This window comes from Pseudonocardia acidicola (assembly GCF_012911935.1).
GTDB classification, from domain to species: domain Bacteria; phylum Actinomycetota; class Actinomycetes; order Mycobacteriales; family Pseudonocardiaceae; genus Pseudonocardia; species Pseudonocardia acidicola.
The window spans coordinates 1-42,464 of the sequence record NZ_JAAXLA010000063.1; the positions used below are offsets into that span (position 1 = coordinate 1).

Annotated in this window: 47 protein-coding genes and 1 pseudogene; 37 read left to right on the forward strand and 11 right to left on the reverse strand. The window is 72.9% G+C overall.

The window, feature by feature from the left end; genetic code table 11:
• The first annotated feature begins 118 nt into the window (after positions 1-118).
• The 5 genes from HF526_RS25830 (at position 119) to HF526_RS25850 (ending at position 4,612) form a co-directional block, all read left to right on the forward strand.
• Complete coding sequence (locus HF526_RS25830; RefSeq protein ID WP_169384171.1) at positions 119-898, forward strand: enoyl-CoA hydratase-related protein; 780 nt, start codon at positions 119-121, stop codon at positions 896-898.
• 93 nt (positions 899-991) lie between these two features.
• Complete coding sequence (locus tag HF526_RS25835) at positions 992-1,951, forward strand: class I SAM-dependent methyltransferase (RefSeq protein WP_169384172.1); 960 nt, start codon at positions 992-994, stop codon at positions 1,949-1,951.
• A 65-nt stretch (positions 1,952-2,016) separates the two neighbouring features.
• Complete coding sequence (macS, locus tag HF526_RS25840; RefSeq protein ID WP_169384173.1) at positions 2,017-3,159, forward strand: MacS family sensor histidine kinase; 1,143 nt, start codon at positions 2,017-2,019, stop codon at positions 3,157-3,159.
• A 5-nt stretch (positions 3,160-3,164) separates the two neighbouring features.
• Complete coding sequence (locus HF526_RS25845) at positions 3,165-3,827, forward strand: response regulator (protein WP_169384206.1); 663 nt, start codon at positions 3,165-3,167, stop codon at positions 3,825-3,827.
• Between the two features lie 146 nt (positions 3,828-3,973).
• Positions 3,974-4,612 (forward strand): response regulator transcription factor, encoded by a 639-nt coding sequence (locus HF526_RS25850; protein WP_169384174.1) that lies wholly within the window; start codon positions 3,974-3,976, stop codon positions 4,610-4,612.
• 12 nt (positions 4,613-4,624) lie between these two features.
• Here HF526_RS25850 and HF526_RS25855 read toward each other — a convergent pair whose 3' ends face one another.
• The gene (locus tag HF526_RS25855; RefSeq protein WP_169384207.1) at positions 4,625-5,560 is read right to left on the reverse strand and encodes a nucleoside hydrolase; all 936 of its coding nucleotides are present in this window, start codon (positions 5,558-5,560) and stop codon (positions 4,625-4,627) included.
• Positions 5,561-5,769: 209 nt separating this feature from the next.
• Positions 5,770-6,405 carry a CaiB/BaiF CoA transferase family protein gene (locus HF526_RS25860; protein WP_420821657.1) on the reverse strand — a complete coding sequence of 212 codons (636 nt, stop codon included), beginning with the start codon at positions 6,403-6,405 and terminating at the stop codon, positions 5,770-5,772.
• A 43-nt stretch (positions 6,406-6,448) separates the two neighbouring features.
• On the opposite strand from HF526_RS25860, the gene HF526_RS36545 reads away from it, so the two are divergent.
• The 6 genes and pseudogenes from HF526_RS36545 to HF526_RS25885 all read left to right on the forward strand — a co-directional run bounded on the left by HF526_RS36545 (position 6,449) and on the right by HF526_RS25885 (position 10,774).
• Entirely contained in the window at positions 6,449-6,625 is a 177-nt protein-coding gene (locus HF526_RS36545; protein ID WP_275404192.1) for a glutamine amidotransferase, read from the forward strand.
• A 38-nt stretch (positions 6,626-6,663) separates the two neighbouring features.
• Positions 6,664-6,738, forward strand: a pseudogene (locus HF526_RS36550) (hypothetical protein); the annotation flags it as partial.
• Positions 6,739-6,750: 12 nt separating this feature from the next.
• Entirely contained in the window at positions 6,751-7,782 is a 1,032-nt protein-coding gene (locus tag HF526_RS25870) for a LacI family DNA-binding transcriptional regulator (protein ID WP_211177808.1), read from the forward strand.
• Positions 7,779-8,303 (forward strand): PfkB family carbohydrate kinase, encoded by a 525-nt coding sequence (locus HF526_RS25875; RefSeq protein WP_169384175.1) that lies wholly within the window; start codon positions 7,779-7,781, stop codon positions 8,301-8,303. Before HF526_RS25870 ends, HF526_RS25875 begins: the two co-directional genes overlap by 4 nt.
• Positions 8,304-8,779: 476 nt before the next feature.
• Positions 8,780-10,234, forward strand: a complete 1,455-nt coding sequence (locus HF526_RS25880; protein ID WP_169384176.1) for a nicotinate phosphoribosyltransferase — start codon at positions 8,780-8,782, stop codon at positions 10,232-10,234.
• 159 nt (positions 10,235-10,393) lie between these two features.
• The gene (locus HF526_RS25885; protein WP_169384177.1) at positions 10,394-10,774 is read left to right on the forward strand and encodes an aldehyde dehydrogenase family protein; all 381 of its coding nucleotides are present in this window, start codon (positions 10,394-10,396) and stop codon (positions 10,772-10,774) included.
• Between the two features lie 63 nt (positions 10,775-10,837).
• Here HF526_RS25885 and HF526_RS25890 read toward each other — a convergent pair whose 3' ends face one another.
• Positions 10,838-11,122 (reverse strand): hypothetical protein, encoded by a 285-nt coding sequence (locus tag HF526_RS25890; protein ID WP_169384178.1) that lies wholly within the window; start codon positions 11,120-11,122, stop codon positions 10,838-10,840.
• 98 nt (positions 11,123-11,220) lie between these two features.
• On the opposite strand from HF526_RS25890, the gene HF526_RS25895 reads away from it, so the two are divergent.
• The gene (locus HF526_RS25895) at positions 11,221-11,970 is read left to right on the forward strand and encodes an acyltransferase (RefSeq protein WP_169384179.1); all 750 of its coding nucleotides are present in this window, start codon (positions 11,221-11,223) and stop codon (positions 11,968-11,970) included.
• A 118-nt stretch (positions 11,971-12,088) separates the two neighbouring features.
• Entirely contained in the window at positions 12,089-12,244 is a 156-nt protein-coding gene (locus HF526_RS25900; protein ID WP_169384180.1) for a hypothetical protein, read from the forward strand.
• A gap of 79 nt (positions 12,245-12,323) precedes the next feature.
• Here HF526_RS25900 and HF526_RS25905 read toward each other — a convergent pair whose 3' ends face one another.
• Positions 12,324-13,589 carry a glycosyltransferase family 4 protein gene (locus tag HF526_RS25905; protein WP_169384181.1) on the reverse strand — a complete coding sequence of 422 codons (1,266 nt, stop codon included), beginning with the start codon at positions 13,587-13,589 and terminating at the stop codon, positions 12,324-12,326.
• A 183-nt stretch (positions 13,590-13,772) separates the two neighbouring features.
• Between HF526_RS25905 and HF526_RS25910 the strand changes: the two genes are divergently transcribed.
• Both HF526_RS25910 and HF526_RS25915 read left to right on the forward strand, forming a co-directional pair.
• Positions 13,773-14,591, forward strand: coding sequence for a trypsin-like serine peptidase (locus HF526_RS25910; protein ID WP_169384182.1), 819 nt, complete (start codon positions 13,773-13,775; stop codon positions 14,589-14,591).
• 118 nt (positions 14,592-14,709) lie between these two features.
• Positions 14,710-15,021: a Dps family protein gene (locus HF526_RS25915; RefSeq protein WP_338051753.1), complete on the forward strand. Its 312-nt coding sequence runs from the start codon at positions 14,710-14,712 to the stop codon at positions 15,019-15,021.
• Between the two features lie 35 nt (positions 15,022-15,056).
• Here the strand turns inward: HF526_RS25915 and HF526_RS25920 are convergent, their stop codons facing one another.
• Positions 15,057-16,583, reverse strand: a complete 1,527-nt coding sequence (locus HF526_RS25920) for a 1,4-alpha-glucan branching protein domain-containing protein (protein ID WP_169384184.1) — start codon at positions 16,581-16,583, stop codon at positions 15,057-15,059.
• Positions 16,584-16,767: 184 nt separating this feature from the next.
• Here HF526_RS25920 and HF526_RS25925 point away from each other — a divergent pair, with 184 nt between their 5' ends.
• The gene (locus HF526_RS25925; RefSeq protein ID WP_239029158.1) at positions 16,768-17,763 is read left to right on the forward strand and encodes a DUF4389 domain-containing protein; all 996 of its coding nucleotides are present in this window, start codon (positions 16,768-16,770) and stop codon (positions 17,761-17,763) included.
• 12 nt (positions 17,764-17,775) lie between these two features.
• Here HF526_RS25925 and HF526_RS25930 read toward each other — a convergent pair whose 3' ends face one another.
• A complete protein-coding gene (locus HF526_RS25930) occupies positions 17,776-18,540 on the reverse strand; it encodes a methyltransferase domain-containing protein (RefSeq protein ID WP_169384170.1) in 765 nt (254 codons plus the stop codon).
• Positions 18,541-18,615: 75 nt separating this feature from the next.
• Here HF526_RS25930 and HF526_RS25935 point away from each other — a divergent pair, with 75 nt between their 5' ends.
• The 13 genes from HF526_RS25935 (at position 18,616) to HF526_RS25995 (ending at position 29,097) form a co-directional block, all read left to right on the forward strand.
• Positions 18,616-19,533, forward strand: coding sequence for a tyrosine-type recombinase/integrase (locus HF526_RS25935; RefSeq protein WP_169384185.1), 918 nt, complete (start codon positions 18,616-18,618; stop codon positions 19,531-19,533).
• Between the two features lie 150 nt (positions 19,534-19,683).
• Positions 19,684-19,959, forward strand: coding sequence for a hypothetical protein (locus HF526_RS25940; RefSeq protein ID WP_338051751.1), 276 nt, complete (start codon positions 19,684-19,686; stop codon positions 19,957-19,959).
• On the forward strand, positions 19,956-20,246 hold the full coding sequence (locus HF526_RS25945) for a hypothetical protein (protein ID WP_169384186.1): 291 nt from the start codon (positions 19,956-19,958) through the stop codon (positions 20,244-20,246). Before HF526_RS25940 ends, HF526_RS25945 begins: the two co-directional genes overlap by 4 nt.
• A complete protein-coding gene (locus tag HF526_RS25950; protein WP_169384187.1) occupies positions 20,243-20,476 on the forward strand; it encodes a hypothetical protein in 234 nt (77 codons plus the stop codon). The genes HF526_RS25945 and HF526_RS25950 overlap by 4 nt, the downstream gene beginning before the upstream one ends.
• A 1,127-nt stretch (positions 20,477-21,603) precedes the next feature.
• A complete protein-coding gene (locus tag HF526_RS25955) occupies positions 21,604-21,753 on the forward strand; it encodes a hypothetical protein (protein WP_169384188.1) in 150 nt (49 codons plus the stop codon).
• Between the two features lie 816 nt (positions 21,754-22,569).
• Positions 22,570-22,776: a hypothetical protein gene (locus HF526_RS25960; RefSeq protein ID WP_169384189.1), complete on the forward strand. Its 207-nt coding sequence runs from the start codon at positions 22,570-22,572 to the stop codon at positions 22,774-22,776.
• A 90-nt stretch (positions 22,777-22,866) separates the two neighbouring features.
• Entirely contained in the window at positions 22,867-26,172 is a 3,306-nt protein-coding gene (locus tag HF526_RS25965; protein WP_169384190.1) for an aggregation-promoting factor C-terminal-like domain-containing protein, read from the forward strand.
• A gap of 232 nt (positions 26,173-26,404) precedes the next feature.
• Complete coding sequence (locus HF526_RS25970; RefSeq protein WP_169384191.1) at positions 26,405-27,037, forward strand: hypothetical protein; 633 nt, start codon at positions 26,405-26,407, stop codon at positions 27,035-27,037.
• Positions 27,034-27,234 carry a hypothetical protein gene (locus HF526_RS25975; protein ID WP_169384192.1) on the forward strand — a complete coding sequence of 67 codons (201 nt, stop codon included), beginning with the start codon at positions 27,034-27,036 and terminating at the stop codon, positions 27,232-27,234. The genes HF526_RS25970 and HF526_RS25975 overlap by 4 nt, the downstream gene beginning before the upstream one ends.
• A 201-nt stretch (positions 27,235-27,435) precedes the next feature.
• Positions 27,436-27,600 carry a hypothetical protein gene (locus tag HF526_RS25980; RefSeq protein WP_169384193.1) on the forward strand — a complete coding sequence of 55 codons (165 nt, stop codon included), beginning with the start codon at positions 27,436-27,438 and terminating at the stop codon, positions 27,598-27,600.
• 66 nt (positions 27,601-27,666) lie between these two features.
• Positions 27,667-28,191, forward strand: coding sequence for a hypothetical protein (locus HF526_RS25985; RefSeq protein WP_169384194.1), 525 nt, complete (start codon positions 27,667-27,669; stop codon positions 28,189-28,191).
• Between the two features lie 259 nt (positions 28,192-28,450).
• On the forward strand, positions 28,451-28,774 hold the full coding sequence (locus HF526_RS25990) for a hypothetical protein (protein ID WP_169384195.1): 324 nt from the start codon (positions 28,451-28,453) through the stop codon (positions 28,772-28,774).
• A complete protein-coding gene (locus tag HF526_RS25995) occupies positions 28,774-29,097 on the forward strand; it encodes a hypothetical protein (protein WP_169384196.1) in 324 nt (107 codons plus the stop codon). The genes HF526_RS25990 and HF526_RS25995 overlap by 1 nt, the downstream gene beginning before the upstream one ends.
• A 298-nt stretch (positions 29,098-29,395) precedes the next feature.
• Here the strand turns inward: HF526_RS25995 and HF526_RS36555 are convergent, their stop codons facing one another.
• The 3 genes from HF526_RS36555 to HF526_RS36560 form a co-directional block, all read right to left on the reverse strand.
• Positions 29,396-29,530 (reverse strand): hypothetical protein, encoded by a 135-nt coding sequence (locus tag HF526_RS36555; protein ID WP_275404195.1) that lies wholly within the window; start codon positions 29,528-29,530, stop codon positions 29,396-29,398.
• On the reverse strand, positions 29,527-29,775 hold the full coding sequence (locus HF526_RS26000; RefSeq protein ID WP_169384197.1) for a hypothetical protein: 249 nt from the start codon (positions 29,773-29,775) through the stop codon (positions 29,527-29,529). Before HF526_RS26000 ends, HF526_RS36555 begins: the two co-directional genes overlap by 4 nt.
• A gap of 88 nt (positions 29,776-29,863) precedes the next feature.
• Positions 29,864-29,986, reverse strand: a complete 123-nt coding sequence (locus tag HF526_RS36560) for a hypothetical protein (RefSeq protein WP_275404196.1) — start codon at positions 29,984-29,986, stop codon at positions 29,864-29,866.
• 344 nt (positions 29,987-30,330) lie between these two features.
• On the opposite strand from HF526_RS36560, the gene HF526_RS35745 reads away from it, so the two are divergent.
• Together HF526_RS35745 and HF526_RS26015 are read left to right on the forward strand one after the other, a co-directional pair.
• On the forward strand, positions 30,331-33,738 hold the full coding sequence (locus HF526_RS35745; protein WP_239029159.1) for an amino acid adenylation domain-containing protein: 3,408 nt from the start codon (positions 30,331-30,333) through the stop codon (positions 33,736-33,738).
• 5 nt (positions 33,739-33,743) lie between these two features.
• Complete coding sequence (locus tag HF526_RS26015; protein ID WP_169384198.1) at positions 33,744-34,658, forward strand: hypothetical protein; 915 nt, start codon at positions 33,744-33,746, stop codon at positions 34,656-34,658.
• Here HF526_RS26015 and HF526_RS26020 read toward each other — a convergent pair.
• Both HF526_RS26020 and HF526_RS26025 read right to left on the reverse strand, forming a co-directional pair.
• Entirely contained in the window at positions 34,598-34,903 is a 306-nt protein-coding gene (locus HF526_RS26020; RefSeq protein ID WP_169384199.1) for a hypothetical protein, read from the reverse strand. The genes HF526_RS26015 and HF526_RS26020 overlap by 61 nt on opposite strands.
• Positions 34,904-34,938: 35 nt before the next feature.
• Positions 34,939-35,892, reverse strand: a complete 954-nt coding sequence (locus HF526_RS26025; RefSeq protein WP_169384200.1) for a DUF302 domain-containing protein — start codon at positions 35,890-35,892, stop codon at positions 34,939-34,941.
• A gap of 406 nt (positions 35,893-36,298) precedes the next feature.
• Here HF526_RS26025 and HF526_RS26030 point away from each other — a divergent pair, with 406 nt between their 5' ends.
• The 6 genes from HF526_RS26030 to mnmA all read left to right on the forward strand — a co-directional run bounded on the left by HF526_RS26030 (position 36,299) and on the right by mnmA (position 42,452).
• Positions 36,299-37,096, forward strand: a complete 798-nt coding sequence (locus tag HF526_RS26030; protein WP_169384201.1) for an electron transfer flavoprotein subunit beta/FixA family protein — start codon at positions 36,299-36,301, stop codon at positions 37,094-37,096.
• A gap of 28 nt (positions 37,097-37,124) precedes the next feature.
• Positions 37,125-38,081 carry an electron transfer flavoprotein subunit alpha/FixB family protein gene (locus HF526_RS26035; RefSeq protein WP_169384202.1) on the forward strand — a complete coding sequence of 319 codons (957 nt, stop codon included), beginning with the start codon at positions 37,125-37,127 and terminating at the stop codon, positions 38,079-38,081.
• A 194-nt stretch (positions 38,082-38,275) separates the two neighbouring features.
• On the forward strand, positions 38,276-39,040 hold the full coding sequence (locus HF526_RS26040) for a GNAT family N-acyltransferase (protein ID WP_169384203.1): 765 nt from the start codon (positions 38,276-38,278) through the stop codon (positions 39,038-39,040).
• Entirely contained in the window at positions 39,037-40,029 is a 993-nt protein-coding gene (locus HF526_RS26045) for a lysophospholipid acyltransferase family protein (RefSeq protein WP_169384204.1), read from the forward strand. The genes HF526_RS26040 and HF526_RS26045 overlap by 4 nt, the downstream gene beginning before the upstream one ends.
• 109 nt (positions 40,030-40,138) lie before the next feature.
• Complete coding sequence (locus HF526_RS26050) at positions 40,139-41,368, forward strand: cysteine desulfurase family protein (protein WP_338051752.1); 1,230 nt, start codon at positions 40,139-40,141, stop codon at positions 41,366-41,368.
• Positions 41,369-41,372: 4 nt separating this feature from the next.
• A complete protein-coding gene (gene mnmA / locus HF526_RS26055) occupies positions 41,373-42,452 on the forward strand; it encodes a tRNA 2-thiouridine(34) synthase MnmA (protein WP_169384205.1) in 1,080 nt (359 codons plus the stop codon).
• The last annotated feature ends 12 nt before the right edge of the window (positions 42,453-42,464 follow it).

The following is a 42,464-nucleotide window of genomic DNA, read 5'->3' on the forward strand; positions in this document are numbered from 1 at the left end:
CCCGTGCCCCGTGCCCCCGCCCCGGTTCCTCACGAACGGCACTCTCGTTCAAACCTATTGAACGAAAGTGCCGTTCGTGACAACACGGGGAGCGCGGTGGGCGGGTTAGGGTGCGCGCGTGACTGAGTTCGTGAGCCTCGAGGTCGACAACGGTGTGGGCACGATCCGGCTGAACCGGCCGCCGATGAACGCGCTGAACCGCCAGGTCCAGGAGGAGCTGTTCGCTCTCGCCGACGAGGCGAGCCGCCGCGACGACATCCGCGCGGTGGTCGTGTACGGCGGGGAGAAGGTGTTCGCCGCCGGCGCGGACGTCAAGGAGATGGCCGCCATGTCGTACTCCGACATGGCTCCGATCGCGCGGCGGCTCTCCGCCGGGCTCGGCGCGGTGGCCTCGATCCCGAAGCCGACGGTCGCCGCCGTCACCGGCTACGCCCTGGGCGGCGGCCTGGAGGTCGCGCTGAGCTGCGACCGGCGCATCGTCGGCGACAACGCCAAGCTCGGCGTGCCGGAGATCCTGCTCGGTGTGATCCCCGGCGGCGGCGGCACGCAGCGGCTGGCCCGGCTGATCGGTCCGTCGCGGGCCAAGGACATGGTCTACACCGGCCGGTTCGTCGGCGCCGAGGAGGCGCTGGCGATCGGGCTGGTCGACGAGGTCGTGCCCGCCGACGAGGTGTACACCCGCGCGGTCGCCTACGCGAGCCAGTTCGGAGGAGGCCCGGCGCTGGCCTACGCCGCCGCCAAGCGGGCCATCGACGGCGGGCTGGACACCGACCTGCGCACCGGCTTGGACATCGAGTCCGACGGCTTCGCCGGGCTGTTCGCCAGCGACGACCGGACCATCGGCATGGAGTCGTTCATCGAGAACGGCCCGGGCAAGGCGAAGTTCACCGGCCGCTGACCCTGCGCGTCCTGCCATCGGGGTGGCTTTGCTGACGTTGGGTCCAACAGGGCCACCCCGATGGCGTACCGGGGCTGACTACGCTTCCTACTCATGAGTACGGATCCGGCGCCCCAGCCGCACGCGACGGCCGAGCAGGTCGAGGCGGCCCGGCACGACCCGAAGCTGGCCAACGTCCTCTACCACGACTGGGAGGCCGGCTCCTACGACGACAAGTGGTCGATCTCCTACGACGAGCGCTGCATCAGCTACGCGGCCGACCGCTTCCGCTACGTCGCCGGCGACGCCGACTGGCCCTACGGCCGTGCGCTGGAACTGGGCTGCGGCACCGGATTCTTCCTGCTCAACCTCATGCAGGCCGGGCTGGCGAAGCAGGGCTCGGTGACCGACCTGTCGCCCGGCATGGTGCAGGCCGCGCTGCGCAACGCCGAGCGCCTGGGGCTCGACGTCGACGGCCGGGTCGCCGACGCCGAGCACATCCCCTACGACGACGGCTCCTTCGACGTCGTCGTCGGGCACGCCGTGCTGCACCACATCCCCGACGTCGAGGGCGCGCTGCGCGAGGTGTTGCGGGTGCTCAAGCCGGGCGGCCGGTTCGTCTTCGCCGGAGAGCCCACGAAGATCGGCGACTTCTACGCCCGCCGGCTCGGTGCGCTCACCTGGAAGGCGGCCACCACCGTCACCAAGCTGCCGCCGCTGCAGGGCTGGCGGCGCCCGCAAGCCGAGCTCGACGAGTCGTCGCGGGCCGCGGCGCTGGAGGCGGTGGTCGATCAGCACATCTTCGACCCGGCCGACCTGGAGGCCATCGCGCGCCGGGCCGGTGCGGCCGACGTCCGGGCGGCCACCGAGGAGTTCACCGCTGCGATGCTGGGCTGGCCGGTGCGTACCTTCGAGGCCGCCGTTCCGCCCGGGAAGCTGGGCATGCGCTGGGCGATGTTCGCCTACCGAAGCTGGCAGCGACTGTCCTGGGTGGACCGCAACGTGCTGTCCCGGGTCGTGCCGCGGGGCTGGTTCTACAACGCGCTGGTGACCGGGACCAAGCCCGCTCGGTAGTTCTACGGATCCGCGCCGGGCCCGCCCGCGGCGAGGATGGCGGCGCGCCAGGCACACTGTCCGACATGGAGCGCCCGCTGGAGCCGCTGTGGCGCGGACTGCTGGTTTACCGGGTGCTCACGCTGATCAGCGTGTCGGTGCCGGCGCTGGTCGGGCTCGGCGACTACGCGGCGCCGGCTGCCGCGGTCGCGGTGCTCGCGGTGATGCTGGTGTGGACGGTCGTCACCGGTTACGGCTACCGCGGCGTGCCGTCCGGCGTACCGGATCGGCGCGGGCGGCTGGCGATCGCCGATCTGGTGGTCGTCACCGGGGTCATGGCCACCACACCGTTCGTGCTGACCCCGGCCCAGCTCGACGCCGGGGTCGCCGGGATGGGCTCGATCTGGACGCCCGGGGCGGCGCTGGCCTGCGCGATCGCGTTCGGGCTGCGGGGCGGGCTGGCCGGGGCGCTGGTGACCTCGGCGGCGCTGGTGCTGTCCAAGGGCCGCATCGAGACCGCCGAGCTCGGTGACGTGCAGCTGCTGGTGCTGGCCGGGCTGACCGTCGGGTTCGCCGCCACCGTGCTGCGCCGCTCGGCCGAGCAGCTGCGCCGCGCGGTGGCCGCGGAGGCGGCGTCGGCGGAGCGGGAGCGGCTCACCCGGTCCATCCACGACGGCGTGCTGCAGGTGCTCGCGCACGTGCGCCGGCGCGGGGCCGAGCTGGGCGGCGGCGCGGCGGAGCTCGGCGTGCTGGCGGGGGAGCAGGAGGTCGCCCTGCGCACGCTGCTGACCAGCGGCTCGGCCTCCGTCGACGCCGCCGGCCACCGGGACCTGGGCGCCGCGTTGCGCGCGCTGACCTCCCCGCGGGTCACCGTCTCCGCACCCGCACACCCGCTGGAGCTGCCTGCCGCGACCGTCGACGAGCTGGTCGCCGTGGTCGGCGCCGCGCTGACCAACATCGCGGTGCACGTCGGCGCCGACGCCCCGGCCTGGGTGTTCGTGGAGGACGCCGGGGACACTGTGGAGATCAGCGTCCGGGACGACGGCCCGGGTATCCCCGAAGGCCGGCTCGCCGAGGCCGAGGCGGAGGGACGCCTCGGCGTCGCCCGCTCGATGCGCGGCCGGGTGCACGAACTGGGCGGCACGATCGACTGCGACACGGGGCCCGGCCGGGGCACCGAGTGGACGATCCGGGTGCCGATGACGCCGATTCCGGGGTTGCGGACATGACCGCGATGAGCGAGCCGGTGACCGTGATGGTCGTCGACGACCATCCGATCTGGCGCGAGGGCGTCGCCCGCGACCTCACCGAGCGCGGCTGCCGCGTGGTGGCCACCGCCCCCGACGCCGACGCCGCGGTCCGGATCGCGCCGGCCGCCCGCCCGCAGGTGGTGCTGATGGACCTCAACCTGGGTGCGACATCGGGGGTGGCGGCGATCAGCGGGATCCTGGCGAAGCTGCCCGACACCCGGGTGCTGGTGCTCTCGGCCAGCGGCGAGCACGCCGACGTGCTCGACGCGGTCACGGCCGGTGCGAGTGGTTACCTGGTCAAGTCCGCGAGCGCCGAGGAGCTGCTCGACGCCGTGCACCGCATCGCCGGCGGGTTCCCGGTGTTCACCCCGGGGCTGGCCGGGCTGGTGCTGGGGGAGTACCGGCGGCTGGCCGCGGAGCCGGCCCGCCGGGAGAACGCAACGGTGCCGGCGCTCACCGAGCGGGAGACCGAGGTGCTGCGGCTGGTGGCCAAGGGGATGACCGCCAAGCAGATCGGTGAGCGGCTGGTGCTGTCGCACCGCACGGTGGAGAGCCACGTGCAGAACACGCTGCGCAAGCTGCAGTTGCACAACCGCTCGCAGCTGGTCCGGTACGCGATCGAGCAGGGGATCGCCGGCGGGGACTGAGTTCGCTGGGTGACCGGTGCGGCGGCATCACAGGCCCACCTCGTGTGATCGTGCTGGGCCGTCCGGGTGCTCGCCGCCCGGACGAAACCGGGTGCCGTCGCCCGATGGCAGCATTCGGCGCAGGTGTCGCAACAGGAGGTCGCGGGATGGGCGGGGTGGGTCCGGTGAGTGTGGTCGTGGTGACCGCCTCCGGCGACGCCGTGGCCCGGGCGCTGCGCCACGCCGGGCTCGAGGTCGCCGGGACTGTGGCCGACGCCGGCGCCGCCGCCGTGCTGGCCGCGGACCGGTCGGCGCAGGTCGTCGTGGTCGACCTCGGCGACGGACCGGAGCGCACGGCGGCGGTCGCCACCGTCGCGGACCGGGCGCCCGGGGCCGCCGTGCTGGTCCTCGCTGCCGCCGACGACAACACCGGGGTGCTGGCCGCGGTCCGCGCCGGGGCCGCGGGCTACCTGGCTCGCCCGCGCGACGGTGCCGGGCTGGCGGCCGCCGTGCGGCGCACCGCGGCCGGCGAGGCGGTGTTCAGCCCGGGCCTGGCCGAGGTGGTCCTGGAGGAGTACGGGCGCCGGGGTGGCGGGGCGCAGCCGGACGCGACGCCGCGGCTCACCGAGCGGGAGGCCGACGTGCTGCGGCTGGTCGTGGAGGGGCTCACGGCGCGCCAGATCGCCGCCCGGCTGGTGCTCTCACCGCGCACCGTGGAGAACCACATCCAGCGCACGCTGCGGAAGTTCCGGCTGCAGGGCCGCGCGGCCCTGGTCCGCTACGCGATCGAGCACGGGTTGGCCTGATGGCCTCGTGCGTCAGCGCAACGTCCGGAGGCGGCGCGCCATCTCTGCGAGCACCGCATCGGTGTCGGCGTCCAGCGCGACGTGCACGGGTGGGCCTGCGGCGTCCGGCCGCCGGTCCGCGACCGTGGCTCCGCGTGCCGGACCGAGGTCGCAGGCCACCCGGATCGGCAGCGCCGTCGTGCGCAGGGTGCCGGGCAGGACCGCCTCCAGCACCGCCAGCGCGTCGTGCAGTGCCACCGCGTCGATGCCGTAGCGCTCGTTGAACGCCTTGCGGTAACCCGCGATCACCCCGGCCAGGGTGGCGCAGCGCGGCCCGCTCGCGGTGAGCTCGGAGATCCAGTCGCCGTCGGCGAGGGTGCGCATGGTGATGTCCAGCGGCACCATCGTGACCGGCACGTCGGCCTGGTTCAGCACGCGGTGCGCGGCCTCGGGATCGGCGTAGACGTTGAACTCGGCCACGCCCCGGGTGTTGCCCGCTCCGAGCGACCCGGCCATCGCCACGATCCGGCCGATCTTCGCCGTCATATCGGGGTGCGTGGCCAGCAGCAGCGCGGTGTTGGTCAGCGGTCCGATCGAGATGATGGTGACCGGCTCGGTCGCCTCCCGCAGCACATCGGCCATCAGCGCGACGGCGAACCGGGGGTCCGCCGCGACCGGCTCGGGGAACTCGGCGGACCGGCCGCCCAGGCCGTCGGCCCCGTGCCATTCCGGTGCCCACTCCTCCTGCTCGTGCACCAGCGGCCGGGCGGCACCCGCGGCGACGGGGATGTCGGGGCGGCCGGCCAGGGCGAGCACCCGGCGGGCGTTGGCGAAGGTCTTCTCGATGCCGACGTTGCCGAACGACACGGTCACCGCCCGCACATCGGCCTCGGGGCTCTGCAGGGCCAGCACCAGCGCCACGGTGTCGTCCACCCCGGGGTCGGTATCGATGATCAGCGGGATGGGCATGGTGGGGGACTCCCGTCGGTCGGTTGGCGGGCGGCGTGGATCGAGACAGGTGGGCGGGGTGACCGACAGCCCGATCGGGTTGCGGGTCAGGCTCACGGTACTGCCGTCCTCCCGGGGAATGTCGATCACGGGGCCCAACCCGAGTTCGGTGGCCGGCCGGAACGCGCCGGCCACGTCGTTGACCACGCCGGCCGGAACCCGCGCGCCGGTCAGCTCCGCCGCCCCAGTCCTCGGCCGGCCGGGCGGCGAGCCGCAGTTCCGGTGCCGTCCGCAGCTCGGCGCGGTGTCCGACGCGGGCGGTGTCCGACGCGGGCGGTGTTCATGGCGAAGCGGGGGTCGTGGGCGAGGTCGGGCTCGCCGAGCACCGTGCACAGCGCCGCGAACTGCCGGTCGTTCCCGACGGCGAGGACCAGGTCGCCGTCGGCGCAGCGCAGCAGCTCGTACGGGGCGGTGCTCGGGTGCTGGTTGCCCATCCGCCCCGGTACGACGCCGCCGGAGGTGTACCCCGAGCCCTGGTTGACCAGCGCGGCGAGCAGCGAGGAGAGCAGGTCGACCTCGACCCGCTGGCCCTGCCCGGTGGCGGCCCGGTGCGTGAGGGCGGCGAGGATGCCGACGGTCGAGAACAGCCCGGCCAGCACGTCGACGAGCGCGACGCCGACCTTCTGCGGCTCGCCGTCCGGGTCGCCGGTGATGCTCATCAGCCCGCCGAGGGCCTGGATGAGCAGGTCGTAACCGGGCAGCGCGGCACCGGCGCCGCAGCCGAATCCGGTGACCGAGCAGTAGACCAGGCCCGGATTCGCGGCACTCAGGTCGTCGTAGCCCAGACCCGGCCGGAAGTTCTCCACGACGACATCGGCCTGCGCGGCCAGCTCGCGGGCGCGCTACGGGATGAGCCCGCTGGCGGCCGTGCTGCCGGTGACCATGCTCGACCACGACGACCGGGTCGAGGTCCCGGAGGGGCTCAAGGCGACCTTCTCCGAGCCCGAGCACCCGGTGCTGGGCGGGACCCCGCCGGAGTGGCCGATCCTGCTCGTGGTGGGTGAGGCCGGGGCGGACGTGCGGTAGCGTTCACCTCTGATCTTGCACCTCACTGGGCGCCGCCGGAGTTCGTCGGCTGGTCTCACTACCGGGAGCTCTGGGCGTCCATCCTCACGTGGGCAGCCGGTGTGCGCCCGTAGGAGGTCCTCGCCATGACGGCGCGCCGCCGGCCCACCATGAAGGACGTCGCGGAGCACGCCCGCGTGTCCGTCAGCACGGTGAGCTATGTGCTCAACGACAGCGGCCCGGTGGCGCCCGAGCGGCGCAATCGGGTGCTCGACGCCGTGCGGCTGCTCGAGTACTCGCCCAACGAGTCGGCGCGCAGCCTCAAGCGCCGCTCGGCGTCGACGATCGGGCTGGTGGTGCCCGAGCTGACCAACCAGTTCTTCGCGATGGTGGCCGAGGGCGTGCAGAAGGCGGCCTCCACCCGCGATGTGCTGGTGGTGCTGTGCGTGCCCGACGCGACCGGGCAGCCGGAGGAGAACCACGCGAAGCTGCTGCGCAGCCAGCGCCTCGACGGGGTGGTGTACCTGTCGGGCACGGGCACGCTGCCGGCGTCGATCCTCGAGCTGTCCCGGTTCGGCCCGGTCGTGCTCGTCGACGAGCAGATCCCCGGGTTCGACCTGCCCGCGGTCGCCTGCGACTCGCGGCGGGGCGCCCGGGAGGTCGCCCGGCACGTGCTCGACCAGGGCCACCGGCGGATCGCGGTGATCGGGGGGCCGTCGGCGCTGTGGACGGCGCAGCAACGTCTCGCGGGCTACCGCGAAGCGTTCGCGGCCGCCGGGATGGACCCCGACGGCGTGCCGGTCCTGGTCGGTGACTACCGGCAGGACTCGGGCAGGGAGCTGGCCGCGCAGGCTCTCGCCGGCCCGGAGGGCGAGCGCCCGACGGCACTGCTGTGCGCCAACGACCTGATGGCCATCGGCGCGGTGGAGTACTGCAAGTCGGTGGGTATCCGGGTGCCCGACGACGTCAGCATCGTCGGCTTCGACGACCTGCCGGTGTCCGCGCTGATCACGCCGCGGCTCACCACCGTCCGCCAGCCCGCGCACGACATGGGCTACCACGCGGTGATGGCGTTGTTCGACATCCTGGAGAACAAGGAGAGTGAGTCGCTCGGGCTGCAGCCCACCACGGTCCAACTGCGCGACTCGGTGGGGCCACCCCCGGGAGGGAACTCATGAGCGGGAACGGGGTCATCGTGGTCGGCGCGATCAACGTCGACTTCGTCGTCGCCACAGACCGGCTGCCCGGGCCGGGGGAGACGGTCGTCGGTGCCGGGATGGCGCGCCATGGCGGCGGTAAGGGCGCCAACGCCGCGGTCGCGGCAGCCCGGGCCGGTGCGACGGTGCGCCTCGTCGGCGCCGTCGGGGCCGACGACACCGGCGTGGCGGCGCTGAACGAACTGCGCGCCGAAGGGATCGCGGTGGACGACGTCGCGGTGCTCGACGGCGAACCGACCGGCGTGGCCCTGATCGTCGTGGACGCCGAGGGCGAGAACCAGAACCGGGCAAGGCCACGGTCCGGGACACCACCGGTGCCGGCGACAGCGTCAACGGGGTGCTCGGCCCGACTGGCGGCCGGCGACGGTCTCGCCGATGCCGTCCGCACCGCCACCGTCGCGGCGTCGCTGTCGGTGGCGCATGCCGGCGCCCGCGCCGGCATGCCCACCGCCGCCGCGATCGACGCCGCACTGCGCGACTGAGCCTCCGTCCGGCCCCGCCGCGGCGCAGGGCCGGACATGTAGCGCAGAACCATAAAGGTTTTCACCTCGGTTTGGCGCAGTGCCGCTGCGCGACGCCGCGCTCGCTGCCGTGTCCCGAATTGTCCCGAATGGCACATGACGCAGGCTGCCGGGAGCGATGTGCTGAGCGGCTACTCCCCGATTGGTGTCCCGACGCCGTTCCGGTAGATGTCGGGTCGCGCAGCGGCCGGCAGGGCGCCGCGCGTCCGGGTGACGGGCGGCAGATCGTTGCGCCGAATGAGTTGACGGTCACACTAGAATCGTTACAATCATGTTGCTCCACCGCTCCACCTCTGGTGGTCGGTTGCCCGAGTAGGCCATGGTGTTGGCAGCGCTGAACGCCGGGTTTCGTGGCCACGGCTCATGCACGACGGAAAGACCTCGGGCGCAGTACTCCCCCCGTTAGAAACGACTCTCGAGACAAGGGCGGGCTCTTCATGGGGTATCTCGACAACCTGATCATCAACACCGACAACTACAAGCACTGCCACTACCCGCTCTACCCTCCGGGCACGGAGTACGTCTCCAGCTACATCGAGTCCCGCGGCGGCGCGTTCCCGGTGACGATGTTCGTGGGCCTGCAGGCGTTCATCCGTGAGTACCTGATGCGTCCGATCACGCTCGAGGACATCGACGAGGCCGAGTTCGTCGTCCGCGAGCAGGGGATGCACTTCAACCGGGACAACTGGCTGGGCATCCTCAACGACTACGACGGCTTCCTGCCCGTCGAGATCGAGGCCGTGCCCGAGGGCACCGTGCTCCCCACGCGCAACGTGCTGGTGCAGCTCATCAACACCGACCCGAAGTACTTCTGGGTCACCAGCTTCTTCGAGACCGCTCTGCTGCGCGCCGTGTGGTACCCGACCACGATCGGGACGGTCAGCTGGCTGTCCAAGCAGGTCATCAGGGAGGCGCTGGCCCGCACCTCCGACCACCCCGAGTTGCTTCGCTTCATGCTGCACGACTACGGCGCCCGCGGCGTCAGCTCGCAGCAGTCCGCCGCGCTGGGCGGCCTGGCGCACCTGGTCAACTTCGACCAGAGCGACACCGTGCCGGGTATCCTCGCGGCGAAGCACTTCTACAACGCGGGCAAGGTCTCCAACTCCGGGCCGAACTCCGAGCACGCCGGCTTCTGTGCCTGGGGCCGGGACAACGAGGCCGCGGCGATGCGCAACATGCTCGACACCTTCGCTCCCGAGGGCTGCGCGCTGCTGCTCACCGACACCTACGACCACGAGAACGCGGTCAAGAACATCATCGGTAAGGAGCTCAAGGAGCAGATCCAGAACTTCCCCGGCCTGGTCGGTGTCCGGCCGGACTCGGGCGACCCGGTGCAGGTCACCGCGGACACCACCGAATGGCTGATGGACGCCTTCGGCTACGAGGTGAACTCGAAGGGATTCAAGGTCCTTCCGCCGTTCGTCCGCGTCGTTCAAGGTGACGGAGTGACGTTCAGCAGCCTGCGCGAGATCTTCATGGAGATGGAGCGCCGCGGTTTCTCGGCGGAGAACGCGGTGTTCGGCATGGGCGGCGGGCTGCTGCAGCACTTCAACCGGGACACCCTGAACTTCGGTCAGAAGGCCAGCGCCGTTTGCGTCAACGGCGAATGGCGCGACATCGCCAAGGCGCCCACCGGCGCGGCGTTCAAGGCCTCCAAGAAGGGCCGGCTCGCGCTGAAGTACGAGAACGGCACCTACGTGACCGTGCCCAAGGGCTCGATCCCGGAGTCGGAGAACGTCCTGAAGCCGGTGTTCCGCAACGGCAAGCTGCTCAAGAAGTGGGACTTCACCGAGCTCATCGCCAACAGCGAGCGCGAGGTGCCCGAGTCGTTCTACCTCGACGTCGTCGGCCCGATGCGCAGCCTGCCGGCGCCGGTCGCCGTCTCCGCCTGACCCGGCAGAGCGCCCGCCACACCCGCCCCGACCGGCTGTGGCGGGCGCTCGGCCGCCCGATCCGACCCCGCCCCGGCCCGGCCCGGCCCGGCCCAAGGGAGTGCACCGCGAGATGACGCAGCTGCCGATCACCGACGGCCAGGGGTGGGACCCGCGGACATGACCAGACTGCACATCTTCGACATGGACGGCACGCTGCTGCGCGGGGCCGCGTCGGTCGAACTGTCCCGCTACCTCGGCACCTTCGAGGCCGCCAACGCCGTCGAGGAGGCGTGGTTGCGCGGCGAGATCAGCGATGTCCAGTTCTGGGAGCGCGTGCTCCCGCTCTGGGAGGGGATCAGCGAGGAGGAGATCGACGCCGTCGACGACCTCGACGTCGGGGTGCTGCACGCCGACTCCGAGACCGCCGGCGCCGACCCGCACGTGCCGTTCGGTGGTGCGAAGCACAGCGGGTACGGCCCGAAGGAGCAGGGCCGGGCCTCCCGGGAGTTCTTCACCCACACCACGACGGTCTACCTGCGCGGCGGCCGCCCGGGCTGATCGTCCCGTGCCATCGGGGTGGCTCCGCCGGCGCTGAACGCCGGGAAAGCCACCCCGACGCGCTCACTCCGAGCGGGTCGGCTCGCTCTGGTTGTCGGTGGCGAGGTCGCGGCGCGCCCGCTCGCCGGTGCTGCCTTCCCCGCCGTCGTCCGTCGCGGGGGTGACGGCGGGGGCCCCGCCGGAGGTGTCGGGGTCACCCGGCTCGGCCGGGCCGGTGCCGGCGTCGGGATCCGCCGCCCGATAGGCGCGCCGGTCCGACTCCCCGGCGGTCGTACCGTTGTCGACCCTGCGGGAGACGACCCGGTCCTCCTCCTCGACGTTGTCGGTGCGCGAGCTCGCGGTCGTCATGCGTCCTCCGGGGTTCGGCGGCGGGCTCTGAGCTGCATCCCCGCCGCATCCGCCGGGCAAACCCGGACGGCGATCACGTGCCGCATAGGGTGCCGACCATGACCAGCATGTGGGGCGCTCCGATGCGGCAGCGCTGGGGCCGTCGCGCCCGGCGGGACCCGCGGCAGGCCCGCTTCCTCACCTTCGCGTCGCTGCGCTGGATGATCCGCAACCGGGCCTTCACACCCTGGTACCTGGTCCGCTACGCCCGCCTGCTGCGCTTCCGGCTGGCCAACCCGCACGTGATCCTGCGCGGCATGGTGTTCCTCGGCAAGCGGGTCGAGTTGCACGCCCGGCCGGGCTACGGCCGCCTCGAGATCGGCCGGTGGGTGCACATCGGCGACGGCAACGCGATCCGCTGCCACGAGGGGTCGCTGCGGATCGGGGACAAGGTCGTCTTCGGCAAGGACAACACGGTGAACTGCTACCTCGACGTGGAGATCGGTGCCACGTCGATCATCGCCGACTGGGTCTACGTGACCGATTTCGACCACGTGACCACCGACGTGCACCGGCCGATCAAGGACCAGGGCATCGTCAAGACGCCGGTGCGGATCGGCCCGGACTGCTGGATCGGCACCAAGGTCTCGGTGCTGCGCGGGACCCGCGTCGGGCGCGGCAGTGTGCTCGGCGCACACGCGGTGGTGCGTGGCGAGATCCCGGAGTTCTCGATCGCCGTGGGCACCCCCGCCCGGGTCGTGCGCAGCCGGCTCGCCGACTACGAGGCCGACGCCGAGCGGCGCGCCGCGCTGGCCGACATCGCCCGCAAGACCGACGCCGCGGTGCAGGAGCGGATCAGCCGGTCCTGAGCCCGGGCGTGAACCGATGTGAGCTGCTGCGGCGCAGCGAACACCGGCCCGCGCTCCCGCGTTGGAACGGGCGGACGGCCCCGAGCCGGAGCGGCCGCCACGAGGGAGGGACACGACCGTGTCGAAGGAGACCGAAGAGCGCCTGCGCAGACTCGCCGACGAGTACACCGAGGCCGTCAACATGGCGATCGCCGAGGACCGCGAGGACCTCGCGGAGCAGATCGCGGCCGAGTACCCCGACGCCGCGCTGCGCATCCTGACCGACGCCCCCTGACCCGTCCCCGCCGCAGCCACCCCTGCGCCGCATCGGGTCGGCTGTGCTTGCACTGGACGTCAGCAAAGCCGCCCCGGTGTCAGGGGGCGTCCGGGGGGCCGAAGACGTTGCCGGTCGGGATCTTCGGGCGCTCCAGGTCGACGGGGCCACCGTGGGGCGTGCGCGCGTAGACCGCTGCGGTGTCGGCGGCGACCGCCGTCCAGCCGAAGTCCGTGCCCAGCCGGGAGCGGGCCGCCCGGGCCCGCCGGGCCGCCGCGGCCGGGTCGTCGAGCACCACGCCGACGGCCCCTGCCAGCCCCGGCACGTCCCCGGGCGCGAAGGACAGCCCGGTGAGCCCGTTGCGCACCACCTCGCCCAGCCCGCCGGCCGTCGACGCCACCAGCGGGGCCCCCGCCGCGGCCGCCTCCAACGCGACGATGCCGAACGGTTCGTAGCGGCTGGGCAGGACCACCGCGGCCGCAGCGGCCAGCAGCGCGGCCAACTCGGCGTCGGGCAGGTGCCCGGTGAAGGTGACGCTGCGCCGCACCCGGTGCCGCCGGGCCTCGGCCACGAGAAACTCCTGCTGGGTGCCCGCCCCGGCGACGACGAGCCGGGTGCCGGGGTGCCTGCGGCGGATCCGGGGGAGCGCCGCCAGCAGGTCCTGGACGCCCTTCTCGTACTCCAGCCGGCCGAAGTACAGCAGCAGCGGCGCCCCGTCGGCCGCGTACCGGGCCCGGACCGCGGCCACCTGTTCGGCCCCGACCCGCCAGTTGCGCGGGGTGATGCCGTTGTGCACCACCGCGATCGGCTCGGGATCCAGGTCGAACAGGGTGGCCACCTCGTCGCGCATCGAGCGCGAGCAGGTGATCACCGTGTCGGCCCGGTGCGCCAGCCACCACTCCACCGAGTGCACCTGCCGGTTCAGCGGGGCGGACAGCCAGCCGGCGTGCCGGCCGGCCTCGGTGGCGTGCAGGGTGGCGACGAGCGGCGCGTCCAGCACGTCGGCCAGCGCGATCGCGGGGTGCGCGACCAGCCAGTCGTGTGCGTGCACCACGTCCGGGCGCCAGTCCGCGAGCCGGGTCAGCGCGGCGCGGACCATCGCGTGCCCCATCGCGAGCGTCCAGCCGATCATGTCGCGTTCGAACTCGAGGTGCGCCGGGTCCTCGGCGGCGCGCAGCACCCGGATCCCGTCCAGCTGCTCGTCGACGGTCGGGTGGGTGCCGGCGTCCGAACCGGTGGGCCGCCGGGACAGCACGACGACCTCGTGGCCGGCCGCGGTGAGCTCACGGGCCAGCTCATGGACGTGCCGGCCGAGCCCGCCGACCACCACCGGGGGGTACTCCCACGACACCATCAGCACCCGCATCTCACCCATCCTGGCAAACCCGCCCGCCCCGGTTACCCGCGGGTAGGGCCTGATCTAAGTTGCCGCTGTGAACAGCTGTGACCCGGCTGTGAACAGCCCTTTGCCGGTGGCCCCAGCGGCCCGGCGCAGCTGACCATGGGCCCGGCGACCCGGCTGGGTCGACAGCGGGTGAGAGGCGGACGGATGCGCAGGCCGGGCAGAGGCGTCGGTGCGGCGGCGGCGATCGGCTGCGCGCTCGCGCTGACGTGGACGGTCTGGCCGCAGGCGATGCCGCACCTCACGACCGCGGGGCGACCGGCCGGCACGCCGGCCGGCGGAGCACCGACCTCGGGCCCGGCGGCGCCCCCGACCTCGGGGGCCCCCGCAAAGCCGGCGTCCCTCGACGATGCCGCCGGCGCCCTCTTCGACGGCACCCCGGACAAGCTCGGGGATCACTTCTGCAGTGGTGCCGTCATCGACAGCCCGAGCGGGAACCTCGTGATCACCGCGGCGCACTGCGTCCAGGCCGGCGACGGCAGTCCGGTGCGCACCGGAATGCAGTTCGTGCCCGGCTACCACGACGGCATCGCGCCGTACGGGGTGTGGACGGTCACCAGCGGCGTGGTCGACCCGCGCTGGGCGGACGGTGCCGACCCGGACCGCGACGTGGCGTTCCTGACCGTGCAGCGCGCCGGCGGCGGCTCGGTGGAGGCGCTGACCGGGGGCTACAAGCTCGTCACCGATCCCGGCTTCGTCGCCGACGTCCACGCCATCGGCTACCCCGACACATCCGACGCGCCGGTCATCCGCACCGGCACCACCTCGCGCTGGTCGCCGACCCAGCTGGAGCTGGACGCGCCTGGCCTCTACGACGGGACCAGTGGCGGGCCCTGGGTCCGCAACGGCGACGAGGTGGTCGGTGTGACCGGGGGGTACGAGCAGGGCGGCCTGACCCCCGACGTGTCCTACGCCGCCTACCTCGATGGTGACGTCCGGGCCCTGCTGCAGCGCACCGAGAGCTGAGCCGCGGCGACGCACCCGACATCACGAGCGATCAGACCACAGCCGCCGGCAAGCTCACGCCTGAACTGGCCTCACCCGGTTTCACCGCCTCCACGGCGGTGGCCGGCGACCTCACGAGATCGTCGCCGCTGCGCGGCAGTTCGCCGACACCATCGCCGAACGCATGCGCGCGCTCAATGCCGTCCCCGATGGACGCGAGGACACCGTTGCCGCCACCGCCGGGCTGCCGCGCTTCCCTTCGGGAGAGCAGACGACCTCCACCGTCGTCGACCTGATCACCGACCGACCGCGTCGCGTCGCGGGGACCGCGAGGGAGGTCCACGACGAGGTGGACCAGGAGGACCCGTCCACCGCCGATCTGCTGCACGCCATCATCGACGGTCTCGAGAAGTTCGCCTGGATGGTGAGCGCCGAGAACCGAACCGCCTGAGCTCCGGGGCATCGTCGCGGGTGCGCCGGCACCACTTACCGCGCACGAGGGCTCGTCATCCTGCGGGCGTCGAGGTGGCCGAAAACCGAGTCGTCGGTCCAGCGCGCCACCCGCCGCGTGGCCGCGGTGCGCCGGTCGGCCGTCAGCAACCCGGCGAGCTCGCCGACCCGCCCGGCGTGCTGCTGCGCCCGGCCCCGGGCGTAGTCGGCCGCGGAGTGTTTGCTGACCATGAACGCCCAGTCGCTGGACAGCGCGAGCAGCGCCTCCTCGGCGAGCACGTCGAGCAGCGGGTCGCGGACGAGCGCCGGGGGCGTGTGATCGACCGCGGCGAGCAGCGCGCGCTGCACCTCCGCGTTCAGCTCCACCAGGTCGGCCACCTGCGCGCCGGCCCACACCCGCCAGTCCTTGCCGGACCCCCACGACGACGCCGGCAGCTCGACCGGCCCGCCGACCAGCCCGGCGTCGACCGCTGCGGCCAGCGTCGTCACCCGCACCCCGGCGTCCGGCAGCGCCCGCAGCACCGCCTCCAGCCACGCCGGGCCCTCGTGCCACCAGTGGCCGAACAGCTCGGTGTCGAACGCGGCGACGGTGAGTCCGGGCCGGCCGAGCTGCTCGCGCAGGGCCACAAGCCGGTCCCGGACCGTCGTCACGAAGTCGGCGGCGTCGCGCTCGACGGCAACCGCCGCCAGGGCCGGGTCGTAGGGGCGCTTGCGCTCCGGCGGCACCGTGCGGCCGGTCACCCGGGCCGGCTTGAGCCCCGACGGGTGGTCGAATGTGTGGAAGTCGCGGTAGTCCCGCCCGCCCGGGTAGCCCTTGCGCGGGGACCACACCCGGTAGGTGATGTCGAGGTCGCGGCCGAAGCACACCACGCCGGAGTCGCCGACGGTGCGGCCAAGGCCGGTGTCGCCGCGCAGCGCGGGCCCGTCGACGAGGAACCGGGACACCCCGGCCGCGGCGTAGCCGTGTTCCATTCCCGGCGCGTAACCGCACTCCGGGGCCCAGATCCCGGCGGGCCGCGCACCCAGCCGCACGCCTGCGTCGGCCAGGCCGGTCTCCAGCGCGAAGGCGCGCACCCGGTCGTCGAGCAGCGGGCCGAACGGGTGCGTGGCGGGCCCGCCGAGCAGCTCGAGGGCGCCTGCGTCGGTCAGCTCCCGCAGCACCGGGGAGGCACCGTGCCGCCACCGGGTCTCGAACTCGGCCAGCGCGGCACCGGCCAGCCGGTGCTCGTGCGCGGCCAGGTCGGGCAGCCGGGGCGCGGCGCCGTGTGCCCGTAGCAGCCACCCACCGAGCCAGTCGTGCATGCCGCGCAGGCAGTGCGGGTCGTCGAGCTGGGCGGCGAGCACCGGGGTGACGCCGAGGGTGAGCAGGTCACGGCGGCCCTCCGCAGCGAGCCTGCGGACGACACCGAGCACCGGCAGGTACGAGTGCGCCCAGGACTGGTAGAGCCACTCCTCGCCGACCGGCCAGCGCCCGTGGTGGGCCAGCCAGGGCAGATGGCTGTGCAGCACCAGGCAGAACGTGCCGACCTGCTCGTCCCCGCGCGGCCCGGTCGTCACCGGCATCCCCGCATGCATGTGGCCGGAACGGCGTCGACGTCCACCACTGCCGCCCCTCACCACCCGACCGAACTCGCGCTCACGTTATCTCGCCCGCCACCGGGCCCCGCCGGGGTGCCTCCGGCGCGATGTTTCGCCCCGCGGGTCCGGGTCATTCTCACCGGTTCGCCGCGACCCGGGAGGAGGTCCGATGAGCGATCGGGATCCGGCGCTCGACCCGACGACGAGGTGGCGGCCCGGGGTGCCCGCGCTGTCCGTCATCGGGCTGGTGGTCATCGCCGGGCTGCTGCCGCAGCCGCGGGGCATCGAGCCGGCGGCCGACGTCGAGGCCGCCCCCGCCGTGCTCCCCGACGTGGAGAGGGCCGCGTGGGTCCTGCTCATCGGCCTCGGGGTCGTCGTGTTCATCGGGTTGGGCCTGGCGCTCGGCGGCTCGATGCTGCTCGGGATCTCCGCCTGGACCGGGCGGCCGGTGGTGGAGCCGGTCGGCCGTCCGGAGCAGGCGCGGGACTGGGCCTACCCGGCGCGGGTCGAGGCCCGGCTGGACCAGCCGTTGAACCGCGGGCTGTGGCTGGTGAAGTGGTTGCTGCTGATCCCGCACCTGGTCGTGCTCGTGGTGCTGTGGGCGATGTTCCTCGTGCTGACCACGGCCGCCGCGGTCGCGATCGTGATCACCGGGCACTATCCACGGGCGATCTTCGACTTCAACGTCGGTGTGCTGCGGTGGACCTGGCGGGTCGCCTACTACGGCTACTACGCCCTCGGCACGGACCGGTACCCGCCGTTCACCATGGAGCCCGCCGGCTACCCGGCGACCTTCGAGGTCGCCTATCCCGAGCGGGTCCCGCGAGCGCTGGTGTTCCTGGCCTGGCCGCTCGCCTCCCCGCACCTGGTGCTGCTGGTGATCCTGGTCGGGGTGCCGCTGGCGTTCGGGGCGACCCCGCTGGTGCTGGGGGGCCTCGTCAGCGCGCTGACCCTGGTCGCCGGGGCGTTGCTGCTGGCCCGCGGCCGCTACCCGCGCGACCTGTTCGACCTGATCGTCGGGCTGGACCGCTGGGCGTTCCGGGTCGTCGTCTACCTCGCGCTGATGACCGACGAGTACCCGCCGCTGCGGCTCGACAGCGGCGGCAGCGAGCCCGTCGCGGTGCGGCCGCGGCCCGTGCGCGGGCGGCGCCGCACTCCGGCGTGACGGGCGGCCCGGTCAGGCTCGGACGGCCAACGCCACCAGGTCCAGGCTCGCCTCGAGCTCGTCGGCACGCAGCTCGAAATCGGCGCACCGCACCGACGCGACATCAGCCAGCAGCGACTGTGGCCACGGCGTACCGGCCACCGCCAGCTGTACCTGGGCGTCGATCAGCGAACCACCGTGCCGGGCGTCGAGCTCGCGCAGCCGGGGCCCGTGGTGCAGCCCGAGCAACTCGACGCCCGCGAAGCCGGCCGCGCTCACGAGCTCGGCCAGCTCGGCCGGGGCGAGCTCGCGGGTGTGGAACGGGTTCAGCGGGGTGTCCCGGCCGGGGGAGAAGGTGATCCGGTTCGGGGTGCTGATCAGCAGCGCACCACCGGGTCGCAGCACCCGCGCGCACTCCCGCAGGAACCGGTCCTGTTCCCACAGGTGCTCGATGACCTGCAGCGACACCACCGCGTCGACCGTGCCGCTGCGGACCGGCAACGCGACCAGGTTGGCCCGGGCCACCTGCACCCGTGGATAGCGGCGCGCCACGTGCGCGGCGGTCGACGGGTCGTAGTCCAGGGCGAACACCCGGCGCGCGGCGCCGGCGAGCAGATCGGCGCCGTAACCCTCGCCGCAGCCCGCCTCCAGCACCGTCGCGTCCACGCAGCGCGCCGCCAGCGCCTGGTAGACCACCTCGTGGCGGCGGAACCAGTAGTTCTCCTCCGGGATGCCCGGCACCGTCCGCTCCCCGGTGAGCGGAAGGCAAGTGCTCTGAGCTGCATCGATGTCGGTCACGCCGCGGAACCTCGCGGTCGGTCGGTTCCGCACAACGTGCTCTGCCACGAGAACTGCACGCGGTAGTCTCCCCTTATGGATGAGCTCGCGGAGTGGATCGAGGAGTGGCGCCTGGAGCTCGAGAGCGGGCGCGTCTCGGCGAGTACGGTCACGGTCTACCTCCGGTCGGCGCGGCAGTTCGCCGCGTGGCTGGCCGAGGCTCATCCTGGCTTGACGGTCGAGGAGATCGACCGGAAGGTCTGCCAAGGATGGATGCGGCACCTCGCCGAGCAGGGCAAGGCCGAGGCGACCCGGCGCGTGCGCGGGCTCGCGCTCGGCCTGCTCCTGGGCTACGTCGCCGGGGAGGCGGACTCGGGTCTCACCACCAACCCCGCGGCCAACCTGGAGCTGCCGACGCCCAAGGCGCCGCCGGTTCCGGTCGTCTCTGACGACGATCTCGCCGCCCTGCTGCGCGCGTGCGACGGGGCATCGTTCGTCGACCGCCGCGACACCGCGATCATCCGACTGTTGCTCGACACGGGGATGCGCCGGGCAGAACTGGTGGGGATCGACGTCCCGCACGTGGACGTCAGGCTGGCCGAGGTCATGATCACCGGCAAAGGCGGGAAGGCGCGGATCGTCCCGTTCGGCAACCGGACGGCGCTCGCGCTGCGCAAGTATCTGCGGGCGCGCGCTCGCCGGGGCGTCGGCGAGGGGGGCCCGCTGTTCCTGTCGATCAGGGCGACGCCCGGTCGTGGGTTCCGGATGACCGGCGGGGGCGTGGCCGACATGCTCAAACGGCGATGCCAGGCCGCCGGCCTGTCGCCGATTCATCCGCATCAACTCAGGCACACGTGGGCGCACGACATGCTGGCCGCGGGTGCCGGGGAGTCGGACGTGGAACGGCTCGCCGGGTGGTCAACGCCAATGATGGTTCGCCGCTATGGCGCTTCGGTTGCCGACTCGCGTTCGCGCGACGTTGCACGACGCCTTGCCCGCGGGGACCGCATCTGACCAGCGTAAACGCAAAGTGTCGAATCGTCGGTTCCCGGGTGTACCGTTGTACCGCACGCCGCTCTAATAGGCGGTAAAAGCCGCGGAGGTGTTGGAGCACCCCCGCGGCGAGTGGACACAGTCCAATTCCCTTTTCCCAGGAGATTTGTCGTGCCCGGAGACGAGCGTACACCCACGCCCGACGAACGCAGCTTGGTCGCGCGATTCGCAGCGCACCGTTCGTGGGCCGCCACCCCAGACCGTGCCGCGCGGACGGCCCCCGCCCGCCGCGCGTTCGACGAGCGGTTCGAGGCCGAGGTCGACCCCGATGGCGCCATGACCCCGGAGGCTCGCGCCGCTGCCGCGGAGAGCGCGCGCAAGGCGTACTTCCTCGACCTGGCCCGCCGGTCCGCCGAGGCTCGCCGGCGCAAGCGGGACGCCGCGTGAGCTACTACCGCCCCCAGCCCGACGAGCTCGAGCACCGGCAGAACCCGGCGGCGCTCTCCCGGGTGCAGGCCGGCCGGGCCGTCGACGTCGTCGCCCAGGCGTTGCACGGCGACGCCGGCCCGCTCGCCGGACTCGCCGCCAGCCGTGATCCGGACCGGCTGACCAGGGCGCTCTACGCCGCGCTGGCCGTGGCCCGGACGCTGGCGGGGCAATTCCCTGACCCGACCGAGGCGATCAACTTCGCCGCGGAGCAAGTCGACGAGCTCGCCGCCGGGGAGGCGGCGTGACCACCGGTGACCCGGACATCGACCGCGTGCTCACGCTGATCGCTGCCGGAGTGGCCAGCGTGGCAGACGCGGACGGCGGATTCGTCCCGGCCGAGGCCGCCGACGTGATCGCACTGAGTACACCGGGCACCGTGCTGCGCCAGATGCTGGCGTTGGCGCTACCGGCCCTGCTCATCGATCTGTACGGGCCGCCGGAACCCCCGGCGCCGCTCGAGCAGACCACGAACTGACACCACCACCAGACAGCCGCCGACTGATCCCCGGCGGTTATGCCAGGCCGGCCCCATTCCCGTTCTCCATTCCGGGGATGCGGGCTGGCCTGGCGCCCCACGAATGGAGACGTAATGAGCAGTAGCAATAGGAGATCCGCCCACGGGCTGGATTGGCGATTCGAATGGGTGCGCTACGTTACGCGTAGACACCCTGCGAAAGCCACGATGATAGCCGTGGCGGTCTCATTAATGACGCACGCGAACAATCGGTCGGGTAGCGTCTACCTGAGTTCGGAGACCATCGCCGCGGAGACCGGCAAGCGGCTCGACCACGTGAAGAAGGCCCGGGGTGAGTTGGTCCGGGGTGGCTTCCTGATCGACTCCGGGGAAACTCGCCGGGGTTGCAAGGTGTGGTGGCTCGCCTTCCCGGCCCTCGTCCTCGAGGACGAGGAGGCGGTCGGGGCCGAGAAGACGCTTCACGAACGCACCACCCGGGTTCCCAACTTTGGGGACGAGGGGGACCAGATTCTGGGGAGCGGGGGACCAGATTCTGGGGAGCGGGGGACCAGCCTTGGGTCCCCATACCGGCTAGATGTACCGGCGAGCAGTACCGGCGAGCCGGTACCGGCTAGCGATTACAACGACGACGGTCGCGACGCCGTGGGGGGCGCCGCTCCCATCCACCCGAACCACCCAGGCAACGGCGCCGGCCGTCTTGGGACGGCCGCCTCCACCCGGTCCACCCAGGCGATCTTTCCGGGCGCCCGGCCGGCGGAGCCGGGCGCAGGCGAGCCAGCGCGAGCCGGACAACCACCGGCTCCCCCGCGCCCGCCGGTTCCCCTGGTCGCGTGGGATCGGGATGGTTGCGAGTACGCGCACCCCCATGGTGATTCGTTCGACCGGGACCTTTTCGTCCCGGTCATCGGGAGCTACGAATACATGGATCGCTACCGGAACGGGCAATACGGAGAACGCGTGATGTCCTGCACCGTGTGGGCCCCGGGGTGTGCACCGTGGCAGATTGGGGCTGTGGCATGAATGGGAGCTATCCCATTGTCCCTGGAGTCGATAACCGCGGGTATATCGGAGTGACCCGTTATTGGGACACCGGTGAGATCCGGTGGGTCCACCGTTCTGAGCACCCGGTGCCGAAGACGATCATGCGCCCGGACCACGTCCGCGGCGCGGACCACACCCTGGTGATCGACGGGCCGACCGCCCGGCAGGTCGGATCGTTCCGAACCGCTCTAGTCCTCGGCCGGGCGGATTTCTGGCAGGAGGCCCAGGCGTCGTAGCTCTGGTACTACGTGACCGGCGGTGCGTCAACCGCCAAAAGTGTCGAATCGTCAGTCTGTCATGGTAAGATAGAAGGGTCTTGCGGATAGCTCCGCTGCTTCCCTGCCGCCCCGGGTGACCCCGGGGCTTCCGCGTTCCGCGACTCACATCGCGGACCGGCTCGCCGAACCGATGGGCCGAGTGGGCAACCCCGGCCAGCAGGGAATCTCTCGCGCACCGGCCGGAGGCCGTGTGCTCGCCGCGCGATCTTCGATCGACGCGGTTCTCCACCTCACTATCACTCTCGCCGGGCGCGCTGGCGCCCGGGAGGAACCGGGCACCCCATGGCCCGGTGGCGATCGCCCCTGGTGGATCTCACACCCCGGCCTGACTCGCGCCGGCCGCACTGGCGGCCGGGCGGACGGCGCCCTCTGAGGCGCCCGGGACGCCGGGTTCTTTCACCTCACCCAGGCGCTCACGCGCCCGCGCGAACCGCAGACACCGCACGCCCGGCGACCGCGCCCACCTCTCCCATTCCTGGAGCACCCGATGACGACGCCCTCGCGCGTGCCCGAGGCACGCCGCTTCCGTATCAGCCCGCGCGAGTGCGGGGGCTGCGGCCAGACCTACGAGCCCCGGAGCAATGCGTCGATCTACTGCTCGCCGAGGTGCCGTCGGGTCGCCCACCTAAGCCGCCAGCTCGCCAGCCTGACGGGCGACGACCAGTGACCACCGGCCGTCTGTGGCGCTGCGAGTCCTGCTGGCGCGCGTTCGAGTGCGCCGACGTCCCCAGGACGCCGACGTGCGGGCCATCGTGTGAACGCCGCTGGCTCCGCTTGCCCGCTGTCCTCGAGGACAACACCGCGGCCCCGCTCGGCGAGGTCGCCGACGCGCTGTGCCTCTCGCGCGCCGAGGCGCGCCGGCTCACCGGCCTCGGTGACCGTGACCCGATCGGGCCCGATGCGCTGATCGTCGCGTCGCTCCGCCGACCCGCGGCGGCCCAGCACGCCGGCGGCCCCCGGGCGCCGCGCCGCGCTTCCTGAGACACCCCGCTACCCGCCCGCTGTCGCGCCGGAGGTCAGGCCGGCCGGCAAGCGGGCCCACCACGTTTGATCAAAGAGGGAGCCTGACCCGTGGCCGACAGGCGCGTTTCAGTTCGGCTCGAGGCCGATACTCGAGCATTTCAGACCGCGGTCAATAAGGCCGCCGACCAGGTTGACGACCTGGCTCGGAAGACCGAGCGCGTGGACGGGAAGAACATCCGCGCGCGGGTGACCGTCGACGGCGCGGCCGAGGCCAGCGCCGAGGTGGACGGCGTTCGCCGCGCCGCCGAGGGGCTGGACGGGAAGCACTACAAGTCCCGCGTCAGTGTCGACGTCCGACAGTCCAGCCGCGATATCTCGATCTTGGCCAACTCGATCTCCGCTCTGGGCCCTGCTGCGATCGGCGCCGCGGGTGTAGCCGTCGGCGCATTGGGCGGGCTGGGCGCCACGGTCGGGACCGTCGCCGTGGCCGCTGGCGTCGGAGTGGCCGCCCTGTCCGGCGTCGGGGATGCGCTTAAGGCGCTCGACGCCGCGGCCCAGGACCCGAGTGAGGGCAACCTCCGGAAGGCCCGTGAGGCTCTCCAGAACCTCACGCTCGCCGGCCGGCACTTCGCGCTGTTCGTCGATGGGGAGATGCGGCCCGCGCTGCGCAGGCTCCGCGACATCGCGCAGGCCAACATGCTGCCGGGCCTGCAGCAGGGCTTGGAAGGCCTGTTGGGCGTGCTGCCCCAGGTGGAGAACCTGGTCGGCAAGACTGCCGGTGCCCTGGGCAAGCTCGCCGCCGAGGCGGGCGACGCGCTGGACGCCCCGTTCTGGCGTTCGTACGTCAACTTTCTGGCCCAGGAGGCGGGCCCGATCATCTCCGGGTTCGGCCACTCGATCGGCAATCTGATCGAGGGTTTCGCCGGGATGCAGATGGCGTTCTCGCCGCTGGCCCGCGACATGATCTCCGGGCTCGAGTCCCTCACCGCGCGGTTCGCCCAGTGGGGGACCACGGTCGGCTCTACCGAGGGCTTCCGGGAGTTCATCCAGTGGGTCCGGGAGACCGGGCCGCAGGTGATGAGCACCCTCGGCGCGCTCGCCGGCACCCTGGGCGAGGTCGCGACGGCCGCCGCCCCGCTCGCTGGACCGACGCTCACCGTCCTCCGCGGGCTCGCCGACGGGCTGTCCGCGATCGTCTCGATCCCCGGCCTCGGAACAACCCTGCTCGGTGCGGCCTCGGCGATCGGTGCGATCAACCTCGCGCTACGGACCAGCGACGCGGTCCGCCACTCGCGTCTGGCGACCACCCTCGGCAACGTCGCCGAGGGCGGGGGAAAGATGGCCACCACCGCCGGCCGCGCGGCCGGCGCGCTGGACAAGATCGGCCGATCCATCCCGGTCGTCGGTGCCGCGATCGTCGGCCTCGGCCTCGCCGTGGAGGCGGGAACCGCCGATATCGACGGCTGGTCGGACGCGCTGCTCAGCGGGTCGATGTCAATCGAACAGCTCCGCCAGAAGGTCGATGAACACAACTCTTCGTTTTGGCGATGGCAGACCCCCTGGGATGACGGCAAGATTTCGATGGAGGAGTTCCGCGCCGAACTGGAGAAGAACATCGCGGAATTGCCGCCGCTGCAGCAGGCGTCGGCGCGTGCCACGGTCGCGCAGGCCGATTTCAATGACGCGGTCGACGAGTTCGGCGCAGGATCGGTAGAGGCCGCTGACGCGCATCGGCGCCTGACTGACCTCACGAACGAGGAAGAGGACGCCCGTCGCCGGACCGCCGACGCCACCCGCGACCAGGCCGGCGCGCTGCGCGACCTGCAGGACGAACAGCTCGCCGCGGCCTCGGCCGACCTCGGCCTCCGCCAGGCGCTGCTCAGCCGCGAGGAGGCGCAGGACCGGGCCACCGAGGCTACCAAGAAGCACGGGGCCGGCTCCCGCGAAGCGCGGGACGCCAACCTCGCGCTCGAGCAAGCCGACCTCGCGGTGATCGCCGCCTCGGACAAGCTGAGCGAGGCGAACCTGGTCAATGCCTCGGCCGCGGACCAGTCCCGTCTGGCCGCATTCAGCCACACGAACACGCTGCTCGGCCTGGCCAGCGGCATCTACGGCCAGGCATCGCCGGCCATCATCGAGATGGCCGCGCAGATGAGCGACTCGGAATTGGCCGCGTGGAATGCGGACGTCAAGACCCAGGGTTTTGATTCCACGGTCCGGAAATTGCCGGACGGTCGCACCGTTCGGATCGTCACCGACGATGCCGTGCGCGAGCGCGAGAACACCGCGGCGCTGATCGAAAAGCTGAATCAGCTTCCGCTGTTGAAGGACATTAAGGTCCGCGCCAGCGGCGAATGGTCCGCCGGCACGTACATCCTCGGCGATGGCACCGTCGGTGGTGGCGCCCGCAACTCTGCGGGCGGCACGTTCCAGTCACCCGGGATCAGCCACGCGGACGGTGGCATCCTGCCCGGCTTCACCCCGGGCCGGGACGTGCACACGTTCGCCGGCCCCGCCGGGACGCTGCATCTGTCCGGCGGCGAGGCAATCATGCGCCCCGAGTACACCGCGGCGATGGGCCGCGGGTACATCGACCGGATGAACGCGGCTGCCCGCAGCGGCGGCGTGTCCGGTGTCCGCCGTGCGGCCGGCTCGCAGGCGTTCGCCGCGGGCGGGGTCTACGGGTCCGATCGGTTCCCGCAGATGGTCACCGACCTCGACCGCGAGTTGACCGATCGGGTCGCGAAGCGGTTCGCCGCACAGATGCGGTCCGGCGTCGCCTCGGCCGCCGCTGGTGGCGCCCCAGCCGGCGCCGGCCCGGCGGTCGCCCAGGTGCAGGCCGTCGCCAGTCGCTACGGCTGGGGCAGCGGCCCCGAGTGGGCCGCCCTGTCCCGGCTGATCCAAAAGGAATCGAGCTGGAACCCGAACGCGGCGAACCCGCGCTCGAGCGCCCGGGGCCTGTTTCAGAAGATGACCTCGATTCACGGCCCGGTCGAGCCGACTCCGGCTGGCCAGGCCGAGTGGGGCCTGGGCTACATCCGGAACCGCTACGGCTCGCCGTCCGGTGCGCTGGCATTCCACCTGCGGAACAACTGGTATGACGCCGGTGGTATCGCTGACGGCCGCGGCGTCATGGCCAAGGCCACGCTCGCCCCGGAGCGCGTGCTGAGTCCGCGCCAGACAGCGGCGTTTGAGCGCCTGGTCGACGTGATCAGCCGGCCCCGGCCGGTGAGCGGTGGCACTGCCAACGTGGCCGAGGCCATGCGTTCGGCCATCCGGGGTGCGATCCGTGACGGCGATCTCGGCAAGACGATCAACATCATGCCGAACGCGGAGAACACGATCCGCGAGACGGTCGACTTCCACCTGCTCATGCAGCAGATGGAGTTCGCCGCCAGGTCTGCAGGCTTCTGAGCGCCTCTGTGGCGCCCGTTCACGGCTCCCCGGCGCCGCCTGACCACCGACCGACCGCGCGCCTCTGGCGCTGCGGGTGAGACCCCGGCCCCCCTGCTTTTGGCCGCCTTGCAGCGCGGGGGCCGGCCCAGCCGGGCTCCGGTTGACCGCGTCCCTCCCTCCGCGTGTCGACCGGGGTCCGGCCCTATGCCACCGGCAGCAACACCGCTGCCGGTCACGAGAGGGAACACAGATGGACCGCTACGCCCCGCACGCACGACCCCCGGCGGACAAGATCCCCGGCGAGCTCACCGAGCTGATCGCCGAACGTGACAAGATCGCCGAGCGGGCCAACGCCGCCCGCCGCCGGGTGGACGACCTCGCCGACCAGCGCCACGACCTCGAGGCCGAGAAGGCCGACCGGGACGCCGCCACCGCGGCTGCCCGTGCCGGCAAGCCGATCCCTCCCCCGACCGCGGTGCCCGAGCTCGCCGAGGGTCGCGATCAGGCCAAGCGCGAGGCCGAGGCCCAGCGGGCCGCACTCGCCGCCGTGGTCGCCGACCTGAGCACCGCGTGTTACAACGCGCGCGCCGCGCTCGAGGAGTCCGAGGCCAAGCGCCGGACCGCCGTCCGCACCAAGATCGAGAAGCAGGCCGAGCAGCTGGCCGAGGCTGTCGATCAGGAGAAGCGCGACCGTGCGGTGTTCGACTGGCTCGCCGGCCGCCCGCTCGACCGCAACCGGGCGACGGCCCACTTCATTGACGTCCTGCCCGAGCTCGGCGGGCACGGGGCCGCCGGGTTGCGCGACCCCCACCACCTCGCGCTGGTCGGCGACGCCATCCGCAACGCCGCCCGCGCTGCCCTCACCGAGGAGACCGACCGATGAGCACGCCCGACTACAGCACGATGAACACGACGCAGCGCATGCGCGCGATCGCCGAGGCGATCGCCGAGAAGTCCCGCAAGGGCGGTGCGCACCGCCCGAAGATCACGACGAACGGTTACATCGCCCCCTGGGCCGAGCAGAGCGAGGAGTACCGGGCCGCGCACCCGCACATGAAGCCGGCCAAGGGCGATGGCTGACCACTACGTGTGGGCCGTCCCGGTGCTGAACGGTCCGCGCCTCCACCACGGGGGCTACGGCCAGTGCCAGCTCCGGTGCCGGTGCGGATGGCGCGAGATCACGATCGTGCAGCTGGCGAACACCCTCGGGCGTCAGCACTGCCTCACCGTCGGCGCAACGCCACAGCCGGTGCCGCTCGGCTGGAACGGGGGCGGGGACTGATGGCCCACTCCGCCGACGATCTCCTCCGCCTCGCGATCGAGTCCGGTGACCACAGCGCGGTCACCGCGGCGCTGGTCGTGGCGGCGATGGACCGACAGTGGTCCGAGGGTGGACAGGTCGACCCGGCCGAGGTGCTCGCCTCGGCCATGAACCACAACCGGTGACCGTCGGGCGGTGGCGGGGGAACAGCTCGCAGTAACGAATCGACCACTTGACGTGACATCATGTTCGTGGATCAAGCGCTGGCGCTGTGGGAGTTTGCTCTCTGGGGTGCGTTCGGCGGCGTGGCCGTCGAGATCCTGCAGGTCATCGGCGCGATCAAGCGGACGAAGAACCTGCCGTGGCTTGAGTACGGAGAGGTCTCGCTGCCTGCGCTGCTTGTCAGCGCCGTGCTGCGGCTCGGCCTTGGGGCTGGCCTCGCCGTTGCTCTCGGACAGGCTGGCCAGATCGCCGGCAGTGTCGGTGCGGTCGCGGTCGGTATCGCCGCACCTCTCATCGTGGAGCAGATGGGCAAGCAAGTCCCGCATGGCCAGCCGTACGACTATGCCCAGGCGCCCGAGCGGGGTAATCCTCTGCCTCCTCCCTCCAGCGGCGGCCGCAGGATCGGTGGGGCAGGTGGAGGCAGCGATCCGGGCCAGCCGCGGGAGGTCGACGGTCGCTGGACTCCTCGGCGGCGAGCGGTGGGCAAGGAGGTGCTCCTCGGGCTGTTCCGCTCGACGCCGGCATTCGGCGGCACCACCGAGTACTGGCCCTAGCCAAGGAGCCCCAGGGACCGACGTGACATCGAGGCTGCGCCCCGATGTCACGCTCTGTGCATGCTCGACGATCACGTCACCCTCTACCCCCGGGGGGTACCCCCCTGTGGATCTTCATCGAGACCGCCGGGGAGCGCTCCGAGGAGTCGCACGCACCGCACAGTCCGTTTTTGACCATGTCCCCGGGAGGGGTGTCACAGTGAGTAACGAGGATCCGCCCGTTCCGCTCGGCCCACGAGGCCGGGCGTGGTGGGATGCGATGGTTGCGGAGTTCGACCCCAACGCCACCGAAAGGACGTTGATGGTCGAGTACGCGCGCACGCTCGACGAGCTCGACGCGCTGTCGGCGATCATCGCCGCGTCGCCGACCGAGACCGGCAGCCAGGGTCAGGTCAAACTGTCCGGCGCGTTCGCCGCTGCGAACGCCGCCCGCGCGATCCTGGTGCGGCTCGCCACCGCCCTGGGGATCGAGGACGAGGACGGCACCCCGGCCGTCACCAAGCCGCAGCAGCGGGCATCTCACGCCGCTGCACGCGCCCGCAGGGCCCAAGGCCCGCCCCTGGGGCACCGAGGGATCGACTGATGGTGCTGCGTCGCCGCCGGCCGGAGCCGGCCGCCGGGGGCGAGATGATGCCGTTGTTTTGCGTGCTGGAGCACCGCGTCTCCACTTATCCGCGGGCACCGAGGTTCGACCCAGACCGGGCGGTGCGCGAGCGGGCCGCCTTCCTGGTCGAGGCTCGCCGCGAGTGGTTCGCCGCGCACGACGAGCTTGACTGGCGGGCCCGTTGCGCTGCCGAAGCCGAGTCCCTGGCGGCGCACGGCGCCGCTCTGGACGAGGACGGCCACGACGTCGCGGTGGCCGCGTTCCGGGCGTGGCTGCTCGACGGCCGCGGCCCGTTCCTGTAGTTCCCTCCCCGAGGAGACGCCGTTGCCCGTTGAGCTGCACGACACCACCAAGGAAGAGGCCCCTGCTGAGCTACAGGACTACGACCCCAAGCACTGGCGGTCACGCACTGAGTGGCGTGACGCGCGGGCTGCCTGGGCCGCTGGGCACGCCCGTGACGGGCTGATCAGTCCGGAGCGCCGGGCGATCTACGACGCGCGCCTGAGCGCTCTCAGAGGCCGCTGAGCGGCCCGGAGACAGTCGGACACAGACGAGGGGCCCCCGCTCAGGCGGGGGCCCCTTTTGTCGTTCCCGGGTCGATCAGGCCTCGGTGAGCAGCACCTCACGGGCCGCCTCGACGGCCGCGACGACGGTATCCACGTCGTCGTCGGTGAACGCCGGGCCGATCTCGATTTCGATCTCTCGGGCCTCGGTGACGACCAGCGCGTACCTCACCGGCACACCGCCGGGGAGTCCGCGAACCCGCCCGCAGAGTTGCGGGCGCCACCGCCCGCGCTGCCGTCCGCGAGCGTGTACGTCGTGCCTGGGTGATCGACGGTGACGCAGTCCTGGCCGCCACCCAGGACGAGCACGAGCACGCCGACGGCCAGCGCCGCGACGAGCGCGAGAGCGATGATCAGCCGGCGCCGCGAGCGGCGCCCGGAGCGGTCGGTTGGGTCGGGTCGGGCGATGACGCGCATGGGGCTCCCCGTGGTGCGGGGCCGGCCGCTAGGGCCGGCCCGATTTGCCACGAGAACTACGGCCTCTACGCTCGGCCGTGACCAGGTCTTACCTGGTCACGCACACCGTGGCCGCCATGGAGAGCCAGTAGTTCTCCTCCGGGATGCCCGGCACCGTCCGCTCCCCGGTGAGCGGGAGACGACTCTGCTCACCGGCGTCGATCGCGGTCATCGCCCCGGCCGCCTGCCGCCGGCGGACTCGGTACAGCGGTCACCGCCGGCGACACCCTGTGCGCCGGGCGGAGCCGGAAAGGGGCAGCGCGTCGACGAGCACGACCTCGCGGCGGAGTGGGATCTCACGCCCGGGACCCTCTCAGACGAGAACCGGAGATCCACGGCTGGGCCGTCGCGCGGTGCGGCGCGTGCCTCGCCGCCGCCGTGCCCCGGGGGACAGCCCCACCACAGATCGGGGGGCCCGCTCCACGCCCGCGGGTGGGCACACCATCGATCCCCGCCGGTGGCGTTGGCAGCCTCCTGACGCATCGATGGCAGCGGCCGTGAGTCGAGGAGACACCGTTGACGACGTTGCAGGCCCCCGAGCAGATCCCGGGCTTCGAGTCCGGCCCGTCCGACGCCCCCATCCTCGTCGCCACGGACTTCCCCCAGGGTGTGCGGGCCCGGCACGGCGAGCACCTGGACCACCTGTTCGAGGAGCGCTGCGACTGGATCCGGGACTACGGCCGGGCCGGGCGCCTCGCCGTCGATGCCGGCGACGTCACGCTGACCTATCCCGAGCTGGACGAGCGCGCGAACCGGCTGGCCCGGTACCTGCTCGGGCGCGGTGCCCGTCCGGGCGACCGGATCGCGCTGCTGTTCGACCCGGCGGTGCCCGCCTACGTCGCGATGCTGGCCGTGCTGAAGATCAACGCTGCCTACGTGCCGCTGGACCCGGGCTTCCCGCCCGACCGCATCGGCTACATCCTCGGCGACGCCGGGGTGCACCTGGTGCTGTCGCTGACCGAGTTCCGCGACCGCGTCGCGGGCCTCGGCGCGCTCGCCGAGGTGTGCCATGTCGACCAGCTCGCCGAGGTGATCGCCGCGCAGGACTCCTCCCGCCTGACCGACGCCGAGCGCGGCGTCCCGGTCGAGGACCTGGCCTACCTGATCTACACCTCGGGCACGACCGGCCGGCCCAAGGGCGTCGCCGTCGCCCACGCCGGCATCTGCAACGGCGTCCGGGTCGCCGCCGAGGTCTACGGGCTGCGCGCCCGCGACCGGATGTACCAGGGCATGACCATCGCGTTCGGCGTCTCCGCCCAGGAGATCTGGGTGCCCTGGTTCGTCGGCGCCACCCTGGTGCCGAAGCCGGCCGGGACGAGCCTGCGGGGACCGGGACTGCACGCGTTCCTGTCCGAGCGGCGGGTGACCGCGATGTGCTGCGTGCCGACGCTGCTCGCCACGATCGACGACGACCTGCCCGACCTGCGGTTCCTCCTGGTCTCCGGGGAGGCCTGCCCGCAGGGCCTGGTCGCGCGCTGGCACAGGCCCGGTCGCCGCTTCCTCAACGTGTACGGCCCGACCGAGGCCACCGTGACCGCGACCTGGACCGAGCTGCACCCGGACCACCCGGTCACCATCGGGGTGCCGCTGCCCACCTACGCCACGGTGATCCTGGATCCGCAGCACCCGCAGCGCGCGCTGCCCCCGGGCGAGGCCGGCGAGATCGGGATCGCCGGGATCGGGCTGGTCACCGGCTACCTCAACTGCGACGGCCTCACCGAGAAGGCCTTCATCCCGGATTTCCTGGGCATCTCCGGCAACACGTCGCGGCGCATCCACCGCACCGGCGACCTGGGCCGGGTCAACGCCGACGGCGAGATCGAGTACCTGGGCCGCATCGACCTGCAGGTCGAGATCCGCGGCCACCCCGTCCAGCCGGCCGCGATCGAGTCGGTGCTGGGGCAGGTTCCCGGAGTCGCCCAGGCCGTCGTCGGCACCCACTCGCCCGAGCCCGGCACCCTGGAGCTGGTCGGTTACTACAGCCTGCGCGCCGGCCACCCGAGGCTGCGCCACGACGCCGTCTACGCCCGGCTGCGCGAGCGGTTGCCCGCCCACGCGGTTCCGGCCTACCTCGAGCACCTCGAGGCCATCCCGATGACCACCGAGAACAAGGTGGATCGCCGGAACCTGCCCGCTCCCGCCGCCGGGCGGTCGCGTCGGGGGAGCGCCCCCGTCGCGGACGACCGCGATTGGCCCGGGTCCGGCGGGGTCGACATCGAGGCACGTGATCTCGTCGTGGTCCGCGATGGGCGGCGGCTGCTGGACTCCGTCGGGTTCCGGCTGCAGGGGCGGGGCCTGCTGGCCGTGCTCGGGCCCAGCGGCTCGGGGAAGTCCACCCTGCTCAAGGCACTGGCCGGGACGCAGCCGGCCGACTCCGGCGGGGTGCGTTACGGCGGCCAGGACTTCTACGGCAACTACGACGAGCTGCGCCGGCGCATCGGGCTGGTACCGCAGGACGACATCCTGCACCCACAGCTCACGGTGCACCGGGCGCTGTCGCACGCGGCCCGGCTGCGGTTCCCGCCGGACGTGCCGGCCGCGGCCAGGGAGCGCCGGATCTGCGAGGTCCTGGACGAGCTCGGGCTGACCGCGCACGCCCAGCAGCGCATCGACACCCTCTCCGGCGGCCAGCGGAAGCGGACGAGCGCAGCGCTCGAACTGCTGACCCGGCCGTCGCTGCTGTTCCTCGACGAACCGACCTCGGGACTCGACCCGGGGCTGGACAAGCAGGTCATGCACAACCTGCGCACCCTCGCCGACGGCGGGCGGACGGTCGTGGTCGTCACCCACAGCGTGCTGAACCTGGATGTCTGCGACCGGCTGCTCATCCTCGCGCCCGGAGGCAGGCTCGCATACGACGGGCCCCCGGACCGCGCCCTGGACCATTTCGGTGTCGCCGACTTCGCCGAGGTCTTCCTGCTGCTGGAGAACGAGCCGTCGGTGGACTGGTCCGACAGCTTCCGCGCCACCGTCCGCCCTCGGACCGCCGATGCCGAGCTCAGCCGGGCCGAGCCGCCCTCGCGCGCACGGCCGGCGCCGGGCAGCGCGTCGGCACTGACCCAGTTCCGGGTGCTGTCGCGGCGCACCGTGGACGTCATCCTGGCGGACCGGGCGTACCTGCTCTTCCTCGCGCTCCTGCCGGTCACGCTGAGCGTGCTGGCACGCGCCGTGCCGAGCCCGGACGGACTGTCCACCCACGCCGGGAACTACAAGACGGTGCAGTTCCTGCTCGTGCTCATCGTGAGCGGTGCCCTGATGGGGACGGCGAGTTCGATCCGTGAGCTGGTCAAGGAACGCTCCATCTACCAACGCGAACGTGCCGTCGGGCTGTCCAGGGGCGCCTACCTCGCGGCCAAGCTCACTGTGCTCGGGGTGCTGGCCGCCGTGCAGGCGACGATCTTCGCGGCTCTGGCCACGGTGGGCAGGACCGGTCCGGACGGCCCGGTGCTGCTCGGCTCGGGGACGCTCGAGGTCGGGATCGCCGTCGTCGCGGTGGCGGGTGCGTCCATGGTGCTCGGGCTCGCCATCTCAGCGGCGATCAGCAACTCCGACCGGGGCATGCCGCTGCTCGTGCTCCTGGTCATGCTGCAGTTCGTCCTGTGCGGCGGGCTGTTCCCCATCGACGGCCGAGTCGGGCTGCAGCAGCTGGCCTGGCTGGTGCCGGCCCGCTGGGCCTTCGCGATGGGCGCGATCACGATCGACGTCGGCCACGTCCCGACGTGGAGTACGGACCGTCTCTGGCAGCACGACGCGACGACGTGGGTGGCCGATGCCGTGGTCCTCGGCGGCTTCACGATGGCGCTGATCGTGCTGGTCGGTGTGCTGCTGCGACGCTGCGACCCGCTGCGGCGCCGCCCCGGCGGTGAGCCGCCGCCGCCCGGCTCCGGCCTCCTCGCCACTGCCGAGCAGCACCGGAAGGAGTGACATTCATGCGCCGTTTCGTCGTCAGCCTGCTGACCGTCATCAGCGCCGTGTGCCTGGTGCTGACCAGCACGGCGCTATGGGCCCACCGATACGTCGCCGACACCGAGGGCTTCGTCTCCGGGGCGCGGATGGTGCTCGCCGAGCCTGCGGTGCGGGCCTGGGTCGGGTCCCGGGTGAGAGACACGGTCGTGAACCCTGTCGTCCGGCACGCAGGTGAAGGGGCGGCGGCGCTGCTGCCGCCCGAGTTGCAGAGCTTCCGGCCCGCGATCGAGGGCGGCGTCCGGTCGATGCTCGGCGAGGGCGTGCGATCCGTGCCGGCCTCCGATGCGTTTCCCACCGCGGCCCTCGCCTCGGCGCAGGCCCAGCTGGCGAGCGGCCGGCCGGTGACGCTCAGCCTCGCGCAGGTCATGTCGGCCGCCTCGGCGCAGAACCCCATCGGGCCCGTCGCCCACCTGCTCGACCTGCTGCCGGACGACATCGGGGTGGTCGTGCTGACCCCCCAGGACGCGCCGCAGCTCTACACGGCGTTCGAGGTGCTGCAGGTGCTCTGGTTGTGGACCGGCCTGCTCATGATCGCAACCTTGGCCGGCGCCCTCGTGCTGTCCCGGCGCCCGCTGTGCACGGTGCGTACCTGGGCGGTGACGGCGTCGGTGCTCGCAGTGCTGGTGCTGATCGCGTTGCCGATGGCCCGCGCGTCGGTGCTCGCCCACGTCGAGCCGGCGGGCCTCGGCGCCGCCGGCGCCGTCTACGGAGTGCTGGCCGGCAACCTGCGCACGTGGACGCTGTGGCTGTTCGCGGGCGCGACGGTCGTCGCGGTGGCGACCCTGCGGACCGCGTCCCGGCACGCGCGGTGGCGCGCTCACGCCCCGGACGCCGGGTCGGGGCCCCCGTCAACGGTGATCACGCCGCCGACGGTGTAGCGCAGCCAGCCGAGCACCGTGTGGTCCTGCAGGGTCAGCGGCACCTGTGGGCCCGACCAGCCGAGCAGCGCCACCGGTCGGTGGGCGAGCGCGTCGCGGAGCATCGCAGCGAGCTCGGGGGTCGCCACCACGGTCACCCCGTCGTGGGTGACGGTCTGCGTGCCCGCCGCCCCCGGCTCGGCGTGTGGGCCGGTGCGCAGCACGTAGCCGCAACCCTGCCGGTCGTCGTAGCCCGTCACCAGCACGGTCGCCTCCTCCGGTCAACGGTGGCGTCGGCCGATCATTGTTGCTGCAGGCCGGCCGCGATCCGGGCCAGCCGCTCGGAGTCGGCCAGGATACGGGTGACGGCGGGGTCGGTCGGTGCGATCCCGTGGCGCTGCGCGAGCTTGCGGATGTCGGGGTGACCGATCTGCGTGCGGGCCTGGTCGTCCACCCACACGACGTAGGGCATCGGCAGCTCCAGCCCCATCGTCGGGGCGGCACGCAGCAGCGGCGCCTCGGCCTCCGCGTTGCTGACGAACACCACCGACGTCGGACGGATCGCCGGTCCGAACCGGTCCGAGCCGGCGGCCATGTCGATCGACGCGGCGACCCGGCTCGGGCCGGCATCGGCCGCGCGGCGCAACCGGGCCACCGTGGCCGGGACGTCGGCGCTGCCGAACACGGTGAGCAGGAAGTCCGCCGGCGTCACCCCGATCAGTGGGGCGGAGATCTGGTCCGAGGCATCGCCGGTCGCCTGCGCGGCGACGGCCGCGGAGGTGTCGCGCAGCGCTGTCCGTGCCGCCGCGTCGGTGACCCCGGAGACGGCGGCGATGTAGGTGGCGCCGTTGTAGGTCACGGTGACCGGTCCGCCGGGTTCCTGGCGGACCAGGTAGCGCTGCGGCAGGTTCGCCCCGGCCCGCTGGTCCGCCAGCAGCAGCGGCACCTGCGCGGCCGGCGGTCCGCCGATCACCAGGGTGCTGGCCGCGAGTTCGACGCCGGCGGCGCGCGCCTGCGCGGTGTGGTCGACGACGGTGGCGACCGTTCCGGAGTTCGCGGTGACGGCGTCCTGCAGTCGCTGCACGACCTGGCCGGCATCACCCGTTCCGGTGAGCACGACGGTGCCGGGCGCCTGCCCGGGCAGGCTCGGTTGCCCGTCGGCCAGCGGTCCCTGCGCCCGGCCGGGGTCCCCGCACCCGGCCAGCACCAGGGCCAGGGCCACCACGGTGGCCAGCGCGCGGTGCGGAGCGGGCATGCGGACTCCGGAGTCTCGGGGGCTCCTGCCGTCCGGAACCCTATCCGACTCGACCGTTGTGTCCAGTTCTGTCCGTGCGCTCACCCGGCCGGGGGTCGGGCGGTCGGAGGTGTCCGTCGTCACGCTGGTGGTGGCGGCGTGGTATTGCGACGATTCTCACGTCGCCCCGGGTTACCGGAATGGCTACTCGCCGGTAACAATCGCTCCCGAGGCCGCCCGCCCCGCCGCTCGACGGACGGGGGCTGGCAGAGTCGACACATCGATACGGGCGCCGCGCCGCGCGACACCTCCCGGGGTACCGGGGGTCGGGTAGCGACCCCGGTGCTCGCGAGGTAAGGATCGACAGACGAAAGCGGCACGCCCGCACCGGGCGTCGCCCGCACCGGCAGGAGGTCGAAGAGGTCCGATGAATATCGTCGTGCTGGTCAAGCAGGTGCCGGACACCTACTCCGAGCGCAAGCTGTCCGACTCCGACCACACACTCGATCGGGACGCCACCGACGCGGTGCTCGACGAGATCAACGAGCGTGCGGTCGAGGCTGCGCTGCAGTTGAAGGAGGCTCAGGGCGGCGAGGTGACCGTCGTGAGCATGGGCCCGGACCGGGCCACGGACGCGATCCGTAAGGCGCTGTCGATGGGCGCCGACAAGGCTGTGCACCTGTCGGACGAGGCGCTCCACGGCTCGTGCGCGGTGCAGACGGCGAAGGCGCTGGCCAAGGTGATCAGCACTGCGATCGGCGCTCCGGGTGAGGGGTTCGACCTGGTGCTGTCGGGCAACGAGGCCTCGGACGGGCGCGCGGGTGCGGTGCCGGCGATGGTGGCCGACGTGCTCGGGCTGCCGGCGCTGACCCACGCCCGGGAGGTCACCGTGGACGGGTCGACGGTGACGGTGAAGCGGGAGACCGACGACGGGGTCACGCACCTGACCGCGGAGCTGCCGGCCGTGGTGTCGGTCGGCGAGAAGATCAACGAGCCGCGGTACCCGTCGTTCAAGGGGATCATGGCGGCGAAGAAGAAGCCGGTGACCACGCTGTCGCTGGCCGACGCCGGGATCGACGCCTCCGAGGTGGGCATCGCGAACGCGTTGTCCGCGGTCACGGGCTCGTCGCCGAAGCCGCCGAAGAGCGCGGGCGAGAAGATCGAGGACGAGGGCGACGGCGGCGCGAAGATCGCCGCGTTCCTGGTGTCGCAGAAGCTCATCTGACCCCCCCGACGAGAAGAGGAGACAAGACATGGCTGAGGTGCTGGTCCTCGTCGACCACGTCGAGGGTGAGATCAAGAAGAGCAGCTACGAGCTGCTGACGGCGGCCCGCACGCTGGGCGAGCCGTCGGCGGTGGTGGTCGGCCCGGCCGGGACGGCGGGCAAGCTGACCGAGGGGCTCAAGGCCCACGGCGCGGCGAAGATCTACGTCGCGGAGACCGACTCGACCGACTTCCTGGCGCCCGAGGTGTCGGTGCTGTCGTCGCTGGTCGAGTCGGTGAACCCGGCCGCGGTGCTGATCGGGGTGTCCGCGGACGGCAAGGAGATCGCCGGGCGGGTCGCGGTGCGCACCAACTCGGCGCTGCTGGGCGACGTCGTCGGGGTGTCCGGCCGCGACGCTGTCGGGGTGACCCACTCGGTGTTCGGTGGTGCCTACATCGCCGAGGCCAAGGCGAACACCGAGCACCCGGTGATCACGCTGCGCCCGGGTTCGGTGGAGATCGAGCCGGCCGACGGGGCCGGGGTCGAGGAGAGCGTGCAGGTCGGTGCCCTGCAGGGGCGGTCGGCCACGGTGACCAGCCGGGAGCCGATCGTCGGCGGGGACCGTCCGGAGCTGACCGAGGCGTCGGTGGTCGTGTCCGGTGGTCGTGGTGTCGGCTCGGCCGAGGACTTCGCGGTCGTCGAGGGCCTGGCCGACTCGCTGGGTGCCGCGGTCGGCGCGTCGCGGGCGGCGGTGGACTCGGGCTACTACCCGCACCAGTTCCAGGTCGGGCAGACCGGCAAGACCGTCTCGCCGCAGCTGTACGTCGCGCTGGGCATCTCCGGTGCGATCCAGCACCGGGCCGGCATGCAGACCTCGAAGACGATCATCGCGGTGAACAAGGACGCCGAGGCGCCGATCTTCGAGATCGCCGACTTCGGTGTCGTCGGAGACCTGTTCAAGGTCGCCCCGCAGCTCAAGGACGAGATCGCCAAGCGCAAGTCCTGACGCTGTCGCAGTACCCCCCCGGTGTCCCCGGCACGGCCTTCCCGGCCGAGCCGGGGGCACCGGCGTCTGCGTCCCCCGCTCGGGTGACGCCGCGCCGGCACCCCGGGTGACGTCCGGCCCCGTTCACCGACCTGCCACCGGTATGTCGTCGCCGTCCCAACCGCCCGTTGCCCCGACCCCGTACCAACTGCGGGGTGACCTCTTCGCAGGTACTGGTCCGGACGCCGGAAGCCGCCGCGTCCCGGTACTCCCTCTTGCTGACCACCGACGCCGATGAGGTGCGGGCCGCTCAGCGGCTGCGCCACCGCGTCTTCGCCGAGGAGCTCGGCGCGACGCTGCACAGCCCGATCGCCGGGCTCGACGCCGACCGCTTCGACGAGTTCTGCGACCACCTGGTCGTCCGCGAGGACCGCACCGGCGAGATCGTCGGGACCTACCGGATGCTGCCGCCGGAGCGGGCCGAGGCCGCCGGCGGGCTCTACGCCGAGGGTGAGTTCGCGGTGTCCACGCTGGACCCGCTGCGCTCCTCGCTGGTGGAGACCGGCCGTTCGTGCGTGCATCCCGAGCACCGCGACGGCGCCGTCGTCGGCCTGGTGTGGGCCGGCATCGCCCGCTACATGCTGCTCACCGGCAACCGCTGGCTGGCGGGTTGTGCGAGCGTGCAACTCGACGACGGTGGTGCGCTGGCCGCGGGTGTCTGGGACCAGGTGCGCAGCCGGCACCTGTCCCCGGACCGGTACCGCGTCCAGCCGCTGAACCCGTGGGACCCGGCCGCCGCCACCCGGCACCGCCACGCCGCCATGCCGCCGCTGCTGCGCGGTTACCTGCGTCTCGGCGCCTGGGTGTGCGGCCCGCCCGCGCACGACCCGGACTTCGGCGTCGCCGACTTCTACGTGCTGCTCGGCCTGGACCACGTCGACGAGCGCTACCTGCGCTTCTTCCTCGGCGGCGAACGATGACCACGACCCTGGACGGCGCGGTGCGCGGCCCGGCCGCCCCCGTACTGGCCGGCGGCCCGCTGCCGGCCGACCGGTGGCCGGCGCGGCCGGACGGCCGGCCGCACCCCGGTCCGGCGCCGGTGGCCGACCGCCCGGGCGGGGCGTGGGCCCCGTACTCGCCGTGCGGGCCGGAGTGCCTGCCCGCGGCGGCCGACCTGCCGCGGGCATCGCGGTTGCGCACCGGGCTGCGCACCGCCGGGCTGCTCGGGTTGCTGCTCGGGGTGGCCGCACTGGCTCCGCTGCTGCCGCTGGTCGGCCGGCGGGCCCGCGCCCGGTGGCTGCGCCGGGTGTTCCGCGGGGTGCTGCTGGCCGCGGGGGTGCGGTTGCGGGCGACCGGGGCCGCGACAGTGCAGCAGGGAGCCGCGCTGGTCGTGGCCAACCACTTGTCCTGGATCGACGTGCTGGTCCTCGGCGCCGTGCAGCCGGTGCGGATGCTCGCCAAGCGGGAGGTGCGCGACTGGCCGGTGATCGGGGCGATCGCCGCCCGCACCGGCGCGTTGTTCGTCGACCGGGCGGGTCTGCGCACGCTGCCGGCGACGATCGCCGACGTGGCGGCCGCGCTGCGGGCCGGGGACACCGTGGGTGTGTTCCCCGAGGGCACGACCTGGTGCGGCGCGGCGTCGGGCCCGTTCCGCCGGGCGCCGTTCCAGGCCGCGATCGACGCCGGCGCGCCGGTGCGGCCGGTGGCGATCACCTTGCGGCTGCCCGGCGGGCGTGCCACCACGACCGGCGCGTTCGTCGGTGACCAGACGCTGTGGGACTCGCTGCACCGCGTGTTGCGGCTACCCGCGCTGGTCTGCGAGCTGACCGTGCTCCCGGACATCGTCGCCGTGGGCGCCGACCGACGCGCGCTGGCCGCCGCCGCCCAGCGTGCGGTCGCCTCGGCGACCGGGGTGGTGCCGGCGGGGCAGCCCGCACCGGTGCGGCCCGCGCCGCGAGTCGCCGCCTGAGCTGGACCGCGGCGGTGCGAGGGCCGGTGTGAGGGACTCGGCCAGCCGGTCCGCGGGTCGGCGACTACCCTGGTCACGCGATGACCGACCAGGACGGACAGTGAGCTCCGTGGGTACGTATCTGGACCACGCCGCCACCACGCCGATGCTTCCGCAGGCGGTGGCGGCGATGACCGAGGCTTTGTCGAGGACCGGCAACGCCTCCTCGCTGCATTCCTCGGGACGCCGGTCGCGCCGGCTCGTGGAGGAGGCCCGCGAGCGCATCGCGGCCGCTCTCGGTGCCCGGCCGTCGGAGGTCGTGCTGACCACCGGGGGCACCGAGAGCGACAACCTGGCCGTCAAGGGCTTGTTCTGGAGCCGCCGGCAGGCCGACCCGCGCCGCGCCCGGGTGCTGGTCTCCGAGATCGAGCACCACGCGGTGCTCGAGTCGGCCGAGTGGCTCGCCGAGCACGAGGGCGCCGACGTCGAACTGCTCGAGGTCGACGAGCTGGGCCGGGTCCGGCCGGAGACGCTGCGCGCGGCGCTCGCCGCCGCCCCGGAGCGGGTCGCGCTGGTCTCGGTGATGTGGGCCAACAACGAGGTCGGCACGGTCAACCCGATCCGCGAACTGGCCGGGATCGCGCACGAGTTCGACGTGCCGCTGCACACCGACGCGGTGCAGGCCGTCGGCATCCTGCCGATCGACTTCACCGCGTCCGGCGCGGACGCGCTCACCCTCACCGGGCACAAGCTGGGCGGTCCCTACGGCGCCGGTGCGCTGCTGCTGGGCCGCGAGGTCGCGCTCACCCCGCTGCTGCACGGCGGCGGGCAGGAACGCGACGTGCGCTCCGGGACCCTGGACACGCCGTCGGTGGTCGGGCTGGGCGTGGCCGTCGAGCTGGCCGTCGCCGACGCCCCGCGGCGGGCCGCGGTGCTCACCGGCCTGCGCGACGACCTCGTCGGCAAGGTGCTGGCCGCGGTGCCGGACGCGAAGCTCAACGGCGACCCGGGCACCGGTTCGATCGACGACGCCCCCTCGCGGCTGCCGGGCAACGCGCACCTGTCGTTCCCCGGCTGCGAGGGCGACAGCCTGCTCATGCTGCTCGACGCCCAGGGCATCGAGTGCTCGACCGGCTCGGCCTGCACCGCCGGCGTCGCGCAGCCCAGCCACGTGCTGCTCGCGATGGGCGCCGACGAGGCCACCGCCCGTGGCTCGCTGCGGTTCTCCCTGGGGCACACCTCGACCGCCGAGGACGTCGACGCGCTCGCGTCGGTCATCGCCGGGGTCGTGGACCGGGCCCGCCGGGCCGGGCAGAACGGCGCCGCGACCCGGCGGCCGGTCGCCACCGACGGGGCCTGACCCCGTGCGGGTACTGGCCGCGATGAGCGGCGGGGTGGACTCTGCGGTCGCGGCGGCCCGGGCCGTCGAGGCCGGGCACGACGTCGTCGGAGTGCACCTGGCGCTGTCGGAGACGCCGGCCGCGCTGCGCGCCGGATCGCGCGGGTGCTGCTCGCGGGAGGACGCCGCGGACGCCCGCCGGGCCGCTGACGTGCTCGACATCCCGTTCTACGTCTGGGACTTCGCGGCCCAGTTCACCGAGGCCGTCGTCGACGACTTCGTGGCCGCCTACGCCGCCGGGCAGACCCCGAACCCGTGCCTGCGCTGCAACGAGAAGATCAAGTTCGCGGCGCTGCTGGACAAGGCGATCGGGCTGGGCTTCGACGCGGTGTGCACCGGGCACTACGCCCGGTTGTCCGACGGCGTACTGCGCCGCGCCGTCGACGCCGACAAGGACCAGTCCTACGTCCTCGCGGTGCTCACCGCCCGCCAGCTCGGGCACGCGCTGTTCCCGATCGGCGACACCCCCAAGAGCGAGGTGCGCGCCGAGGCCGCCGCACGCGGGCTGCGGGTCGCCGACAAGCCGGACAGCCACGACATCTGCTTCATCCCGTCCGGTGACACCCGGGCGTTCCTGGCCGGGCGCATCGGGGTCCGGCCGGGCGCGGTGGTCGACGCCGAGAGCGGCGAGGAGCTCGCCCGCCACGACGGCGTGCACGGCTTCACCGTCGGCCAGCGCAAGGGCCTGGGCGTGCCCCGCCCGGCCGCCGACGGCCGCCCGCGCTATGTGCTGGGCATCGAGCCGGCCACCGGCACCGTGACCGTCGGCCCGGCGGCTGCGCTGGACATCCGGGAGATCGACGCCGAGCGCCCGGTCTGGGGTTCGGGCCGCGCCCCGGACGGGCCGCTGAGCTGCGTCGCGCAGGTCCGGGCGCACGGCGGGCTGGCCCCGGCGCAGGCCTGGCCGGCCGCCGACGGCGGCCTGCGCGTGGAGCTGGGTGAGCCGTTGCGCGGCGTGGCCCCGGGCCAGGCCGTGGCGCTGTACCGTCCGGACGCCGCCGGCGACGTGGTCCTCGGCAGCGCCACCATCACCGCCACCCGCTGACCCACCCGGGCC

What these genes read in the sequence shown, in the direction of transcription:
- HF526_RS25905 (WP_169384181.1), bottom strand. Translation starts at nt 13,589, where the DNA reads ATGCGGGTGCTGATGGTGTCGTGGGAGTACCCCCCGGTGGTGGTCGGC.
- HF526_RS36545 (WP_275404192.1), top strand. Translation starts at nt 6,449, where the DNA reads ATGAGCCCGCTGGCGGCCGTGCTGCCGGTGACCATGCTCGACCACGAC.
- HF526_RS25970 (WP_169384191.1), top strand. Translation starts at nt 26,405, where the DNA reads ATGGACCGCTACGCCCCGCACGCACGACCCCCGGCGGACAAGATCCCC.
- HF526_RS25870 (WP_211177808.1), top strand. Translation starts at nt 6,751, where the DNA reads ATGACGGCGCGCCGCCGGCCCACCATGAAGGACGTCGCGGAGCACGCC.
- HF526_RS36560 (WP_275404196.1), bottom strand. Translation starts at nt 29,986, where the DNA reads ATGACCGCGATCGACGCCGGTGAGCAGAGTCGTCTCCCGCTCACCGGG.
- HF526_RS25995 (WP_169384196.1), top strand. Translation starts at nt 28,774, where the DNA reads ATGGTGCTGCGTCGCCGCCGGCCGGAGCCGGCCGCCGGGGGCGAGATG.
- HF526_RS25910 (WP_169384182.1), top strand. Translation starts at nt 13,773, where the DNA reads ATGCGCAGGCCGGGCAGAGGCGTCGGTGCGGCGGCGGCGATCGGCTGC.
- HF526_RS25845 (WP_169384206.1), top strand. Translation starts at nt 3,165, where the DNA reads ATGAGCGAGCCGGTGACCGTGATGGTCGTCGACGACCATCCGATCTGG.
- HF526_RS25925 (WP_239029158.1), top strand. Translation starts at nt 16,768, where the DNA reads ATGAGCGATCGGGATCCGGCGCTCGACCCGACGACGAGGTGGCGGCCC.
- HF526_RS25935 (WP_169384185.1), top strand. Translation starts at nt 18,616, where the DNA reads ATGGATGAGCTCGCGGAGTGGATCGAGGAGTGGCGCCTGGAGCTCGAG.
- HF526_RS26030 (WP_169384201.1), top strand. Translation starts at nt 36,299, where the DNA reads ATGAATATCGTCGTGCTGGTCAAGCAGGTGCCGGACACCTACTCCGAG.
- macS (WP_169384173.1), top strand. Translation starts at nt 2,017, where the DNA reads ATGGAGCGCCCGCTGGAGCCGCTGTGGCGCGGACTGCTGGTTTACCGG.
- HF526_RS25895 (WP_169384179.1), top strand. Translation starts at nt 11,221, where the DNA reads ATGACCAGCATGTGGGGCGCTCCGATGCGGCAGCGCTGGGGCCGTCGC.
- HF526_RS25980 (WP_169384193.1), top strand. Translation starts at nt 27,436, where the DNA reads ATGGCCCACTCCGCCGACGATCTCCTCCGCCTCGCGATCGAGTCCGGT.
- HF526_RS26000 (WP_169384197.1), bottom strand. Translation starts at nt 29,775, where the DNA reads ATGCGCGTCATCGCCCGACCCGACCCAACCGACCGCTCCGGGCGCCGC.
- HF526_RS25875 (WP_169384175.1), top strand. Translation starts at nt 7,779, where the DNA reads ATGAGCGGGAACGGGGTCATCGTGGTCGGCGCGATCAACGTCGACTTC.
- HF526_RS26025 (WP_169384200.1), bottom strand. Translation starts at nt 35,892, where the DNA reads ATGCCCGCTCCGCACCGCGCGCTGGCCACCGTGGTGGCCCTGGCCCTG.
- HF526_RS25885 (WP_169384177.1), top strand. Translation starts at nt 10,394, where the DNA reads ATGACCAGACTGCACATCTTCGACATGGACGGCACGCTGCTGCGCGGG.
- HF526_RS25990 (WP_169384195.1), top strand. Translation starts at nt 28,451, where the DNA reads ATGGTTGCGGAGTTCGACCCCAACGCCACCGAAAGGACGTTGATGGTC.
- HF526_RS25855 (WP_169384207.1), bottom strand. Translation starts at nt 5,560, where the DNA reads ATGCCCATCCCGCTGATCATCGATACCGACCCCGGGGTGGACGACACC.
- HF526_RS25835 (WP_169384172.1), top strand. Translation starts at nt 992, where the DNA reads ATGAGTACGGATCCGGCGCCCCAGCCGCACGCGACGGCCGAGCAGGTC.
- HF526_RS26035 (WP_169384202.1), top strand. Translation starts at nt 37,125, where the DNA reads ATGGCTGAGGTGCTGGTCCTCGTCGACCACGTCGAGGGTGAGATCAAG.
- HF526_RS25920 (WP_169384184.1), bottom strand. Translation starts at nt 16,583, where the DNA reads ATGCCGGTGACGACCGGGCCGCGCGGGGACGAGCAGGTCGGCACGTTC.
- HF526_RS25975 (WP_169384192.1), top strand. Translation starts at nt 27,034, where the DNA reads ATGAGCACGCCCGACTACAGCACGATGAACACGACGCAGCGCATGCGC.
- HF526_RS26045 (WP_169384204.1), top strand. Translation starts at nt 39,037, where the DNA reads ATGACCACGACCCTGGACGGCGCGGTGCGCGGCCCGGCCGCCCCCGTA.
- HF526_RS25880 (WP_169384176.1), top strand. Translation starts at nt 8,780, where the DNA reads ATGGGGTATCTCGACAACCTGATCATCAACACCGACAACTACAAGCAC.
- HF526_RS26015 (WP_169384198.1), top strand. Translation starts at nt 33,744, where the DNA reads ATGCGCCGTTTCGTCGTCAGCCTGCTGACCGTCATCAGCGCCGTGTGC.
- HF526_RS25850 (WP_169384174.1), top strand. Translation starts at nt 3,974, where the DNA reads ATGGGCGGGGTGGGTCCGGTGAGTGTGGTCGTGGTGACCGCCTCCGGC.
- HF526_RS25890 (WP_169384178.1), bottom strand. Translation starts at nt 11,122, where the DNA reads ATGACGACCGCGAGCTCGCGCACCGACAACGTCGAGGAGGAGGACCGG.